Source organism: Nostoc sp. (assembly GCF_036916985.1).
Lineage (GTDB): Bacteria > Cyanobacteriota > Cyanobacteriia > Cyanobacteriales > Nostocaceae > Nostoc.
The window spans coordinates 57,672-115,342 of the sequence record NZ_JBALFD010000006.1 but is presented as its reverse complement, the minus strand read 5'-3'; the positions used below and the strand labels follow the sequence as shown (position 1 = coordinate 115,342).

Genomic DNA, 57,671 nt, shown 5'->3' with positions numbered 1-57,671 from the left:
TTGTGTGGACGGTCTAGTGCAATAGTCATAGTGTTCTACCTGATTTTTCAATTGGATTGGGTAGATAGTACTGATTAAGAAGGTTGTCTACTTTCTCCTTAACAGCATTTATTTGAAGAAGTTGGGATTTTTCTTTACATAATAATGTGGCGAGATTAGTAAAGATAAAATCTCGAAAATCAGCTTTGCTGATAATTTCCTTCTCCACAAACTTTCTATGCGTTTTCATAAAGAAATGGTATAACAAGCTGCTAATACAGATAAAATTAACGCGACTGTTCATTAACAGCCCAATCTGTTAATTTAAAGTCCGACTTGGCTAAACCCTGCGAGACTAAAAATTTCTTTGTCCCCTCTAAAAGTTTCACGCCCTCTGCTGGTAATGGTTCTTCTGATATCTGTTTGAGTGGTAACGATACTTTGATGATATCAAGGGGATATTTAGTAATTTGGGCGTGGTACTGATAATATTCTTCAGAATTAGCTTTTAAATCCTTGGCTGCTTCTGTCAGAATTCCATTAAACTTCTGGGGAAAATCAGGCTGTTTCGCCAAAAAGCTTTCGGTTGCAACAACTAATGATGTCCCTGACAAACCTTTATGATTTGCTGAAGAATCAATCACTGGAAACCCTTGTGATTTCAGAAAAGGCCCCAGATCGCTTGAAGTTGCATAAGCTGCGACATCACCACGTTCTAAAGCTGCTTTTGCCTCAGTAGTCATCAAGTGGACAACTTTTACATCTTTGGCAATTTTAGCTTCAGCTAATAGTCCCAGCAGATATCGATGCATATAAGAACCTTTTTGGGTAGCTATTTTTTGACCCTTAAGTTCAGCAAGCGATCGCGGGCCATTCTTTTTCGCCACTAACCAGGCAGTTGTATTAAACTGAGTTATCCTTAGCAGTCGAGTTTCTTGACCCCTTGCTCTCAAAACTATGGCTGGTGTATCACCTAAAGAGCCAACATCTAATTGTCCTGCGACCAGCGCCTCATTTAGATCCGGCCCGTTAGGAAATCTTGCAAAAGTAATGTTTTTAAATCCTGCTTTTTGCAACTCACGATCTAAAATCCCTTTTTTCTTTGCCCAACCAAGTGGCCCTGTAGGTTCTGAATTACCTACATAACCTATACGCAGGGTAGAAACGCTATTAGATGCAGCTACAGTAGCACTTTTGGCATTAATAGCCTCAACCGATTGAGCGGATTTAGTTTCTCCTTGGCTACATCCTGTAGTTAGTAGTAGCAGGACACAAGCCATTGAGGTTGATAATTTGGAAGTAAATTTATTTTTACTGATAGAATCTGTTCCTATTGGGAACGACAGCATGACTTTTTCTCCGCCGTATTATTTATACGCAGTGTGCAACTTTCTCTCAGACCTAACCCCCAACCCCTTCCCTACAAGGGAAGGGGAGCAGGAATCAAAGCCTCTCAGGAGTGGGGGAGAGGAATGGAAGTGGGGTTCTAAGGATAAGTTGCACATTGCGTTACTATTTCATCTGCTTCAAAATTTGGAATGTTTCATCGGCTTTTGCTGTTGAAGTACGTTTATGTCCCCAACCAACGTTTTCACGGTAACTACCCAATAGGCCAATTTCTATTAATTCTGCCTCGTTGACTGAAGTTTTCATATCGCTTTCTGGTGCAACATAAAGAGCATCAACTGGACAATACAATTCGCACATATAACATGTTTGACAGTCACTCTGTCGGGCAATGGTTGGCGGTGCATCTGGCACTCTGTCAAACACATTAGTTGGACAAATATTTACGCAGATATTACATTCTATGCACCGCGACTCGCTGACCAACTCAATCACACTGTCACCCCTATTTTAGATTTTGGATTTTGGATTTTGGATTGCGAAATATCTTCTGTATTTAGTAGCGGCTGACTCTTCACCCAGACTTGATCTAATCCGCCACTAATTAGGTAATGTTGCTGATTAGCATCTTGTTCTGGATAGTCTAGATGTCTGTGCATCCCACGAGTTTCTTTACGTTCAATAGCACTGCTGTACATCCACCGTGCTGTGGCTACCATTGCCGCAGCTTCTCGCGCCCTGGGAAGCTCTTTCTCTGATGTTACCTGGCTACTGCGGAGTTCTTGCCAAAGATGATTTAATCTACCCAAAGACTCGGTTAAGCCTTGTTCTGTACGGAAATAGTTCTTTTCGTAGGGGAATACTTCAGCTTGGACTGCCTGAATAATTTCATCAATCGCTAAGGTGCGATCGCTCCCACTATGTAATACTACTTCTCCAACTCCCAAAACTAGTCGTTGAGTTTTATGTTCTCCCAAACTGCGGGTATATTCAGCAGCCGATTTGCCTGACCAATAACCAGAAGATATTGCCCAAGCGGCATTATGACTACCACCGCCAGTAAAACCGCCACAAATTAGTTCCCGTGTTGCTGCATCTCCAGCCGCATAGAGTCCCCGTACAGAACTGGCACAACTCTCATCGACAATCCGAATTCCCCCTGTACCGCGCACAGTTCCCTCTAAACGCAGAGTCACAGGGAAACGTTGGGTAAATGGATCGATGCCTGCACGGTCAAAGGGTAAAAAGAAATTCGGCTGCGCTAAACGCATAGATGGTCGCATCGATTCTGCCGCTTTGTCTATGATGGCGTAGACTGGCTGTTGCAGTAAGGTTTCAGCAATTACTGATCTTCTATGAGAACTTGCCCCCGGAATCACAGTACCGTCTTCGTAGGTAAAAGTTGCCCAATTATAAAACAGGGTTTTGGTGACTGAAGAAAAGGCGGGGGAGATGCCGTAAGCATTAGAAAATTCCATACCCGACATCTCGGCTCCTGCTTCTGCCGCCATCAGATAACCATCCCCTGTCAGGACGTTGCATCCTAACGCTTTACTGAGAAACGCACAGCCACCTGTTGCAATGATCGTGGCTAGCGATCGCACTATCCATTTCTCACCTGTCTGACGGTTCACACCTGTTGCACCAGCAACAGCACCATCATCATCAACCAGTAGTTCTAAGGCGGGGCTGTTGTCTATAATCTTGACTCCAGCGCGTTGAATCTGCCGCCGCATCAGCCGCATATATTCTGGCCCTTGCAGCGATCGCCGATAGGGTTTGCCTTCATCGTCGGTAGGGAAGGGATAACCCCACTCTGCTAACTGATTGACGTTTACATAAGTCTGATTCAGTACCCGATCCATCCAATTGCGATCGGCTAAAAACCCACCCAACGATTCCCGACTCGCCTTCGCTGTTTCCCGTGCTTCCGGGTCAGGTGGCACATACCACACACCATTCCCCGATGCAGCAGCGCATCCAGTTGTGCCACAATATCCTTTATCTACGAGGATCACCCTAGCTCCACTTGATGCAGCACTCCATGCCGCCCAAGTCCCAGATGGGCCACCTCCAATCACAAGCACATCTGCTTCTAAGTCGAGTTCCAAATCAGTTGTTAACGTCTTTATCATTTACCATTTCCCCCCATCGATAAAGTCTTAAGCATCAAGTCTTCACCCCATCGATGCTGCAAAATAAATTAATTTAGAAATCTAGCTAGTAGCCTGAAATTATGGGCACTTAAAGACAAGTTGTCACTAGATTATCATCATAACTACTTTATCTTGATCAATAAACCGTAGTTTCTGATATAACAAAGCTTTTCACAGTTTTCGACAAAAAGCAAGTATTTCAAGAAACATCTTTAAACATAAAGTTATGTAAAATAAACTTGATTATCTCTCTCAAGAGGCTTGCTTTTTAAAGTCTTTTGTGCAAATATCCAATGTTAGTACAGAAAGTACTTAATCTCGATAGACTTATCGTTGTTTAATAAATTTTTCCAAACAAGAGCCAGGAATCCTATTCCGGCTCCCAGCATCTAGCTACCAATGTTTTTCAGAATTCGAGCTTAGTGAAAGTAGCTAAACAGCTAATAAGCTGTTTAGCGTCTAAAGTTTATAAATTCTGAAACCCTAGCTATTAGTCTGTCAATAAATAATTGATGGCTAAATCTCTTGTAGAGACGACGATTTATCGCGTCTCTCTAGTTGGTTACGCCCAACTGGGTTTTTAGTGTTCCAGCGCTAAATCTTTGCAACAAATGAATCGGTCGTAGGGACGTACATCTGTACATCCCTACTTGGAAACCGAAGAAATTCCAAGAATTATATATCTGACTTTTCACGTTATGTGGAAAAGTCCACCAAAAACCTAACCCCCTAGCCCCCAACTCGTCGCGGGAAGGGGGAAAATTCAAAGTTTCTCTCCTAAAAGGAGAGAGGTTTTCCAGATGATCTGAATTGTCAGGAATTACATATACGGATGTTCGCTCTTCCACAAGGTCTTGTAGCTACCGAAAAAGATTGAGCAGCGGAATTTAGTTGATATTGTGTGAGGAACAAACAACCCATGCCTAAAGTTTTGTGGAATTATTTGCTAGTGATTCCAGCTTTGTTTGGTGGACTCTTAGCCCTGTCTTCAGCAACAAGTGCAGCTGAAGTAGAAAAGATAGCACAGCCGACACAGCAAGTAATACCAGAGATTACCCCAACTGGCATTACTCAGAAGACTTCATCGAATGCAGAACCATTGGGTGACACAGTAAAATTGCCAGTTTTAGGTGTTCATAGCGATCGCACAGAGCAAGTTACATCTGTTTCACAACTCTCTGATGTTCAACCTACAGATTGGGCCTTTCAAGCATTGCAGTCTTTAGTTGAACGTTATGGAGTAATTGCAGGATATCCAGATGGCACATTTAAAGGTAATCGGGCGCTGACTCGTTATGAGTTTGCCGCAGGCTTGAATGCAGCCCTCGATCGCCTTAATGAACTGATTGCTACTAGCACTGGAGATTTAGTACGAAAGGAAGATTTAGCTACTCTGCAAAAACTGCAAGAACAGTTTGCCGCCGAACTTACCACATTGCGGGGACGGGTAGATGCCTTAGAAACACGTACTGCTAAGTTAGAAGCAACTCAGTTTTCTACAACTACTAAACTGCAAGGTCTTGCACAATTCTTTGTGGGTGATACCTTTGGCAACGGTGTCAATAGTAACAGGGATAACACCAACGTCTTTTTTAGCTACCGCGCTACACTTGCCCTGCAAACTAGCTTTACTGGTAAAGACCAGTTGACCACTAGTTTGACAGCAGTTAACGTTCCAGTCTTGTCAGGCGCAGTTTTCCCTGGAGGAACAACACCTCTAACAGGAACTCCACAGACTCGGTTTAATGTTGAAAGGAATACTTTTTACACAGATGGTTCTATTTATCTTGATAGACTATTCTATCGCTTCCCACTGGGAGCTAAAACCACTGTTTGGATAGGCCCAAGGGCACTAGCACCGGCGGTTTTTACCCCGACACTAAATCCCTTGATTGGTAATGCCCAAACTGGTACTCTTTCACGGTTTGCACTCTTTAACCCTGTAATTTACCGACCCGGCTTTGACGGTGCTGGTCTAGCTTTTGCCTATAAGTTTAATAATCAATTCCAACTCAACGCAGGTTATGTAGTAGATGACGGTCTAGCTAATAACCCTGGAGGCAATGCAACCAATAAAGGAGGACTCTTTGGTAACTCCTATGAGGCACTTGGTCAACTAACCTTCACACCCAGTCGCAGTCTAGATATTAGTTTCGCCTACGCCCGCAAATACTTTCCTGCCCCTGTCCCCGTTGGTACTGGCTCAACTGCCGCTTTTGGATCTGGTTATAACATCACTGGTGGTACAGGTACTAGTTTCGCTATTCTTCCTTTTGCCGCCAATCCCACTTCATCCGATAACTTCGGATTGCAGGTCAACTGGAAAGCCAGTAGTGTAGTTAATATAGGTGGTTGGTTTGGTTATACTCTTGCCCATCAAGAAGGTACTAGTAACGATGCAACCATAATTAATGGTGCGCTTACCTTGGCTTTTCCAGACCTATTTAAAAAAGCGAATCTAGGTGGGTTAGTCTTTGGTATACCCCCTAAAGTCACTAGCAATGATGTCGCAGCTCGCGTCAACAGAGATACTTCCTTCCATTTAGAAGGTTTCTATACTTATCGGGTGAATGACAACATTAGTATTACTCCAACTTTGTTCGTAATTCTCAACCCCCAAGGAGATTCTGTCAACGATCCAATTTGGGTAGGTGCTATACGTAGTACATTCAATTTCTAACTGGTAGACTTTTTCTATACCTATAAAAACCCAATTTATCAACTAAATCTACTCCAAAATTCTGAGTACTGGCTTCTGGCACTCAGACTTTTCTCTATGCAGACTCACCGAAACAGTCCTGAGTGGTGAGTAAAACCCGTAGGCAAGTGAAACCCAACATACCTTGCAATATGTTGGGTTTCTTTCCGAATGGCACTAAGTTAACACACAGCCCTTGGACTGACTGGTTCCCAGCCTGGAGGCTGGAAACCGATTTTGGGAGGCTCCGCCTCCAGTGAACTCACCAGAGGCAAAGCCTGTGGGAATAAGTTCCTAGTCTTCAGACTGGGAACGAGGTGACACAAGACTTTCGGCTTTTCTTGGTGCCATTCGATCTTGGACTTTGTTTGGTTCCTAGATCCCCGACTTCTTCAAGAAGTCGGGGATCTGAATACCACTAACCTCTCAAAACTTTTGGGATAGGCTATGAATACATTAAGCCTGGGGACTTCCGCAACTCGTTAAAACCTAAAGACTGTACGAAACCAAGCAAATAAAGTATCAGGATTGCTGCTATCAGAGTCCGGTGCAGTAATCCAGATCAAGCCAGGCGTCACCTCAATATTATCTCCTATTTTATATTGATAGAATGCCTCAACGTGTAGGGAAGTATCTTTGTCCGCTTGTCCCAAACCTGCTCCCAAATTTACACCCTTAGTGAGACTGATGATTTTCGGCTCCATACCAACTAAAACCCCTCCTAAAGCGCCTCGACTAAAAAGATCCGGGAATGCCAGTCCTACTGCCCAATCCATAGCTTCGCCATCCCCATACCCCAAATAGCGATGTGCTGCATAACTTACCCACCCATTGATTGCCAACTTGGGACTAACTTGATAGAACGCCTGTAAACCATAAAGGTTTCCTACAGTTCCCGCTCCAGGCACAGTGCTGTTTACCAGATTACTCCCAACTGCTGGGCCAAAATTTGTTCCACTAAAACCGATGGTATTTGCCGGGCTATAGGTATTAACGTAAGTTGCAGCCACCCGAAAATTCCGATTAGAAGAGTAGTATATTAACTGTGCTAAAGCTAAATACCTGCCTGTAAATAAGCCATTATTAGCTGTCGGATTGTTACCGTTTGGTGCGCTGTACGCTATTCCGAATTGAACCTGTTTGCCTAATTGCTGGAGTATGGCAATTCCAGGGCCGCTATCTCCATAGTTATAGACCAAAGACCGCCGTGAAAATCGTGAAATCCCATTAGCACCAGTCGCAGAAGACGATTCAAAATATGGGTTAATGGGGCCAGAAAGGCCGATCTCACTAGCTCCATCAGACAAGGCATAAATGTTGACTTGGGTACCTTGATAAGGTTGAAACCGATAGCGGACACCACCGAGAGTAATAGTGTTGCGTGCAAAAGTAATACTGGAGTTATCAGCAGTTCTCCCCTCATAAGTTCCTAATAATCCGGCTCTTGTTTGTCCTATTGATTCAATATTTCCGCCTCCCAGTGTTATACCTAGTGAATCTCTACCGTTAAAACTGGTGTTTAAGCGTAAAGAAGTTGAGCCTTGAAGTGTGACATTGTGAGGTGCTGGTGTCTTGGTGACGACGTTATTGCCTGCAAAAACTGAGCCAATAACAATCTGACCTCGGCCTACAAGTTTAGTTGTGGTTGTAAACTGAGTTGATTCTAACTTCGCAGTTCGCGTTTCCAAGCTATCTACGCGTCCTCGAAGTTGGGCGAGTTCTGGAGAAAATTGTTCTTGTAGTTTTTTGATTGTATCCAAATCTTCGCGTTTGACTAAATCTGTCGTTGAAGTTGCTATTAGTTCATTGAGGCGATCTAATGCTGCATTCAACCCAGCAGCAAACTCATAGCGCGTTAGGGCACGATCGCCTCTAAATGTACCATCTGTATATCCCGCAATTACACCGTAGCGCTCAACTAGGGACTGTAATGCTTGAAATGCCCAATCTGTAGGCTTAATATCTGACAGTTGCGAGACGGATGTCACTTGTCCCGCAGAATTATTTGGAGCTTTTTTGTTAGTTGGCGGTGCAGCTTGCAATAATTGCGAGACGGGTGTCACTCGATCTCGAAGATCATTTGGAGCTTTTTTGTTAGTTGTTGGTGCAATTGAAGTGTCTACTGTTTGATTGACAACTGCTTCTGGAGCTTTGTTCTTTTCTACTTCAGTAGTCGAGACATCTGATTTAGGCACTTCAGCCTGGCTTTTAGCTGGAGAAAAAACCAGGATAGCTAGAGTATCTAGCAACAAAAGCAGAAACACTATGGATCTATAATTCCAGCGAAAATTAGACATGAATCCTTAACTCCTCAACCTTAAAGATGAACAAACTAGCTCTCAATTTGACAGAAAAGCCAGGATAAATCCTCGGTCTAATGTTTGTCGCCAACCACTAGATCGTTTATTTAGCAAGGCTTTACTGGTGAGAAAAGTACAAATCTCTGATGAATGTTGAAGCCAATACCAAGCAGTTGAATGTACAGTCCAAAATTCGTATTAACTAATAACTATGACGTTTTCAACAATACTAGAAACGTCTTGGATGAAACAATCACTGACTTAGCAAAGACTTCTCTCCTTTTAAGGTAAACTCAACCACACGCTATCTAAACTGATACTTTTGAGACATCCTAGATGCCATTTTTTTGGTTATGCTGTACAAAGTTAATCAATGGCTACTGACATTGACTAAAAATTGATTTTGATTCAAGTGACTATTTGCCAATTAACACTAATTTTTAATGTAATTAGCTATCTTTTGACAGCATCAATTGTTAGTTAAATACGATACTTCTATCGATTTACCGTACTTTTGTAGAATTATCTTTGCATAGAGCTTGGTACAATGCAAGACCCAGTACTTTTCTTCGAGGCGAAAATATGTCAAAATTCTTGGCCAAGTTCACTCAAGCAACTGCGATCGCCCCAAAGTAAATAAAAAACTCCACCCCGCAAGTAGCGTGGAGTTTTAGGGCATGGGAAATTGCTGTTAGCGGTAGCGGGGCGTTTAGCCCGTGCTGAGTTAGGAGTTAGTTATCCTCCTCCTCCCCAATCCCCAATCCCCAGTCCCCAATCCCCAGTCATTCTTTCATCCAAGGCTTTTGAAACTCGTTTATCGGGACTTCTGTCAATACTTATCTAGATTTTGCATAGTAGGATCTTCTAGATTATCTAGTTTGTCAGGATTGCTTGTTGAGTTGGAAGATTTGCGATCAAAACCAGCTACTTCTGCCAAAGTATACAGGGGTCTGGCTTTAACTTCTTCGTAGATGCGCCCTATATATTCACCCAAGATGCCAACACTAACCAACTGGACAGATCCGAGAAAGAAAATTGCCATCAAGATAATCGTAAACCCAGTTAAAGGCGAATGAGGCACAAAAAGACGCCAATACAAGACTAATAGAGCCATCAAGATGGCCGCCGCCGCCGCTACTAATCCTAAGTAGGTTGATAATCGCAGTGGCACTATTGAAAAGGACACTAGACCATTAATAGCAAGGGCCAAGGATTTGCTAAAAGTATATTTAACTTCCCCAGCAAAGCGGGGATCACGCTCGAACCTAATTGCTGTTTGCTGAAAGCCAACCCAAGAACGTAGACCACGAATATAACGGGTGCGTTCTGGCATAGAATTAAGAATATTTACGATCTGCCGATCCATTAAACAAAAATCACCTGTATCAGTAGGAATCTCTACATCTGCCAACTTCTTAAGGAGGCGATAAAAGGAATAGGCAGTCAAACGCTTAAACCATCCTTCCTGAAGGCGTTGAGTGCGTTGAGCGTAGACGACCTGATAGCCCTGTCGCCATTTTTCAACCATGTCGGGGATTAGTTCTGGTGGATCTTGCAGGTCAGCATCTAGGATGATGATAACTTGACCTCGAACAAAATTAAGACCAGCTGTAACTGCGATTTGATGACCAAAGTTACGAGCAAAGCTCAAGTAGCAAATGCGCGGGTCTTTTTGATAGAGGTCTCGCAATAATTGTAGGGAGCGATCGCGGCTACCATCATTGATTAAAATTAATTCGACCAGTCCATCCATCCGATTCATGACTGCACTCAGTCTGTGGTATAGCTCAGGAATAATTTCTTCTTCGTTATAAATTGGAACAATGAATGAATACTTTGGTAGCATCTAAAAATATGGTTTAATTTTTGAACAGCCAAGCTAACAAACTACTTGCGATCGTAAGGGTTTGGTTCTCAGTATACTTAGTAAAACTCAAGTTAGATTGTTGTTATAATTTATTTATTCTTTCTTTGAGTTAATATCATCTGAAGAGTCTGATTCTTTAAGCCTTTCTACAGCTTTTTGAGGAAAAGTCCGACGATGGCGATACCAAGTAGACCCTGCTACCAACGTTCCCGTTAAGCCTAAAGCAAGTACTAGCGGCAAAAAATCGCCTGTATTAACTGCCTTCAAACCAGAACTACCTAGTAGTACAAAAGGCAAGACACTTGGTATTGTTCCTAGTGTTGTACCTAAAACATAATCTTTAAAGCTGATCGAAGTCAGTCCCGCAACAAAGTTGACCAAGCCATAGGGCATAATCGGTACTAGTCGGATGGCAAACATATAAAAAAGCCCTCCCCGACGCACCTCAGTATCCATAGCTTGCCAGCGTCCTGCTAGTAGTTTTGCAACTGTTTGGCGTCCAATAGTCCGAGTAAAAATAAAGGCGATTATTGCCGCAATCACTGCTCCAACACTAGTCCAGACGGTACCCAGCCAAGGGCCAAAAATTGCACCTCCAGTCAAATTGAGTACCGTTGAGGGCAAAACTAACATCGTTGCGACAACGTACAAAGCAATATAAATCACAGGTGCCCAAATACCAGAAGATTTTAGCAATGCTTGGATTTGGGCTGGTTCAATACCGCCAAGAAGATATACTGCTATACCAGTTGCAATTATGCAACTCAGTGTGAGTAGCAAGATACCAGCTTTCAAGTTCCACACTAGAACTCTACTCCTACTTTTTTGTAACTCAACCCACCTTTCTGAAATTTAAATCCTTGTGGAAACACTTTAGTGTAACGGGACGTTCGCGATCGCGTCTCGTAGAGAAGCCCACTTCAAGTTCCTGTCTCTACATTCTTTTTCACCAAATGTCTATTGTAATTAGATAGTTTTAACCATAAGCGATCATAACCTTTATTCAGGTACAGACAAAGAAACCATAAGGAGCAAGGCTTCTATCGATGAAACCGAATGTGAACACTTCGGTTTCACAGAAAAATGTGGGTGATAAACACAAAACTTGTATTCTTCACGACAGCCATTGTTGCAACAAAAGTGTCATGATTATCAGAACTGCCCATGAAAAAGTCAATTTTGTGGGCAGTTATTCTTTATGAATCGTTAATCTATTACTGGCGTTTTAAATAATTTCCTGTAGAATACTGACTATAAACTACGGTAATTCGGTCGAGCTACCGTAGACTTTATCCTTACCCTGCCTGACACAGATGCAAATTCTTTGGTTTATTCCTACTGGATCTCATGACGGACGCTATTTAGGCACAGATATAGGCTCTCGTGTTGCGACACCTGATTATTTACAGCAAATTGCCCAAGCTGTAGATAGTTTAGGATACACGGGCGCATTGTTACCCACAGGAAGTTCTTGTGAAGATGCTTGGATAACTGCCGCTGCTTTTATATCTGTCACCAAGCAGATGAAATTTCTGGTGGCAATTCGTCCAGGAATCACTTCCCCTGGTGCTGCGGCAAGAATGGCAGCAACATTTGACCGGATTTCTAAAGGGAGATTGTTGATTAATGTGGTGACAGGTGGAGATCCTGTACAGCTGGCCGGGGATGGACTGCATCTTAGTCATGACGATCGCTATGATTTAACCGACGAATTTCTGACAGTTTGGCGGGGTATCGTCAGCGGGGAAACAGTTGATTTTCAGGGAAAATACCTGGATATCAAAGGCGGTAAACTCTTATTCCCACCAGTGCAAAAACCCTATCCACCTTTATGGTTTGGTGGCTCATCTGCTGCTGCCAAGCGGGTTGCTGCTAAACATATAGATGTTTACCTGACTTGGGGCGAACCTCCGCAGCAAGTGGCTCAAAAGATTGCCGAAGTCCGCAAATTAGCGGCCCAACAAGGTAGAACAGTCCGTTTTGGGATTCGCCTGCATGTAATTGTGCGAGAAACCGAGTCAGCTGCTTGGGATGCGGCCAATGAGCTAATTAAGTATGTCGATGAGGATGCGATCGCTAAAGCTCAAAAAGACCTTGCTAGTTCTGATTCTGAAGGACAGCGGCGCATGAGCCAACTACATAGCGGTAGTCGAAAAACCTTAGAGATTAGCCCCAACCTATGGACAGGAATTGGATTGGTGCGGGGTGGTGCTGGTACGGCCTTAGTTGGAGATCCCGACACCATTGCCGCGAGGATGCTGGAATATCGCAATTTGGGGATAGAAACATTCGTTTTCTCTGGATATCCCCATTTAGAAGAAGCGTATCGCACCGCTGAATTATTATTTCCACGTCTACCTTTGCAGAACGAACCTGCACCTTTAACACCACCAGTTTTAAGTCCTGTTGGCGAAATCATCGCCAATGAAAAATTTGCAAAACAACTAACGAGTGCTTCATGATGTCAATTTTAGATTTTGGATTTGGAACTTTGGATTAAGTAAAAACGCCAAATTTAAAGTCTAAAATCCGAAATTTGCTGCTTCTAGATTCATCCTTGTGGACAATCTAAAATCTAAAATCCCAAATTCCATGACTATTACCCTTAAACGCACCAAAAGCAATAACAATCATAACAGTACAATATTCCTGAACGAATTGTGGGAAAATCAACAATTCCAGCAGATAGTTCCTTGGATTGTGCCTATTACCGTATTAGTTCTTTGGGAACTTGCTTCCAGAACCGGTCTACTTTCAACCAGAATTTTACCAGCGCCAAGTGGTGTCATTGCCACAGCGATTAAATTAGGCTCAACTGGAGAACTTTTCCAACATATAGGAATTAGTGCTGGACGGGCAATATCTGGTTTTATAGTTGGTGGCAGTATTGGCTTTGGTTTGGGATTACTCAATGGCTTTTCCCGCGTAGCAGAAAAGTTATTGGATAGTTCCTTGCAAATGCTCCGTACCATCCCCAATTTGGCATTAATTCCCCTAGTGATTCTCTGGTTTGGTATTGGCGATCAAGCTAGATTATTTCTAGTGTCTATGGGGGTATTTTTCCCGTTATATCTCAATACATTTCATGGCATCCGTAGTGTTGACCCTGGATTGATTGAAATGGGAAAAGTCTATGGATTAAAAACACCACAACTTCTGTGGCAAATCATTTTTCCAGGAGCATTGTCTTCAATTCTTGTTGGCGTCCGTTTTTCCTTGGGGATTATGTGGCTGACACTAATTGTGGCAGAAACGATCGCGGCAGATTCCGGACTTGGTTATATGGCAATGAATGCCCGTGAGTTTATGCAAACCGATGTTGTAGTTTTGAGTATTGTCATCTATGCACTGCTGGGTAAATTAGCAGATGCCGTTGCCAGAGGATTAGAAACAAAATTCTTGGCTTGGAACCCCAACTATCAAAAGTCATAAGTGTAATTAATTAAATTCCAATTGTTGTAAACAAGGAGGTTTTGCAAGTGAGTTCAAATGTACAGGGTACACAACTAAGCATTTTGGATTTGACGAAAGCTTTTGGCAAGAAAACTGTTTTAAACTCGTTGAATTTAGAAGTTGAAGCAGGTGAGTTTGTCGCTATTGTCGGACGAAGTGGTTGTGGTAAGAGCACCTTATTGCGTCTTGTGTCAGGATTAGATAAAGCAACTTCCGGCGGAATACTACTAGATGGAGAACCACTGCGTAGACTCAGTGGTTCTGTAAGAGTGATGTTTCAAGATCCCCGTTTGTTACCGTGGAAGCGCGTTATCCAAAACGTAGGGTTAGGCTTGCAAGGTGATTGGCGTGAAAAAGCTTTGTGGGCACTCGATAAAGTCGGACTCAAAGATCGGGCTGATGAGTGGCCTTATGTTTTGTCTGGTGGACAACGGCAACGGGTATCATTGGCAAGAGCATTAGTTAGTCAACCCCATTTGTTATTGTTAGATGAACCTTTGGGAGCATTGGATGCTCTAACTCGCTTAGAGATGCAGGGTTTGATTGAAAATTTGTGGCAAGAGCGGAGATTTACAGCCTTTTTGGTTACTCATGATGTGGAAGAGGCTGTGGCGTTGGCAGACCGAGTGATAGTGATTGATGAAGGACAGATTTCTGTAGATTTACCTGTGAGACTTTCGCGCCCACGAGATCGAAGTAGCGAAGTGTTTATCAATATCAGAGAAGCCGTTTTAGAGCGAGTTATGAACAATGAAAGTTCTCAGTCAAATAATCAATTGTTGCAGTTGAGTAGTTGAGATTTAGCTTTCATAAGTTGATTAATGTAATGCTTGAGGTAGCTGCGGTAAAATAGGCTACTTCGAGATTAAAACTTCCTCTTGAAAAGCAGCTATAGGAATCGAAAATTATTTATGAATACTTAAAATAACTCTCAACTCTCCTCTATACTGTTCTGGGTAATTTTTTCATATTCACAAACTAGACAAAGTAAAAGATAGTAGTTATTAATATATAGCTTTATTGAAAATAACATCAATATCTATTATTTATATTTAATCTAATGATAATCAGAAATTTAACAAAGTATGATGCAGAAGATTATCGACAGATCAGATTAGAAGCTTTATATAAAAATCCAGATTCATTTGGTACATCGTATCATGAAGAAACAATTAAGACGGTAGAAAAATTTCGGGATAGAATACCAGAAAATAACAATAACTTTATTTTGGGCTGCTTTGAGGATAAAACGTTAATTGGAATAGTCGCGTTTAACCAAGAATCAAGAATAAAACTCAGGCATAAAGCATATATTAGTGGTATGTATGTGAAACAAGAATATCGAGGAAAAGGCATAGGTAAATTATTGCTAAATGAATTAATTGAAAAAGCAAAAGCTATTAATGAGTTAGAAATATTATTACTTGATATTGTTAGAAATAATTTGTTAGCAAAACAACTTTATTTATCATTGGGTTTTCAAATATATGGAATAGAGGAAATGGCATATAAATCTAATCATCAATATTTTGATCTGGAGTTTATGCGTTTACAGATTAAATAAAAATAAAATATCTTAATTCTTCCTAAATATCATAATTTAGACTAAGAAAAAAAGGTATTTGTTTAATCAAACAGAGACAATTTCTAAAGATAGCTCTGTAAATAAATTAAGAGGTAATCTACAATGAAGCTGATTTTACCGCTCGATCTCGTTGCTGACATTGAGCCTCATCTACCACCTGATACAGAGGTTGTCACGGTAGATGTTGAAGGAAATTTAGATGGCGATGCAAGCGATGCTGAAGTTTATTTCAGTTGGTTTTTATCCAGAAGTCCGACGCTGCATAAAATAATAGAAGCAGCACCAGCATTACGTTGGCATCATGCACCAAATGCAGGGGTGAATCACATCCTGACACCAACTTATTTGAAGAGAGATATTATTCTCACAAATGGGGCGGGAGTGCATGGAATTCCGATCGCAGAATTTGTAATTACTTATATACTGGCTCATGCCAAACACCTGCCAGAGTTATATGCTTTACAAGCGGAACGTCACTGGAAAAGAGGCTTTGCCATCCAAGAGTTGACAGATGCGACGTTGTTAATTATTGGCGCTGGTGGTATCGGTCAAGAAATCGCCGCCCGTGCTAAACCCTTCGGCTTAAAAATTATTGGCAGTCGCCGTCATCCCCAAGAGTTACCCAATTTTGATAAAGTAGTGGGTGCTGATGAATGGCGATCGCTCCTACCAGGGGTGGATTATGTAGTTATTGCAACACCCCTAACTCCCGAAACCAAAGAATTTATTGATGAATCTGTATTGCGATCGCTACCAAATCATGCCTACCTAATTAATATTGCTCGTGGTGGCGTAGTTGATGAATCGGCATTAATCAAAGCGCTTACCGAAGGTTGGATTGCAGGTGCAGCATTAGACACAGTTAACTCAGAGCCACTACCACCAGAAAGTCCTTTGTGGTCACTTCCTAACATCTTTATCACACCCCATACTTCCGGCCATTCCCCAAAAAGTAAACAGCGTTCAATAGCACTATTTATCGATAATCTCAAGCGTTACCAAGCTGGTCAACCGTTACGAAATGTCGTAGACAAAGAAGCAGGATATTAGGGATTGGGGACTGGGGATTGAGGACTGGGGATGGTTTTATTTTCAATCTCGAAATGTAGGTTGAGTTAAGCGTTCGAGTAGCGTCCCATAGTGAAGCTAAACCCAGTAAAGCAGCGTAAACGTTGGGTTTTGTCTCTCAACCAAATCTACAATCAAGTCTAATTTGGTGTTTGAAAACACGCCCTAGAGACTGGGAATTAGGTTTCCTAATAAGAATACCCAGTCCCTAATCCCTAATCCCCAATCCCCAGTCCCCAGTCCCTAATCCCCAATCCCCAGTCCCCAGTCCCCAGTCCCTAATCCCTAATCCCCCAACCCCAATCACTTTAAAAATCCAAAATGAAATCAGGGAGTAGCAAATGGTGAAACTAATCTTACCAGATCATCTAATTGCAGATATTGAGCCACACCTACCATCTAATGTAGATGTTGTGGAAGTGGATAGTGAAGGTAATCTTGATGGTGATGCCAGTGATGCCGAAGTTTATGTCAACGGATTTTACCTAAAAACTTCTACCCTTGACAAAGTACTGACAGCAGCACCCGCGCTACGTTGGCAACAGTCACCAAGCGCTGGCGTAAATCATATCCTCACACCAACTTTTTTGCAAAAGGATATTATCCTCACTAATGGCGCAGGAGTTCACGCAATTCCAATTGCAGAATTTGTATTGGCATTCATGCTGTATCACGCCAAGAATCTGCGAAAATTGCAAACTTTGCAGGATGAACACACTTGGGTAAGAGGAGTGTTTCTCGAAGAGTTGGCAGACGCAACTTTATTAATTCTTGGCACTGGGAATATTGGTCAAGCGATCGCATCTCGTGCTAAAGCTTTTGGAGTCACAGTTTGGGGTAGTCGCCGCCATCCCGAACCCCTACCAAATTTTGACAAGGTTGTGGGTGCTGATGAGTGGCGATCGCTTCTTCCGACAGCAGACTATGTGGTTCTTGCTACACCATTAACTCCAGAAACTAAAGGTTTGATTGATGAAGCTGCATTGCGCTCTATGCGTCAGTCTGCTTACCTAATTAATATTGCTCGTGGTGAAATAGTAGATGAAGCTGCATTAATCACCGCATTACGTGAAGGATGGATTGCTGGCGCTGGATTAGACACAGTTGCAACCGAACCTCTGCCGCCAGAAAGTCCCTTATGGTCGCTACCGAACGCCTTTATCACACCCCATTGTTCAGCCTTATCGCCACGTCTAAGAGGACGCATAGCACAACTGTTTATCGACAATCTCAAACGCTACCAAACTGGTCAGCCTTTGCGGAATGTTGTAGATAAGCAAGCTGGATACTAATATAGGGATCTAGGTATCAAGGCTTGGGGATTAGGATTGGTAGAACTATTGCTCATTCCCTAGTCCCCAGTCCCCGATCACTTAACTTTCAGCACCGACTTCCCTAAAGATTGACAAATAACATCATTTTGCGGTGTATGGATACGGCTGCACAAAACGTCACGGTAGTGTCGCTCTAAAGGATTCCTCTTTAATAGACCAGGATTACCAGTTAGTTCTAAAGCAATCTCCACGGCACGAATTGAGTTAGTTGTGGTGAGATATTTAACAGCTTGTGCTTGTAATCCGATGTTCGGCTCATACTCGCCCTTATCAATATCTTCAGCCAAGCTATAAATCAATCTATTGTTAGCAAACAAGAGTGCTTCTATTTCACCTACAGCAGTTTGGAAGCGGGGCAAAGTTGCCAGTGGCTCTTTAAGATTAGAAGGCGATCGCTCCCAAAGATATTTAGCGAGCCAGTCTCGCGCACTAGTAGCCACACCGAGATATAAGGCACTCACTGTCAAACTACCCCAAGTGGAAATTAGCGGATCAAAGGATGGTGCAGCAGATATAGGACTGATACTGAGAGCATACTCTGAGGGAATTAATACATTCTCTAAAATGAGATCGTGGCTACCTGTAGCCCTCATCCCCAAGTGATCCCAGGTTTCGACAATTTGCAAACCTGGCAGATCGCGCGGAACCAGAAAACTTCCAACTTGTGGTTCATCCTCAGTTGTCCGTGCCCAAACAACAAAGTAGCTGAGGATGGGACTACCTGTGGTGTACTGCTTATGTCCTGTTAAACGCCAGCCTTCTGTTGTTGGTTCGGCAATTGTCGCAGGCAATCCGCCTCTAGCTGGCGTTCCTAACTCTGGTTCAACACGGGCAGCATTCAGCAGGGCAATACCTTCGATTGATTCACGACACAGCCGCTTATATACTTCTGGATGCCAGCGACGGCTACGGGCCGCATGGGCATGTTGAAGGTAGTGCATTGTCAGTACTAATGCGGTCGAAGCATCGCCACGCGCTATCCCTTCAATCACTCGGCAGATAGCTGGCAGCCCCAAATCCTGACCACCGAATTCACGCGGGATGGTCAGGCTAAGTAGTCCTGCTTCATGCAAAGCAGTAAAATTCTCGAAGGGAAAGGAACCATCTTTGTCATGTACCCCTGCACGGGTGGCAAAATCCTTGGCTAGAGCCTCAACTCGCTCGAAAATATTGGGGAGAGTTTCTAAGCCTTTGGCTACAAAGGTGTCTGGCACTGCTTGCTTCAACTGTGACATAAATACTCCTTTAAAACTCACTTTACTACTACTGAATCTCATCCCGCAAAAAATTGATGTTTCTGCAAACTTGTAGATGCTTCCATCGGAGTTAAGCGATCGCAACTACTTGTAGTCTAAATCCTGCTTTCTTTTGTTCATCTCGATCTCAGGTCTTTTGGCGATCGTTAACAATACTACTTAAAATCGGTCGGATTTTAGTAGATGCAAGCTTCGTAAGTATGACATAAACAGTTTCCACAGAGCAAGCCAACTAGAAGATTCTGCGATCGCTCCATATCTGAACAAATTAAAATTATTAGTAATCCGTCAAGCCAACGATGGTGCTTTTGTTTTCTTGACTTCAACACTTTCTCTCAAGGCGTCGCAGCAGGAGACAGATAGCAGTATTACTCCTACCTCTCTTGTTTAAAGCAACCTCTATGATGAATTTGGGCTGATGGGTTAGATCGCCGATCAATTTGCTAACGGTTTTGTTAAAGGTTATGTGATAATACTTATTTTCACTTGATATATATTGATATTTTTTACAGTTAATTTATAATTACTGCCTGGAAAGTAGCTAAACTTTATACTTTACAAGATAATAGACCTCTTCACTAATTGCTGAGGAAAACATCCTATCAACTTCACGATTACTTGAATCAAATGTCATTAGTTATACCATTGTAGTAGCAGTCTACATGATTGATATTAGAGAAGTAGTTTAAAAACATAGCTTGTCTAATACATGAATAAAAAATGGGCTGCTAAACGACTTACCATAAACCTTACCTCAAGCGAGGCACAGAAGCTTGAACAATACTGTTCAATAACGGGGAGACCTGCGACTGATGTAATTCGGGAGCTAATTCGCTCTCTTTCTTCTAAAGAAGAAAAAGCTTCTGAACTCTCGTAAATCACACTGTACAAAAAATCAAACCAGGGTAAGTACATCTATCTCAATTTTTGAATGAAATATAGTGCTTAACAGTTATCAGCTAATAGTGAATCCTCATAGCTAAAGTTAGGGGATTTAAATAAAAACACTCTCTTACAAAGTTCAGAGCGGAGAAAGTCTCCACTCTGACTTTTGCCTATTCGACGTACGTGCTAATCGCGGTTTTTTGGAGCCTGCCCTGGCGAATAGAATGAGACTGTTGGTCAATTCACGGTGGGTTTGACCCCTCACCCCTAAAACATTGGTTTGGCGTTGCTTTCCCGCCCTGAAATAAATTTCGGGCTAATAGCTCACTCAAGTCCGTTGAAACGGACTCAAATCAGGGAAATCAAGAGCAATAGATAATGATGGGTTAGACACCCTATTAATTCGCCAACAGTCTCATATAATTCGCGGCTATACAAACAAAACCCACCTCCGTGGGTTTCAAATTCTTTGAGTTTGCGTAGGCGGACTTCTCTGCGAGACGCTACGCGAACGTTTGTTTAGCCGTGATTTCTAATCGCCTGGTATATTTGCTTTCGTTGAGATAGTCCCTCTGGAATCTCTAGTGCCGAATTGGAATTGCAATCACAAACTCTGTTCCCTGTCCTAGTTTTGAGTAACATTCCAATTTGCCAGCATGTTTTTCGGTAATAATTTGATAACTAATAGACATTCCCATACCTGTTCCCTTACCCACAGGTTTGGTGGTAAAAAATGGATTAAAAACCTGTTTTTCAACTTTTTCTGGCATTCCTAAACCATTGTCAGCGATGGCAATTTTTACCCAATTAGAATCAATTAATGCGGTCTGAATGGTAATTGTGGGTAGAGAAATTTCATTGTCTATTCTTTCTTCTAAGGCATCAATAGCATTTGCCAAAATATTCATAAAAACCTGATTTAGTTGTCCGGCGTAGCATTCTACTAAAGGTAAGTATGTGTAGTTTTTGCTCACATGAATTTCCGGAAAATCTGGCTTTTCTTTAAGACGATGTTGCAAAATCATTAAAGTACTATCTATGCTTTCGTGAATGTCCACTGCTTTAAATTCGGCTTCATCCATGCGCGAGAAGGTACGCAACGACAGGACAATCTGACGGATGCGTTGAGTGCCGACTTTCATTGAATTTAAGATTTTGGGTAAATCTGCTTGAATGAACTCTAAGTCGATTTCCTCACATAAAGATGCTCTTAAAGTTCCCGCAGGGTAGCAACTGCCGTTCTGAAATTCAGGAACGTTACTGGATTGATATAGGTGAACTAGTCGTAATAAATCTTGGGTATGTTCTTCAAGATGGCTGAGATTACCGTGGATAAAATTGACAGGGTTGTTGATTTCATGAGCAACTCCGGCAACCAGTTGGCCTAGACTGGACATTTTTTCTGCCTGAATCATTTGTGCTTGGGTGCGTTGGAGTTCTTGAAGAGTTTGGGCTAAATCTTCTGCTTGTTGTCTAAGTTGGGCTTCGATTTGTTGGCGATCGCGGATATCACGGGTTATGGTTGAGAAGAATTCGACTTCGCCTTGTTCATTTTTATGGGCAATCAGTACTTGAGAAACTGGAAACTCTTCACCATTGCGACAGCGAAATATAGATTCTCCAGACCAAATTCCTTCTCGAACGACGGTAGGTACGATCTGATTCTGGAATTCCTCTAATATCGATAGTCCTACAACCTCGCTAATATGAAACTTGTTAGTTTCTGAGGCGGGAATATCTAAAATCTTCTGCCCTGCTTTGTTTAGGTAGCAATTATTTCCGGCTGCATCAGCCATACCCACGATGTCAGTTGTGGCTTCCAGAATCGCTAGCAGTCTTCTTTGCTCTTGTTCTGCTTGTTTACGCTCGCTAATATCTCGCACTACTGAAAGTGCATGGGGTTTGCCATTGTAGCTCAAAAGTTTGCCTGTAACTTCTATATCAAGGTAAGTACCATCTTTGCGGATGTCTACAGCCTGAGTGTGAAATTCATCTCCTTTTTTAATTGATTTGATAAATTTCCCGAATATATGAAAATAATCGGGATGGATGAAATCTGTAGGAATTAATTGCAAAAATTCTGCTTGAGAATAACCATGCATCTGATAAAAAGCCGGATTAGCAGCGACAATTTTACCAGTATCTAAATCAATAACACTGATGCCATCATTCACAGTCTCAAAAATATTGCGATAGCGAGTTTCTTGTTGAATTAGGGCTGCCTCAGCCGCTTTGCGTAAGAGAAGCTCATTGTAGACATCGCTAATATCTCTCGCTACACAAACAACAGTGTCTTCGCTCATTGGCGAAATACTCGCCTCAAACCAAACGTCGCGATCGCCAATGGGCAAACTATATTCGATTTTGACAGCTTTCTTGGTTTTTAGTGCCTGTTGAATACAGCCGATAAAAGAGTCTGCAAAAGCAGAAGGAAAAACTTCGTGGATGGTTTTGCCTAGTAGTTCCGTAGGTGGTTGGTACATTAAAGGCGCGCCGCTAGGAGCAATTTTTAGGTAGCGTCCTTCGGCATCAAGGATAATAATTACATCTTGTATGGCGTTAAACAGTGCCAGTAATTCGGCTAATTCTGCTTGGCGATCGCTTTGTAATAGTTGTTTTGATTCTTTGAGCTTTTGTTCTAGTTGAGTGATTCTTGCAATGAATTCACTGGTGGATTTTGCTAATTGCTTCTGTAATTCAGCATTTTGCTGGCGAAGAAAGAGTATTTCATGTTCTAGTTCTTCAGTATACATGACTTGTTTCTCCCGCTTACTGTCGAACTGGAATTAAGAGTGCAAATAGCGTTGGCATTTCTCTTGGTAATAGAGAGGCAATACTAAAGTCGATTAATTTCACTTGTTTGGTTTCAGGATTAATTAAAATATTCCTCGTCTTAATGTCTTTATAAATAATGCGCTGACTAGAGAGTATATCTAAGGTATGATATAGTGCGATCGCTATTTGTAAAAACTCTTGTAAAGACCCGATGCCCCGTGTTTGGTTGCGATCGAAATAATCTTTTAGAGAAATTCCACCAAAATCTTTCATCACCATCGCTACAGGTAATGAGTCAGTTTCTCGATACCCTCGATAAACTATGGTTCTCGAACCATTGAAGATTTCTTCACTGACCTGGTATCCAGGAATAGTCACACGAGTACTGAACATACTGCTAAATTCTAGTGATTTCTAAATTTATTGTTCCCAAATTAGTAACGGCAGTTCACTTGGTAAATATTACTGTGGTTTAACTTTAGATTAGTCCTTAGCACTAATGACTAATAACTAATGACTAAATCGGCGGGCGGCTCCCGGACACCCCTCATGTTGGGATGGGATTCCCGCCGATTTTTGTTGACTTTTAACTTTTGACTTCCGCCTTGCGGTACTAGGTGATTACAGTTGGCTGTTCTCGTCCTGTCAATTCGCGGATCTGGGCTATCTCCTCAACAATAGCGATTAAAGGAGCAAGTGCTTGCTGTGGATCGAGGTCATGTTTGGCGGGATCTGGCTCGTAGCTTTCCAGGTAAACTCTCAGAGTCGCACCTTGAGTACCAGTACCAGAAAGTCGCACCACAATGCGAGAGCCATCGGTAAAGCCAATGCGAACACCTTGTTTTTCGCTAATACTGCCATCAACAGGGTCGGTATAACTAAAGTCATCACTGTATTCAACTTGATAGTTACCGAACTGCTTGCCTTTAAGGTTTGGTAGTAAGGAACGCAGTCTTTCGATTAAGGTGTTAGCTGGTGCTGTCTCTATCTCTTCATAGTCATGGCGGGAGTAATAATTACGTCCATAAGTCTGCCAGTGTTCCCGTACAATCTGCTCAACAGATTGCTGCCGAACTGCGAGGATATTCAGCCAAAAGAGAACAGCCCATAGCCCATCTTTTTCGCGGATATGGTTAGAGCCGGTACCAAAGCTTTCTTCACCGCAGAGAGTAGCTTTACGTGCATCTAAAAGATTGCCGAAAAACTTCCAGCCAGTGGGAGTTTCATAAGATTCAATACCAATTTGAGCCGCAACTCGATCTACTGCTTGACTAGTAGGCATCGATCGTGCTACCCCGGCTAAACCCGAACTATAACCAGGAACTAGCTTGGCATTTGCGGCTAACACTGCCAGGCTATCGCTAGGTGTGACAAAGAACTTACGCCCTAAGATCATATTGCGATCGCCATCTCCATCAAAAGCTGCTCCAAAGTCGGGCGCATTCTCGCCGTATAAAATATCTACCAAATCATGGGCATAAACCAGATTTGGGTCAGGGTGTCCGCCGCCAAAGTCTTCTAGAGGTGTACCATTTTGCACAGTTCCCACCGGTGCGCCCAAACGTTCCTCGAAAATGGCATGGGCATAGGGGCCAGCCACCGCATGTAAGGCATCGATGCTAATCCGAAAATTTCCCCTTGTTAACAGTTGGTGAATGCGATCGAAATCAAATAGCGACTCCATTAATTCTTGATAATCATGTACGGAGTCAATCACCTCAATTACCGTCTCTCCCAAATGTGACTCACCCAAGGTTTCTAAATCTACATCTGGCGCTTCTAGAATTTGGTAGCTATCAATTACTTTAGTGCGATCGTAGATCGCCTCTGTCACCTTTTCCGGTGCTGGCCCACCGTTGCTAATGTTATATTTCACACCAAAGTCACCATTTGGCCCGCCCGGATTATGACTAGCAGACAAGATGATACCGCCAATAGCTTGGTACTTGCGAATAATAGCGGAAGTTGCAGGAGTAGACAAAATCCCCTTTTGACCAACTTTAATCCGCCCAATGCCATTGGCCGCCGCTATTTTCAAAATGATTTGAATGGCTGGGCGATTGTAATAACGCCCATCACCACCCACAACTAAGGTTTGTCCCCGCAAATCCCCGACAGAATCGAAGATGGATTGGATAAAATTTTCCAGGTAGTGGGGCTGCTGAAAAGCCTTAACTGCTTTCCGTAGCCCAGAAGTACCAGGCTTTTGATCGCTTAAGGGTGTAGTAGAGACTTTACGGATGTTCATAGATAATCTTTAACAAGGCATTTTTCTCTTACAGCTTTGCATAAGTTTGTTACAAAAAAAATTGCCGCGCATTAAAGCTTTAGACATCGACCGAATTTCAAAATAGAGAGGCAAGAGGCAGGGGGTAGGAGGAATACTGCCCGATCTGGTTCGCGCAACATCTCTCTCTGATGGGAGAAGAGAAGGCTTTACATCTTCTCAAGTACCTGAGCATCATTCACCGTGAATGCTTTACTTTCTTTGGCAAGATTATCAACCAGGACAGTGCCACCTTCATAAAAATCAATGCTGAGATGATAATCTTCTGTATTACTGTATCGTCCTGACTAATGAACCACCAATAGCATACACAGCATTAAAACAAATATTTTGAACAGAATGAGAATGCGATGCCTTCTCTAACGTGAGTTTGACAGACCTCTCCCTGCCTTGAACTAAAGTTCAAGTCTGTCCCTCTCCGACTCGGAGAGGGACAGGTTTTGCGTAGTAAAACCAGGGAGAGGTCTTTTGGGTGGACATGATATGACGACCAGTCGAACTCACGTTCTCTAAGAGACGCTTTGCGAACGGCGGCAAGCTACGCCATTAGTTACGGTAATGAGTTGTATGGTGATGATGGCATTGGTCACTCCCCATTCTCAAACCACCAAGGATCATTAGTAGCGTTAGTTTTGATCAAAATAGCTTTTTTTCGCATAAACCGTTTCAGCGCCGCCGCACCCATGCGTGAACCTCCCATACCGGAGAATTTGAAGGCGTTTTTCTCTCCCTCGTGCATCATGGCGGTGAGTCCAGCATCGTTGATACTAATCGCACCTGCATCTATCTGTTGGGCAATTTCTAAGGCTTCTGTTTCCAAAGCAAATACAGCAGCACTTAATCCATAAATTGAGTCATTGGCTAAAGATACTGCTTCCTCTACTGTGGAAAAAGGCATCACTGGCATAATGGGGCCAAAAGTCTCTTCGGTCATCACTTTCATGGAATGATTAACCTGGGTAAGCACTGTGGGACGACACCACCAACCGCCACCTAAATCTTCAATTACACCGCCGCTGTGAATGACTGCTCCCTTTTCTACTGCATCTAGGAGATGATCGCTAATAATAGCTGCTTGTTTTTCGGCGATGATCGGGCCAATTTCTCCACTTTCGACTGTGGGATAGGCTAGTTGCAGGCGATGGGCTTTGGTTACTAGTTGATGGTAAAACTTTTCAAATATGGAATCTGCAACGTAAATTCGCTCAATTGAGAGGCATGACTGTCCGGCGTTGACGACGGAACCCCACAAGATGGCTGAGGTTGCTAATTCTAAATTGGCTGATTCTAAAACGATCGCAGGATCTTTTCCTCCTAATTCCAAAAAGGCTGGAATAAACTGTTTTGCAGCTGCCTGTGCAACTTTTCTCCCTGTCGCCACACTGCCTGTAAAACATACCAAATCTACATTTTCAATCAAAGTAGATCCGGTTGCACCTGCTCCTTCAACAAAAGTTAAAACGTCGTGCAGTTTGGGAACGTTGTTGAGTGCTGTCATTAGTGGTGCTACAAAGCGGGGAGTAATTTCACTAGGTTTGACAATGACAGCACAACCTGCCAACAATGCCGGAATGGTATCAATGGTAGATAGTAACAGCGGAAAGTTCCACGGGCTAATTACCCCAACTAGGGGATAAGGAATGGATGTTTGTTGCAAGGCAATAAACGGAATGGCGGTATTTTTGGCAGATTCTTGCAGCAATTCCGGTGCTAACCGACACCAGCGATCGATGCTAGAGAGGAAAGAATCTATTTCTAATACCGAGGTTGATAATCTTCCGGTATCATTTACCAAAGCTTCTGTGAGGCGATCGCGTCCAGATAATATCGCCTGTTTCCACTGCTGTAAAGCTTCAATTCTTCCCTCTAAACCCAACTGCTGCCAGCGAACTTGTGCCCGACGCGTGCGCTTACATTGTTGTACCACCAGCCTTGGAGGCGGCGGGATGATTACGTAGTCAAATTTGCCAGTTCGGGGATTGCGGACTTCTATTGGTTTTGTCATGAGTAGGCAGGAGGCAGGAGACAGGGGGCAGGGGGTAGGAGTTGAGAATTATTCAATTTTGGATTTTAGATTTTAGATTTTTTCTTCAATCCAAAATTCAAAATCCAAAATTCTTCTGCCCCATTCCCAAATTCAAATTATCCCCAGGTTGCTTAAGCGTTCAATGGTGGCTTGCTGTGTTTGCAGGAAGTGTTTGCGGTCTACTTCTGTTTCCAGCATAGTATTAGCGGGGTAAAAGTGTGATTGACGGTAACTTTCGGCGTATAGTTCAAAGCGTTGGCGGGAAAGTAAATTATTTAACCCTGGTCGGCGGCGATCGCGGCGCAATGCTGCTAAATCAATCTCTGCAAATGCCGCCATGCTCTCGCCTGCACCTGTCTCTGCTAAAACGATTCCGCGATGGTCAATGATTTTAGAGCCACCATCAGCCGAAGCAATGGGGATGGCAATATTAGCGATGCCTGCGGTATTAGCTGAAACTACATAAGCTAGATTTTCGACGGCACGAGTGATTTTTGCTGCGTCTTTAGGGGTGAGGTTTTTGTTATATACTTCCGAGGTAGAATGGACAAAAATCTCTGCTCCTCGCATTGCCAGACACCGCGCCACTTCTGGATACAAAATTTCTTCTGATGCTAAAGCTGCCAAATTACCGATCGCCGTTTTGGCAACGGGGAAAACTCCCTCTAAGCCATAGCAATCGAGATATTTATCCCAAACATCATGAGGTGTGGGAGCAAATAAGGAATTTAGCCGCCGATAGCGCAAGACGATTGAGCCAGAAGGGTCAAGAATAAAGCAGGTTTGAAAGTACAATCCAGGAAAGTTGGGGTCAACTTCGTAGGCGTTACCAGCTAAAAAGATTTTATGCTTTTGGGCAATTTTACCAAGGGCTTCATACTCAGCACCAGCCATTTCTATACAGGCTTTTTCTGCCCACCCTGCGAGAGTATCTCCCATCGGGAAACCCGTGAGGAAATATTCTGGCAGTACAATTAAACGACAATCAAAGCCAATGAAAGCGATACTAGCAGCAATTTGTTGAGCTAGACGGTTGATGGAGTTTTGTATGAGCGATCGCGCTTCGTGGCGATCGCTGGTTTGGTTGACTGCATGACAGGTAACTTGCAGTGCTAAAGCACGGAATGATTCTAAATTTGTCATGGGGCATTGGGCATTGGGTATGGGGCATGGGACAATGACTAATGACTAATTCGATCGCCACCCCAGAGCGATCGCACTAGTTTATCTGTCAATTCCGAGCCAAATATCTGCGCGGCAAATTTATTACCTGGATCGCGTTCCGCACTGATTCGGCGGAGTGCTAAATCACGAGCGGCTAGAGCCTCCCCTGCATCTTCTGGCACTGCTTCAGCTGCATCTACCCAAGTAAGCCAGCGATCGAGTGTTTCGTGTGCAAGTGTGCGAGTTAGTTCGAGGGTTTCAAATGTTGGTGCGCCTGTGTAGCACAAGCTAACAGGTGATTGAAATAGACGAATATAGGTACTTTTGCTGGTAAATACCTTGAGGCGTGAATCTTCCTGTAACTTTAAGAATGTTGGATTAACTGGCTCATAATAGCGATCGAGATATGCCAAATCGGTTAAAAGCTCAGTTCGGGCAATGTAATCTATATAAAATAAAATATTTCCATTTGGAAGTGTGCCAAACTCAAAGGCTAAATGAGGAACCTGAATATGCGACTTTAACCAAGTGGTGAGACGCATAGTGCTAAAGTTGGATTTTTCAGGGTTTCCTAGCCACGAATGCACTAGCCAGTCAATTTCTTCCCCGGAAAAAGCAGTCAGTGAACCCTTCGCATTACCATCAAGACTACTGTATTGCTGTAAATTTTCTACAGAAGGGTCTGGATGTAACTGAAAACGAGCCTCTAGTTTTTGACGGAGTTCTTTTGTAATCTCCCACAACTGCTCAAATACAGCTTTATTGTCTAGATCAGTTGGTTGCTGAGTCATAGTTTGAGTTTGTTAGTCTACCAAGGCTTATATTACATTGCAGACTGCGATCGCTCTCAAAATACCAACTCCAACTATTACATTTTGTGGTAACACCTTTGACATAATTTTGCAATAGCTTTGTCAATCTGATGTGCAATAGTTAGCTGATCAAACTGTTTAACGGAACTAGGCGGGTAACTCCCGCTTTTTTTAATGGGAATTACTAATAGAAAATCCTCGACGCGTAGGTTTAAGACTAGCTAACTCTACCTGAAAACTCACCTTGTCACTCATTTCGCCACTTCTCGCCTCTAAAGTCCATTTTCCAGGACGCAAATACCAAAATAAAGAATTAGCTGAGTTGGTATCTAACTTTTCACCATTCAGCCACCACTCCACGGGTGCAGATTTATTTCCCACTAATTTAAATTCAAGTTTCTGCTTCGCTTCTTCACCTGGATACACTAAGAATAAATCGCCCTGATGTGGAGATAAAATTCTCAAGTTATTAGCAGTAAAATTTGATTGTTGTTGTTTCGCCAACCATTCATCATACTCCGGCGGCAAATTGAACTGATTTTCACGTTTGTAATTATTTTTATCTTCTGGATAGAAATATTCCTGTACTACTGAGGTACAATCTGGTGTTGGTCGTAACCCCGAAACTGCACAAATAGGTAATTGCACCAAACCTTCTGGAGGCGGAAAACCTGCTGGTTCTTGATGTTCGTGCAGATGTAACATGATTCGATTCCACAAGGGTGCTGCGCCTGTCACACCTGAAACTTGACGCATCGGTTCACCATTGAAATTACCTACCCAGGTAGCGACGGTGTAATCTGTAGTGAAGCCAACCGTCCAAGTATCACGAAAATTGGAAGAAGTGCCAGTTTTAACAGCCGAAGGAAAGGGTAAATTTAACACCGAGTTTACACCAAAAGCCGTTGCACGAGCATGGTTGTCACTGAGTATGTTAGTAATTAATTGCCAAATTCCGTAATTAGAGAGTGTATAACTTGTAGAGACGCGATTCATCGCGTCTGTAGGGATTGGGGAATTAGAAAATGTGCTTACTAAAGGAATCGCATCTCCAAATCGTGCTATACTCAGGTAGGCACGGGCCAATTCCCAGAGACTCACTTCACCACTACCAAGAGTCAAACCCAAACCATAATATTCTGGAGTTTGATTGAGGTGTTCAAATCCCAGTTGATGCAGTCGTTCTAAGAAAGTTTCTACACCTACTTTTTCTAACACCCTCACTGCGGGGACATTTAGGGAATTTGCTAAAGCTACCCGTACCCGCACAGGGCCAAGAAACTTTTCGGTGTAATCAGTTGGGCTATAAAGTTTCGCACCGGGAATAGCGTAATGGGCGGGTACATCTGCCAAAATGGTATTGGGACGAATTAAACCTTTTTCTAAAGCTAATTCATAGACAAAAGGCTTGAGGGTAGAGCCTGGTTGACGTAACGCTTGTACTCCGTCATTGCGTCCCAATTTGGCTTCATTAAAGTAATCAGGTGAACCGACATAAGCCAAAACTTCCCCAGTATGGTTATCAATCACCAACGCCGCTGCATCATGGACATTGTTAGCGGCGAGAGAAGAAATTACCTGCTGTAACTGTGCTTCGACAAACTGCTGCAAAGGGCGATTTATGGTGGTGCGGATAGGGGAATTTTGTTCTGTTTGCGTCTTATCAAACTGATTGGCTAACCAAAATAAAAAGTGTGGTGCGGCGATAATTCCCCGTTGGCGAGATTGAAACACAACTTTTTCGGCGGATGTTCGGGTTGCGTTCGCCTCACTAATATACTTTTCCTGTACCATCCGATTAAGGACGTATTTTTGTCGCTGTTTCAGCCGTTCCCAATGTTCATAAGGGTTAAAGTATGTGGGATTATTGGGAATAGCAGCCAACAAACTAGCTTGAGCAAGATTCAATTCACTCGCTGGGATAGAAAAATAAATCCGTGCGGCTGCTTCCACACCATATATATTCCCTCCCATTGGCAGCCGATTGATATATGCAGCCAGAATTTCATCCTTATTCATCCCTGCTGCTAACCGCCAAGATAGCCAAATCTCTTGCATTTTACCAGAGAAACTACGCGGCACTGGATCTAACATCCGCGCCAACTGCATAGTAATAGTGGAAGCGCCGGAAACAATTCGTTTGGCGTGGATGGCTTCTTTAGCAGCGCGGATAATTGCTTTCATATCCAACGCGCCATGATGGTAAAAGCTGCCATCTTCGGCGGCTAAAATGGCATGGATAAACTGGGGCGAAACCTGATTTAGTGGTACTACTGATGTATGCTCTTGGTCACGAGTGAGTAGTGTTCCTAATGGTAAACCATTGCGATCGCTAAATTGCATTGCCAACTGATTTTGGGCAATATCTGCGGCCCGAACGGGCGCAAAATAGGGTAGTAAACATATAATCAAGCAGATTAGCAGCACAGCCAGGATAACTTTGCTACTGTGCTTAAGTTTGAGTAGCGATCGTGAAACTAGTTTCATCAGGGAATACCCTGTCTAAGAAAACTTACCTTTACTTTCCCGCAGACTTAGTTATATCTACATCAGTAAATATATCAAATACTTAATAATTTATTATTACTAACTTAGCAGATATAAATTAATGTTTGCGAAATTTAAAGACTTCTTTATAGTTAAGAATTGTAGTTATTTTTTGGAACAATCACACTGAGTTAGTTATCAATATAAATAAACATATAGGACTCATATTTGATTTCTGAAATATACGTAGGGTGCGTTACGCCAAAGGCTAACGCACCAGTTAACGATTTAGGTGCGTTAGGCTACGCCATAACACACCCTACAGATACTTAGATTTTTTCAGAAATCAAATCACACTCCTATAGTTAAATCAAAATTTGGGTACAACTAACTAGTCATACTGCTATTAGCATTGACATTGCCCAATACATAAGGTAATACAAATTTTTATTCGTTATAGTTTGTGAATTTTTAATTACTAAAAATATGATTATTAGAGTTTTACTCCGCTTTCACTATAAAATTCTCCATCTCTTCTTTAGCATCCTTGGCGGTAGCCTGCGGCAAGCCGTTCGCGTAGCGTCTCGTAGAGAAGCGTCTACGTTAAAAAAAATTGTACATTCCTCCAATCACAAGAGAACAATACAGTTTCTTCTACTCTTTACATTTACATTGGCAATGACAGGGTGTAACTTCTTTGGTATCAACTCAACCAAAGAACAACTCCCAGTAGTCTCTCCACTCACACCACCAAAATTACCAGACTGGATTGAACAAATTAGTCCCATTGGAGATGCCAAACCTCTTAACCAAATCCGCATCCGTTTTAAAGAGGCTTTAATCCCAGTTGAAAGCCTTGATAGCCCAGAACAGCAACAATTATTACAAAAATTTGCCCTTTGGCCGCCTTTACCCGGTCAATTTCGCTTTTTAACACCGCGTATGGTGGGTTTTCAAGCTGATAAAGCCTTGCCAATAGCGACAAGATTTCAAGTCACCATCAAAGCGGGTTTAGCAGACTTAAAAAATCATCGCCTAGACAAAGATTTACCTTGGACTTTCAATACCGAATCTATCAACCTGACTAATTTACCCGGTGTCAATCCCATTGAAAAAGCTGATATTGAGCCAATTGATTTACAACAGAAGTTACAGTTTACTTCCAATGTCGAATTAGATTTAAATTCTGTACAAGAACATTTACAGTTAACCCCTGAAGGAAAAAACAAGGGTGTAGGTTTCAAAGTCGAATTAAACAAAGAAGAAAAACCATTAAAAAATGAAGAAGAACCTTTAGAAAAATTTGACCCTTCAGCACGCAATTGGATTTATAACCTCATCCCCCAAGAAAATCTCGAAAAAGCAACCCGTTATCGTCTGGTATTTTCTCCTGGAATACGTCCGGCTTATGGCAATCTACCTACAGAAAAAGAATTTGCTACTAAGTTAGCAACTTATTCGCCTTTGGCATTTCAGAAAATTAACTTTTATGGACAGCCAGATTCAGGGGGAACTTTTGGAAGATTTGTTAAAGGTAGTCCGCAGCTAGAATTTAATAATGTTTTATTGCCAGATTCAGCTAAAGAAAATATTACAATTAATCCCGCACCAAAAGAGATTGCGAGAATTATCCAAATCAATGATGAAGATAAAATTGTCGGCATCAATCCTTATGCGCTAGAACCTGCCAAGACTTATACAATTACTATCGGCGGGAATCTCAAAGATAAATTTGGGCAGACTTTGGGTAAACCTCTAACACTTAAATATGATACTGGAGATTTAGCTGGGGATATCTGGGTGCCATCAGATTTGAATATTTTCCCTACCGGTAAAGATTTACAGCTAAATATTAGTACGGGAAATCTGCCAGAATCTAAATATAAAGCCGCTTATCGAGTAGTTAAGCCGACAGATTTAGTTTATTTTAATAATGGTAGTGATTTATTACCACAACCTTCTGAATGGCAAAGCTTTCAGGTATCAGGTAAAAAAAATCAATCAGTTGATATTGCTGTTCCTCTGCGGGAAAAAATTAATGCAGCTACGGGAATGTTAGCTTATGGAGTCCAAGCCCGCACGAATAAATATCAGGATAATGGTAAAGAACTGTGGCGTGAACCTACGACTTATGGCTTAGTTGAATTGACAAATTTGGGCGTATTTACTCAGTGGTTTCCTGAGTTAGGGTTAATTCGCGTCAATCATCTTACAGATGGTTCGCCAGTTAAAAATGGGGCTATAGAAATTTATCAATCCAAATTACAAGCAAAATCTCGCCCTGAAGCAGTACCTTGTGCAACAGGTAAAACTGATGAAAATGGAATTTTCAGAATTGTTCGTGAAGGATTACAGCAATGTTATTCTGGGAATGAAAGCTCTAGTAAATCACCACAATTATTAGTAATTGCCCGTGAAAATCAAGATTGGGCATTCGCTAGAACTGAAGAATACAGCGGCGTTTATGGCTATGGTATTGATGCAGGTTGGCAAGATGCTAAACCTGAATCACGTGGGGTAATTTTTTCGGATAGACAATTGTATCAACCAGGTGAAAAAGCTTGGTTGACTGGTTTCGCTGACTTTTTACAAAATGGCGCGATTCAACAAGATAAAAATGCTGCCTACCACTTAACTTTGGTAAATCCTGATGGACAAAAAACCAGCTTAGGTACACAAACCACAAATGAATTTGGCACATTTTCTCTGGAATTGCCAATCAAAACTACTCAGCGCTTAGGCTACTATACAATCCAGGCGAAGGGGAAGAATGGACAAGAAATTTCTGGAGAATTTCGGGTAGCTGAATTTAAGCCACCGAATTTTAAAGTCGAACTTAACTTAGATAAAGAATTTGCTCTCATTGACGAGAAAGTTAATATTAATGCTACAAGCAATTATTTATTTGGCGCACCTGTAGAAGGTGGAGAAGCAAAATATTTTATCACTCGCCAGCAAGCAAATTTTGTTCCTAAAGGTTGGGAAGAATTTACTTTTGGTAGGCAATGGTTATGGCCAGAGGAAACTCCTAGTATATCTAGTGATGTCTTGCAAACTAATGCCCAGTTAGATGCTAATGGTAAAAGTAGTCAGACGGTGAATGTGGCTAATGATTTACCATATCCGATGACTTATCAGGTAGATGTACAAGTTGCAGATGTTTCTAATTTGTCTGTAGCCAATTCCAAAACTTTTACAGCCTTACCAAGTAATCGCCTCATCGGCTTAAAAAGTAATTTCATCACCGATGCTGGCAAGGCTTTTCCCATTGAAGTGATTGTTACTGACCCTACAGGAAAACCGATCACAGGTCAACGAGTCCGGGTAGAATTACAGCAGATAAAATATAGCAGCGTCACGCAGTTAGTTGAAGGTAGCCGAACACCAAAAAATCAAGTCGAATATAAAACAGTAGGACAAGTAGAAATTACATCTGCTAGTAACCCGCAATCAGTAAGTTTAACAGCACCGGAATCTGCTTCATATCGGATTAGAGTTAATTTTAGCGATGCCAAAAGCGAATTAAGTGCGACAGATTTACAAATTTGGGCAACTGGAGGAAATTCTGTATTTTGGGGTTCTAGAGAAAAAGATGTCTTAGAAGTTAAATTAGATAAAAAAGAGTTTAAACCTGGTGAAACTGCTACTGCACTAATTCAATCTCCCTATCCAGAAGCAGAATTGTATTTTGCTGTAATTAAAGATAAACCCCTTTATCAGCAAATTATCAAAGTTCACGGAGGCGCACCACAAATTCAGTTTCAAGTCACGCCAGAAATGCTACCTAATGCAGCCATTGAAGCTGTCTTAGTGAGACAAGGTAAACCCATAAACCAAGTGGAACCGGGAAGTTTAGATAACTTGGTGAAGATTGGTTTTACACCTTTTAAAGTTAAGTTAGAGGATAAGTATTTAAAACTGCAAGTTAAGCCAGTGCAAGCATCACTAGAACCTGGTGCAGAAGAAACAGTACAACTAGAACTGAAGGACAATCAAGGAAACCCCACCAAAGGACAGTTTACAGTCATGGTGGTAAATGAAGCGGTGTTACAACTTTCTGGTTATCGTCCGCCAGATTTGGTAGATACAGTTTATGCAGAACAGACAATTTCTACCCGCTTTAACGATAATCGCGCAGATGTCATATTACAAGCACAAGATGTTGCTAAACCCAAAGGTTGGGGTTATGGTGGTGGTTTCTCAACTGGTGCAGCAAATACTCGCACCCGCACCGATTTTCAAGCCTTAGCTTACTACAACGGTTCTGTTCTCACCGATGCAAATGGGAATGCACAGATAACCTTCAAATTACCGGATGACTTAACTACATGGCGAGTGATGGCTGTGGCCACCGATGGAAATCTACGTTTCGGGAATGGGGACGCGACGTTTATCAGCACCAAGCCACTGCTAACTAATGCTATCTTGCCACAATTTGCCCGTCCAGGCGATCGCATCCTCGCTGGGTTATCTGTAACTAATAACACCGGGAATCCAGGAAATCTCTCAATTAATGGCGAACTTAGCGGTAATGTGAAGTTTGCTGACAAAAACCCCACAACAACTTCTTTACAAACCAAAGCCGAATCCGCAACTCACGCTTATCGCTTTCCAATGGTGGCGGATAGTGTGGGAGTTGGGAAAGTTCGGTTTACCACTCAGCTAAATGGTACAGCCGCAGATGCTTTTGAAGTACCTTTGGAAATTAAGCCAATTGAAATTACAGAACAAGTCGTGGAAACTGGTGTTACTGAAAAACAGGTGAAGATTCCCCTGAATGTTGATAAAAATACCTTCCCTGATGCGGGAGGTTTAGATATTCAGTTGGCGAGTACTTTGATAACGGAGATTCAAGCACCAGCCAAGCAGGTTTTAGAAGATGATGATTTGCCGTTTACTGAACCGGCGGCGAGTCAGTTAATAATTGCTGCCAACCTGCAAACTATTTCCCAAAAATATGGTCAGACTTTTGCAGAATTTAATCCTAGCCAACAGGCAAGTCAAGCAATTGAAAAGTTACAAAAACTCCAAATAGCCGATGGTGGTTTTGCAGCTTTCCCCGGACAAGAAAAATCTGACCCTTGGGTTTCTTCCTATGCAGGTGAATCTTTAGCTAAAGCCAGTCAGGTATTCCCGAATTTAGTCGATTCGGCAATGGTATCTCGCTTGAAAGCTTATCTACAAAAAGTTCTAGCAAACCCCGGAGAATACGACTTTTGTAAACAAATACTCTGTAAAAGACAACTGCAATTTAATGCTTTAATCTCTCTAGCAGAATTGGGAGACAAACGCAATACTTTCCTCGCAGATATTTATGAACAGCGCAACAACTTTGATGTAGTAACTCAAATTAAACTAGCGCGATACTTATCTCAATTCCCCGAATGGCAAGATGAATCTCAACAATTAGTCAACAAGCTGCAACAGAATATTTATGAAACTGGTCGCACAGCAGTTGTAAGTTTACCAGGTAATTGGGGATGGATGAGTTCATCTACCACGACGCAAGCGCAAGCTTTACGATTATTTATTGCCAAACAAAGTAAACCCGAAGTTATAGATAAGTTATTCCAAAGTCTTCTGGCATTGCGACGGGATGGTACATGGCAAACTAACTATAATAATGCTCAAGCATTAACAGCTTTGGTAGAATATAGCCAACTACAACCCACACCACCGAATTTTGTTGCCACAGTGGAATTAGCTGGTAATAAGTTAGGAGAAAATCGCTTTAATGGCTATCAAAATCCCAGTTTACAGCTAAATGTGCCGATGAATAAATTACCTCGTGGGCGTAATGATTTAACGCTGCAAAAATCAGGTAATGGCACTTTGCACTATTTGGTTGCTTATAATTATCGCTTGCAAGGCAATCAACCAGGCAGATTTAATGGTCTACGCATAACACGAGAAATTAGTCAAGTAAATCAAGAGAAAGTTTTGCAAAAAACAGGTCTTTATGCTTTCGATAAACCCTTGACTTTAGCCTCTGGACAAGTGTTTGATATTGGTTTAGAAATTATTGCCGATCATCCTGTGGATCATTTGGTGATCAAAGATCCGCTACCATCAGGTTTTGAGGCGGTGGATGCAAGTTTTCAGACTGCTACTGCTGCATTACAAGCAAAAGCCGATAGCTGGGAACTTGGCTTTAAGAATGTGTACCGCGATCGCATTATCGCCTACACCGACCACCTGGAACCAGGAGTTTATAGCTTGCACTACCTAGTCCGTTCTGTGACTCCTGGGACATTTTCTTGGCCTGGTGCAGAAGTTCGCTTGCAATATGCACCAGAAGAATTTGGGCGAACTGCTGAGTCTACATTGGTGGTTGAGGATAAGTCGTAACAACTATCGTCGGATTGTTCCAAGATTGTGCCCCCAGAAAATCTCTTGTTGCTCTACCATGTTTTACAACAAGTTTTTCTTTGAGGCTGAGGTAAATAATTATAGCGGTTCCCATTCAGTAGCGATCGCACCACACCATCTTCACCTTAGGGGTCAATTCTTTATCCCCCAAAAATTCATCTCACTCTCCTAAGAGTGAGGTATGGGATGAATTTTTATTTTAACAAGAATGCCCCTAAAGGAGATGATGCAACAGTATCCCCTTGAGGAGCAAAACTTGTCAATTCAATTGTTCCTATACTTTCGATTTCCCAGAGCAAGAATTATCTAGGATAAATGTGGCGTCTAGTCCCCCATCCTGGATTGACAATGGCGGCTAAATCTTCTTCAGATAATTTGCTAATTTCACTATCCAGTTCTCTGGTGTTGAAATCATAGCCACGCTCTTGAGCAATTTTGATGAAGGCTTCTGGATCATCTGTTGCTTTGAGTCTTTGCTGTAATGCTTGATCTTGTTTTACAGCTTGAAAAAGTCGAGCAGCATTTTGCTGTGTCATGACAATCAATCTCCTGTTTGAAATATCAGGTTTGAATGTGGTAATTTAACTTTTGGGTATTCACTAACTTCTGCAAAGAATTTCTAAATTATGCAATCTCACATTTGATCTTAAAACAAAGAAGAACAATGTGTTGATTTTGATAAAAAAATATAAATTTTATGCTAATCTTAATATTATTTTTTTTAAATTCAGCCCTAAGATAGTAGCAATTTTTATCTAAAAAGTATTACTTCTGATTTTTTGTAAATGCAATTTACATTTGTGCGAGTGGGCAATATCTAAGACGGACTACACCTACATCAATAACGACTGTTGGCTAATTCCTCCCCACTCTTGGAAAATGAGTTTTCATTTTCAGGCAGAGGAGACAGCAATGCCAAACCCAAAAATCCTGTTAAAGCTTGACTTGATGACTGTTAATAAAATAGTATGTTAGATTGTCTGTCTAATTCCTGCTCGGATCAGGTAGACATATTACAAAGGCTGGCAAAAGCGTCTCTATAAGAGATAAAACCAGCTACCTGTACGGCAACCTCAAGGACAATTCCATGACCTACGCAATTATTGAAACTGGCGGCAAACAAATACGAGTAGAGCCAGGTCGGTTTTACGACATTGAACTGCTTGCGATCGAACCAGATGAAAAAGTTACAATAGATTCCGTATTGCTCGTGCAGCACGATGGTGAAGTCACCATTGGACAGCCACTAGTGACGGGGGCGACTGTAGAAGGGACTGTATTGCGACATTACAGAGGTCGTAAAGTCCTGGTATACAAAATGAAGCCGAAAAAGAAAACCCGCAAAAAACGGGGGCATCGTCAGGAAATTACCAGACTTTTGATAGACTCCATCACCCTTAACGGTGCAGTATTTGCTGCCCAAGGAGAACCGGAAAAGGAAACCCCCGTTATCGATGAAACTCCTGCCGAAGAACTAGAAATCGCTGCTGAATAATAAAAGAAGTAGATACACAAGAGGAAATTATGGCTCATAAGAAAGGAACAGGTAGTACACGTAACGGTCGTGATTCTAATGCTCAACGTCTAGGTGTTAAGCGTTATGGCGGTCAAGTTGTACGTGCAGGAAACATTCTCGTGCGTCAGCGTGGCACCAAATTCCACCCTGGTAACAATGTCGGTATTGGTAGCGATGACACTCTGTTTGCCTTAATAGACGGTGTTGTAACCTTTGAGAGAAAGGGCAAAACCCGTAAAAAAGTTAGTGTTTATTTACCTGTAGCTGCTGCTGTTGAGGCGGCTCCTGCTGAAGCAGTAGCAAGTTAGAGTATTAGGGTGGGAATTATGCCCACCCTAATTGCTAGTTATAGCGTTTCCCATTCAAATGGGGTAAAACTTTATATTGAAAGGTGTAGGGAATATGCCGTGCCCCTACGGATCTACCCCACGTAAACGAGAACCCCTATAGCACTGATATGATAATCAGATTTGCATAAATATTAATTAATATTCATCTCAGTTGCTTAACTTTTACCCCTTACTTACTCTAAAAAATAAGTTCCTAACTCTTTTATTCTCTCTATCCAACCTTTTACCTCATCAGCCAGTTTATACTTCCATTGAAGTTGAAGTACTTCTCTAGTATGAGAATCATCAAATATAACTTTGTCTTTGTTTTCAAAGACTGGCGCGAGAAATTCTACTTGAGCAGCCTGGGCAAATAAAGTTGACACTTGGCTAATACTCAAATTTTCAGGCGCAGCAAGGTAATGTCCTCCTTTAGAGCCAAATCGCGCTACGCCAATATAGCAGTCTGCTAAATCTTCAACATGAATCCACGCGGTCATAAAATCTGGTGGAAATGGCTGAGAGCCTTGGTGTGGTTTCCCTGTAATGAACTGCTGAATTGCAAAATCCCAGAAACCGCCACGAGTTGGGGCTGAACCATACACTGATGAAGGATAGACAATCGAGGCGTTACCGCCATTGCTGATATATTCTTCTACTAGCCCATCTTTCAACACATTTACACCTGCTAGTAAGTCAAGACATACTAAATATTCGGGCAGTGTATAACCTTTTGGTGGAGGTGTTTCTGTTATTCGTCCTCCATTGGTGGTAATCAAAGAGAAATTCCCACTGGTTGTAATTACATGAATATCTGGTGAAACTGCACTAGCACCGTGTAAGGCGGCTTCTAATGGTATACGGTCGAAAGCGAATTGAGCTTCTTTGGTTGATTCTAGAGGCATGTGCCACGCTACATTAATTACTGTTGTAATATCATGTTTGCGAATTGCTTGTGCAACATCATTGCTGGAAATATCTGCCTCTTGAGAGCGGATTATTTCTTTGCAGAAAGGCTTTATACCCTCAATATCACTACTCGGTCGCACAAGTGCCAATGCGGCAAAATCTTCTGTCTGAGAAAACTTACGGCACAGCGCTCCGCCAATATAGCCGCCTGCTCCTATAATCAGGACATTTTTAACGGAAGAGCTTTTTTCGGATGAAAATTCTTTGTTGTTTGACATATTTGAAATTTGTAGCTAATCAGCTTTTTAATATTTCTAAAATAGCGCTTAAGACAAATGAAATATAGGCTGTGGTCTTGATTAACATAGATACCTGAGAAAATGCTGAGAATTAACTAAATTTTCTCAAGGGATAAATTTATGAAAATCATGGCTTTGTTTCAGATAGGCTTCAGTCCTAACAGAGATACTTTGGATGTTCAGGATAACTCAAACATCAGTAGTGTTATAACCGAAGACGTTATTTGATTGCAATGTAGATGCGATTGCAGTAACAAGAATCTGATGGAGTCCTTTACAAGAAGACATCTTCTTTACTCCAATAGCCTTTATAAATCTGCTTTTAGCTTAGTTTCCTCCGATCAATCAATACAAAAGAACTATCCAAAGGACGAAAGAAGACTATGAACTGGAAAATACTTTCTTTAATTGCTGGTTTGATTTTAACTACCAGTCTCACTGCTTGTTCTAGCAGTCCTGCAAGCAACAATCAAATTTCTCCTAACGCCTCTCCTGCTATGAGCAAAGACAAAGCCGGCGATGCAATGGGCAAAGATGCAATGGGTAAAGATAAAGCGGGTGATGCGATGGGTAAAGATGCAATGGGTAAAGACAAAGCGGGTGATGCGATGAAGCAATCGCCTGCTGCCACCAAACCTTAGCCACAACTAGCTTTGCATCTCACTTTTCTTGTACTGGGTACTAGTGATCTGTCCCATTAAATATAATGGGTGAACTCATTCTTAACTTTTCTTCTTTTGCGCTCTTTGCGTCCTTCTCTAACGAGACGCTGCGCGAATGCGGTTCGTTCTCTTAACCCTCAAAATTAATGGGACATACCACTAGCTCCATTCTTTCCCACTCAATCCCTGTGAAACCTGCCAATTTTAGATTTTGGGTTAGAAGACTCAATCCAAAAGTCTAACTGGGAACAATCTAAAAATCCAAAATCCAAAATCCAAAATTGGTATGATTTCATCTAAACGCAAAGTCCGCTCAACACCAAGTCAGACTTTATTATCAAAAACCTTTCACTGGATTAATATCATCAGTCTCATCTTGATGATCGCTAGTGGACTGCAAATCTATAATGCTAATCCGGTATTTGGAGGGCGTGCAGGTTGGAATTTTCCTGACTTTTTGTTGCTGGGAGGTTGGTTAGGAGGTGGGAGACACTGGCATTTTGCTGCTATGTGGCTGTTTTCAATGAATTTACTTTGGTATGGACTTTATATCTTTGCAACTCGTCGTTGGCAGCGTCGCTTTGCCGATGGCGGTGATTTAAAAGCATTGCAAGTTAGCCAGAACCCAAAGCGCAAGAATTACGCATGGCATCGTCTAGTTTATACTGCTATCATTCCAGTGCTGCTGCTGGCCATCTTGAGTGGTTTGGCAATGTACAAACCTGCTCAACTGCATTGGCTTTCTGGGCTGTTTGGTAGTTGGCAGACTTTACGGACTGTTCACTTTATCACTGTTCCCACTGTCATACTGTTTACAATTGCTCATTCCTTACTTGCCTTGAAGGTAGGAAGCATCCGTCTAGTTAAATCTATGTTCCTGTAGAGGTTCTATGAGTCTGATTCTTCCCAAACGCACATTATCCCGTCGTCGGTTACTGCAACTATCTGGATTTTCAGGGGTAAGTTTTCTTTTAGGTGGCTGTGGGACAGATTTGTTCTCAGATAATCTGCGGCAAATATCTGAGCCACTAAACCAAAGTTTTGAAGCACTCCTGCTAAGTCAAAAACTAGTACCTGAATTTTCTGTCAATGCCATAGAAGCAGACAAATTGCTGGTTAATTCCTTTAACTTCACCCCGCAAATTGATCCGGCGCGGTTTCGCCTAACGATTGATGGTGAGGTTAATAACGCGATGCAATTGAGTATGGCAGATATTCAAAAACTTCCCTTGACTTCAATGGTAATTCGCCATGTCTGTGTTGAAGGCTGGGCTGCGATCGTTCAATGGGGAGGTGTGCGATTGCGAGATTTAGTAGCGCTGGTACAGCCTAAGTCAAACGTCCGCTATGTCTACTTTAAATCTGCTGATGGCTATTATGAAAGCTGGGATATTGCCTCTGCTGTACATCCCCAAACTCTCATGGCTTATGAAAAGAATGGACAACCATTATCAGCTGATAATGGTGCGCCTATGCGCCTAGCATCTCCGATAAAACTGGGCTACAAGCAAAGCAAGTGGGTAACTCAAATTACATTTGTCAGCAACTTGTTACCTACTAAAAAAGGCTATTGGGAGGATAAGGGCTATGAGTGGTTTGCAGGGTTATAAGGTAGGCAAAAAGCTAATCTAGATCGGGTTCAACGCCTAGCGATCGCAATTGTGCAATCAACCGTTCAGTCCGTTGTCTTTCTTGTTCAGCTCGTTGACTTTCTCGTTCAGCCCGTTGGCTTTCTTGTTCTGTAGAAGTCAATACCCAATTGAGAGTCCCATCATACCACCGTAACCAGGGCTGTTCTACATCTTGATAGCGTCCCTGCCAGATACCCAAACCTAATTCTAGTTCTGGTATCCAAAGACGTGACTCTGACAATGCTATCTCAGCATAACGACCGCCATCTAATTTAAACACCCTTAATTCATATTTGTATCGATCAAATACTGCATAATAAGGCACACGTAGAATCTGCTCATATACTTCCCATTTTCCTGGTGGTTGCTTAATATCCCGCAATGTCTGCCCCAAATCTTCCTTTTCAGCGCCAGGAGACAGCAACTCAATCACAATAAAAGGGTGAACTCCCTCTTGCCAAACGACATAACTTAAGCGTAAATCACGTTGTTCGTAGAGACGGGAAACACCTAAAACGGCAAACCAATCTGGTCGCTTATGCCACAGTGGATAGCGCGGGTCATAATAAAGATTCAGATCGCTAGCAACAAATATTTCGTCGCTAGGATAATTTGGTGGACGAAAGGTTTCGTCTAACAGACGAGGTTGCAATAAATGAAACTGATCGGGCAAACCAGGCTCCTGTGGATCTTCACTGGGAAGATCATACATGGTCGGCAATACATCTTTTGGCGATCGCGGCGGGTCAGTTTGATACATCATAAAGCAGTCCTGATGATGAAACTCTCAGTTCTATTATGATTGAACGGACTTTGAATAATTAAATCCAAAATCCAAAATCTAAAAAATCTAAAATTTCGATGTTTCTTTAAATAACACTAAGCCATATTTCTCGCCAGTCGGCAAAAAGCCAATTCCTCGATAAACTGCTTGGGCTGCTTGGTTATTATCACCTGTAAATAGGATGGCACGTTTGACTAAGAGCGATCGCGCATTTAACAACGAACCTGCTACCACACTTTTAGCGTAGCCTTTACCCCGCAATTCTGGCGGTGTCCAAACTCCACCAATTTGCACAATATCAGGCAAGCTGGCATTAAAGGCAGAGTAAGCAACTAGAGTATCTCCTGCTACCAAAACCCAATGCGTAGCCGTAGCTTGACGGGCTTCAATTACGAGACGGCAAGCTGGATGCGAACTGGTGGTTTCTATTTGCCCTAAAGCTTCCACGTTATAAGCAACGCACCATTCAGTGAGTAATTCTAACTCATCTGGATGTGGTAAGCGACACTGCACTTTTGCCGATGCTAAGGCTTGGGGTATTTGTAAATCTGGCAGTGCTAGAGAAAACAAAATCTCAGATTCATCAAGTTGAGTTGTTCGGTTACTAAGTCCCAAAATGCTTTTTGTTGCTTCGACTTGTGCTGCTGGCCCGCTAATTCCAGAGATGGCACGTCCAGATTGTGCCACAACTGCTTGCACCACCTCTGATAAATAGACATCTCCAGAAATTAAATATGCGTTATCCAAAACCCTTGTAGAGACGTAGCACTGCTACGTCTCTACATTCATTTTCGGAGATGTCTAATATACAGGGGCTTGGAGTATTACCATCCCATTCCAAAAGTGGGCTGCAACTGCAACTATAGTTTCATCTATATAGGCTGCTATGTAAGTTCCTTGAAATCTGGCACCTTGGTCAAGCAGTCCCGCAGCTCGCCAATTAGAGCGCAAAAACATAGAAGTATCAGTGTGTTGCAAGAGAAATGCTTCCAACAATACTTCATCTCCAGGTTGCAGGGTTCTGAAAGTAGGCACAAAAAACTCCTGAGAAAATATACCAGGCGATTAGAAATCGCGGCTACACAAACTTTCGTCCGCCTACGCGGACTCAAAGAATTTTAAACCCACGGAGGTGGGTTTTGTCTGTATAGCCGCGAATTCCATTCGCCAGGGTAGTGGTCTGTCCCATAAAATTTGAGCGTTAAGAGAACGAACCGCATTCGCGCAGCGTCTCGTTAGAGAAGGACGCAAAGGACGCAGAGTAAGAAGGAAAGAAGAGAAATTGAATTTGATTCACCTATCAGAATTAATGGGACAGACCACTAGGTGTGTTTTTACCATACTCAGCACTCTTCATCCTGTTTCAACAGGCGTTGAACCCTCATAAATTGGCAAAGGTATTGGTAGCGGTAGATTATCTTTATCATAGAGGACTTTTAGATGTCTGCTAAACTGTTCCTCAACAAAATAGCTGCTAGAAAATTCACTTGCAAAAGAAACTTGATGAAAGTGATAATCTAAATTCAACAAATTGTAGACAAGTCTTAAAAAATAATCATCTATCCAAAAATCTACATCAAATAGTGAAATCCCATATTTTCCTTCTAACCGACGATTTAAAGTTTTCAGTAACCAAGACCATTGAGGTTTGAGGGTCGGATCGATACGATTACCAAATACAGGATTAAAAAACTGATTTACTTGAGTTGTCCTAACATCACTCACTTTAGTTAATAAATCTGCCGCATTAATGGGAGATGAATTAAACCAATAGTTAGCAACTACTAAATCATGTAAATAAGCAACTACAATTTTTGGATTTTCTTTAATAAACTGTGAACGACAAACAATTCCTCTGATTGATGGAATTCTTAAACTAATGGTTTGAGATAAAGGCAGCTTTCTAACAAAAGCATAAACTTCTAAAATTGAGGCAAAGGTGTGACAACATACGTAAGCATCTATAGTTTTATTTGCCAAGCTCTTACTGGCTTTCCGAGGATCTTCATTCACTAATCTGCAATCTTTACTGACATCTAGATCATAGAGATCAAAAAGAGTGATGATGAACCTATGAGCATTTGAACCAAATAAAGTGGAAATTCGTTTACCTTTTAAATCCTGGACAGTGTTTATCGAAGAATCTTTATGCAGAACAATATTTATATCTTGACCCAAAATATTATAAGAAGCAATCCCAATTAATTTAGAACCAAAACTTAAATCATCAAAAAATTGGCTACCATTATTTAAAAGAGCAATATCGTCTAAAATACAAATATCTAGTTCTCCCCGTTTCATCTGACGGTTCATTTCTTCCCCAGAAGCAAACGGCAGAATTTGTAACTCAAAATCTCGATTAATTTCAACATTTTTGAAAATAGCCTGTTCCAGTGATGATGCTCTCTGTAAATCAGAAATATACTTAGTTCCATACCCAGCAATAAACTGTCCTATAGAATCCCTCTGAATACCTATCCTGAGAACATTTTCCTCTTTGGGAGAACCGCTACCTAAAAATAGATTTACATTGGGTAAACTTTCTAAGTTATCTTGATCGAGTCTAAAACTTCTCACCAAACTCTCTGCGGATATTAACAATTCACTAAAGCGAGGAACATGAAGATAAATTCCATATTCATTAACATCTTGAATCGGAAAAATTAAGACTTCGTATTCAGATATTATATCAGCTTGACAAAAGTCAGGTAAAATCGTTAGCTTTTGATTTTTTGAAGCATAGTTGAGTACATCTTGATAACTTTGTAGCACTTGTACGCCACTTAATTTATTTATCAAAAATCCATTTTTAGATAGCTCCTGATGAACCTCGTCTAAAAGTACAACATCAGCCAGATCGATATCATTTATTTTAACTAAGCTACGCTCATTGAGATATTTACTTGCTCCAAAGGATACCAACAGCATTTTATGAGTTGTTAATCTAGTGCAGTGGTGTTCTTCTTTATATCCAGCGCAACTGTTGAGCAAGAGATCCATTTCTATGAGTTGAGAATTTGAAAAAAAGCTGCTATCTTTAACTGCAATCTCTTTAATATTTCTACCCGGAAAACAAAGCTGAAATCGCTGCAAATATTGTTGGAACCAGACTTCTAAAATTAAATTAGTAGCTCCCAATGTCAAATCTTCGCCCTCGGCGCTAAATGTTGCCTGAAATTCTTCTTGCAGATTTTCTACAGTTTCTACTACATTAAGTGTCTGGGAAATCAATTTCTTGCCTTTATTAGTCAAGCATATAGAGCCAGGAGAGCGATTTAGGAGAATTACTCCGAAATAATCCTCTATTTGTTTGACTTTTTTACTAATTAATGCTTGACTATATCCTAGCTTTTGGGCGGCTTTTGAGAAGCTACCACAGTCATCTACTGCTTTTAAGATTTTCAGGTGATTTAGGGTAATGTCTTCGAGTTTAATTTTATTCATGCTAGGTAAGGCAAGATTTTTAACTACAATGTAATTAAGCTACTCTGTTGTGCATATTCGGAAATAACTAGTTTGTGAAAGCGAATAGTGTCTTCCAACATAGATTCAAATTTGAGTACTATTAAGTCAACGCCAACGGCTTCGTATTCTTTCAGACGGTTGATAACAGTATAGCGATCGCCAACCAGTTGAGCAGATAAACCAAGATTGGCTTCAATGGTTTGACTGATATCTAGTTTGTTGTGGGCAACTACGTTAGGATCGATTTGCTCTTGAAAGTACTTAATCTGCTCTTGATCGGCAGAACGATAAATCGCTTCTAATCTGGCTTCGGCTTCGGCAGTATGTTCACGAACGATCGGAAAGGCACTCATTGCTACTTTAATCTGACGACCGTAGCGATCGCTAGCCAATGTTTTCACTTTCTGCACCAATGCTGCCGTTTTTTCAGGATCATCAGCATTGATAAATAAATAATCTCCCAGACGAGCCGCTAAGTTAATCGCCCTGTCTGATTCCCCAGCAATGAAAATAGGTGGTGTTGGTGTCGGCTGATCTGGGAGAATACCACCCTTAATAGTGTAGTATTTGCCCACATAATTAAAGCCTTCGACTGTCCACAGCCCCTTGATTACCTCAATATACTCTTCTAATCGCGCGTAGCGATCGCTGTGAGGTAGCCAGATATCTCCATAGCTTTCTACTTCTAATTTCCACCAACCTGCAATCCCACTGAGAGCAAATCTGCCGTTACTAAGTTGATTTTGAATGTTTGCACTCAAATTGGCCACCACCGCAGGTAGTTTAAAACCAGGTTGTATAGCCGCAACAATCTTGATCTTCTTGGTGTTCAAACTTGCTAAAGCTGCTGTAATCCAAGCGTCAGCGACATTATAGCTAGGCCCATGAACTGCATTTAAGTAATGTTCAGGAATGTAATAGAAGTCATAACCTAACTCGTCTGCCTGAACTGCAAGTTTTACTAAATCTTGGGTAGATAAATTAGCCTCATGGTTGACAACCCGCAACCATCCACCACAAACCGGCGACCAAATTCCAAACTGAAGCGGCATAAATATTTTTCCTGTGCTTTTTTTTACGAGGCATCAACTAAACTACGGTATCTATATCTTTTTACCGTGATTTAGTAGTTCACACTACCACATTTATTTCTGCTGTGTACAGTTGCAGATGATACATGAAAAGCAGTTTCTTATCACGATATGGAATAGTATAGACATTTTGTCGAGTCCTGATTCCTAATTGTCCTGACTGAATCAGGATAACAGCCCGCAAAATAAAAAATAATTAAATACTCGGCAAAATTAGGCTGTATTCCAAAATGGAATATAGAAATGGAGTTTAAGTATATCGAGTCACTACATTAGAAAAATTGTTGTGATACAGTCTGATTCATTCCGAACTACGGTAGCGCGATCGGGTTATGGTATATTATTGCCATCAAAGATTTGTCTACTTGTAAACTCAGAGTAGTTTCCAACCGCTTTCAAGCTTTCGATTTTGACTAAGATTTTGCCTTATCAAGTTTTAGCTGATTTGTTAATGATGACAAATCTGGCTTTGTTGCATCATAAGCAAACTTAGATAAATAGCCAAGCAGTTTCAATTACAAACGCACAATTATGGTAGATATTAAATTCGCATACTGGATTCCCAACGTTAGCGGTGGGTTAGTTGTTAGTAAAATTCCCCAACGCACAGATTGGACTTACGAATATAATGCTCAACTGGCTCAGACGGCTGAAGAAGTTGGATTTGAATATGCTCTAGCACAAGCCAGATTTATCGCCAGCTACGGTGCTGAGTACCAGCTAGAGGCATTTACAACTGTGTCAGCCTTGGCTCCAGTCACCAAAAAATTGAAGCTAATTGCAGCAGTTCACCCTGGATTGTGGCATCCCGGAGTAGTTGCCAAAGTCGGTGCTAGCATTGATTTTCTCTCTAACGGTCGGTTTGCTCTGAATGTAGTTAGCGGCTGGTTCAAAGATGAATTCACTATATATGGTGAACATTGGTTAGACCATGACGAACGTTATCGTCGTTCAGAAGAATTTATCCGCGTTCTCAAAGGTTTGTGGACTGAGGATGAATTTCACTTTAAAGGCGACTTTTACCGCATTAACGGCGGTTGGGTGAAGCCTAGACCAATTAATCAGAATCCCCACCCGGAGATATTCCAAGGTGGTAACTCCAAAGCCGCACGCCGGATGGCTGGCCGTGTCTCCGATTGGTATTTCATGAATGGCAACACCATAGAAGGGGTGAAAGAGCAGATTGCAGAAGTATCTGAATTAGCGAGTCTTGAAGGACGCACAATTAAGTTTGGTCTGAATTCCTTTATCATCGTGCGAGATACGGAAGCAGAAGCCCATGAAGTATTGCGCGATATTATTGCCCAAGCTGATGTAGAAGCCGTGAAAGGATTTGGCGAAGCCGTGAAACAGGCGGGATCTTCGACTCGCGAACGTCAGGGAATGTGGGCGAATTCCAATTTTGAAGACTTGGTGCAGTATAACGACGGCTTCAAGTCAGGCTTGATTGGTACAGCTGAACAAGTCGCTGACAAGATTCGCCAGTTCCATGAAGCGGGAGTCGATCTAATTCTCGGTGGCTTCTTACACTACTCAGATGATTTGCCAGCATTTGGTAGGACAGTAATACCAATTGTGCGCGAACTTAAATCTAATCGTCGGACTGCTGATGAGTTAGTTGTAGTGTAGATTAACAGGCACATATTTTGTAGGAGTGGGTTTTGTGGAGCTAAACCCACTTCTACAGCAACTAGCGAAACGCTACGCAGACATCAACGCCTAATTGCATAAACTTCCTAAATTTACGTGAATTCGATTGCTCATATAATATCTACCCAATTTGCTCAATCAAAAAACCTCTAAGAAGGTTTACTACGCAAAACCGTCCCTCTCCGAGTCGGAGAGGGACAGACTTGAACTTCAGTACAAGGCAGGGAGAGGTTCGTCGAACTCACGTTAAATTTGGGATAACTCTGCGTACCTCCGCGTTTTCCTTAGCGTTCCTCTGCGTTTAAAGATGATCAATTACAATCAAGGAGTTTTATCATGACATCAGTAATTAATACCGAACAAAAAGCCCATATTATTCGGGATGACAAAGAAGCGATCGCGATCGCTCACGAATTAGCAGCTGAGTTTGCCAAGGGAGACTCAGAACGCGATCAAACTCGGCGTTTACCTGCTGAGGAAGTGGAAAAGTTCTCCCAAAGCGGATTGTGGGGAATTACAGTCCCGAAAGAGTATGGCGGTGCTTTTGTCTCCAGTGCCACCTTGGCAGAAGTAGTTAAAATCATCTCCGAAGCCGACTCTAGCCTCGGTCAAATTCCTCAAAACCACCTCTACATGGTCGAAGCAGTCCGCTTGGATGGCACCGATGAGCAGAAGAAGTTCTTCTTTGATTTGGTTCTACAAGGCAAGCGCTTTGGTAATGCCTTCTCGGAAATTGGTACAAAGTCTGTCACCGATGTGCAGACAAAGTTAACACCAGATGGTTCTGACTTTGTACTCAACGGACGCAAATACTACTCTGCTGGGGCATTACTGGCACATTGGGTTCCTGTGATTGCCAGTAATCCAGATGGTAAGACAGTGGTGGCATTTGTCGAAAGAGATGCCGAAGGACTAACTTTACTTGATGATTGGACGAGCTTCGGACAGCGTACCACTGCTAGCGGCACTACCATTATTGAAAATGTGAAAGTTAAAGCAGAACACGTGATTCCGCACTACTTAGCCTTTGAAAGGGCGACTCCAATGGGTGCGATCGCGCAAATCATCCAAGCCGCCGTAGACGTAGGGATTGCTAAAGCCGCAGTTCGTGACACCATCCATTTTGTCCGCAACTATACCCGCCCTTGGGTTGACAGCAATTTAGAAAAAGGCTACGAAGATCCGCTGACACTATATAACTTAGGCAACGTCCAAATTCAGGTTCACGCTGCTGAAGCATTGCTGCGTCGTGCAGGCGAATTTATTGACGTTGCCAATGAGTCAGGTTTGGAAGAACCCAAGGTAGTTGAAGCATCGATCGCAGTTGCCGAAGCCAAAGCCTTAGGCACCGAAGCATCACTACTAGCTACTAACAAGTTGTTTGAACTAGCAGGTACTAAGTCCACATTGGAGGAATTCAACTACAATCGCCACTGGCGAAATGCCCGCGCTCACACACTCCACGATCCCGTGCGTTGGAAGTACTACGCTGTTGGTAACTATTTCCTCAATGGTGTCTATCCCCCACGCCATCCTTGGTTGTAATTGACACATTCTCTATTGGGTGACTCAATTTTGGATTTTAGATTTTGGATTAGGAAATTTTTCAATCTGAAAGACGCTCATAGATCGGGTTTAAGGGACTTCCAAATAAAAAATATCCAATTAACTCTTGTGGACGGACAGGATGCCCACCCCACAATACTGGATAATTTATTTCTTGGAGTTCCCTTAACTAAGCGATCGCCAATCTAAAATTGAAAATTTTTTTTAAAGTTTTGGGTTTTGAATTATTCAATTCCATTATCCAAAATTTAAAATCTAAAATTACCAGAATGCTTTGCCCCTGATAAATCCAACATTATTTAACTTGATACTATGAGCGTTGCAAACCCAACCCAGAGGCGGAGCATTTGGAAAAGCCAGCCATTTAAGGGACTGCTTTTCATTGCTGTAATTGCTGTCATTAGCTATATTTTTGAACTCATTTTTGGTCAAATTATTCAGCTGAATGTGGGCACAAAGTTGACTTACATTACTATATGCTTCGTTTGGTGGTGGCATCTAGGTTTTTCCCTCAACGGCTATCCAGGTTCACGCTTTTCTTCTACCCGATTTGGACGAGGAACAGTGAATTTAGTAGTGCTGTTAGCGCTAGTTTACATAACTGGAGAAGTTTGGAAGTTTATCTCTGCAAAACCAGCTATCACTGATACACCTGTTGGCTTATGGGGACAGACAGCAATTATTGCTGCTGCCGCCAGTTTGTTTTTCTTTGACAACACGATTGTCACCACTGACGAAGTACGCAACTGGCATCCAGTAAGCGGCTTTATTAATATCTTTTTTGCCGTCTTCTTTATTGCCCCTGCCCTCACCTTCTTACCACAAATGTGGGGACTTCAACCGTTTTACATTCCTTGGTATTGGTATCCTTGTTCGACAGTATTCGGTAGTTTCTTTGAACGTTGGCCTTTAAACAAATTGGATCTAGGAATGCCACGTTTGGGGTTACTGCATACAGGTATTATTTTGCTACTCACTCTGATTACAGAATTGTTCCTCAAACAGCTAGGACTGGATTTGTTTACCACAACGACAGGGCCAACCTTTGCAGCGATTTGGACAACTGTTGGTTTAGGATTTGTTTGGCAATTCAATATGTGGCCTTTCACGGAGTTGTCACAACCCACAAAAGGTATAGTTGCATCTGTTGCTAGTTTAATAATTTCGGTCTTATTCTACCTGGTGACAGTATCCCTGATAGGTCAGGAAAATATTATCCAAGGGCTTTACTGGTGGTTTAATATCCTTTGGGTTCAAGTATTCTTAATGGCTCCAGGCTTATACGATGGAATTAGTCTTTGGCAGGATGCGCCACCACTAGTTGAAGAACAGCAACCCCTGAGCTTGAATCGTGAAGGGCGTTAGAATAGTTCGTAATTCGTAATACTCGCCATTCGCGTAGCGTCTCATAGAGAAGGCGAGAAGCAAGCTACGTAATTCGTAATTTAATTATTAGCTACGAATTAGTAATGAGACTGTTGGTCAATTCTCGATGGGTTTGACCCACTCAGTGCTGAGTGCTGAGTGCTGAGTAAATTTAAGAAGTACTCAGTACTTCTGCACTACGGTAAAAGCCCCGCCCCTTGTGGGCGGTCTTTCAACTCAGCACTCAGTACTTGGAACTCAGCACTCTTCACCCCTTACCCCTAAAACCTTGGTTTGGCGTTCCTTTCCCGCCCTGAAATAAATTTCGGGCTAATAGTTCAAGTGCGTTGAGACGGACTCCAATCAGAGAAATCAAGAGCAATAAATAATGATGGGTTAGACCGCCTATTAATTCACCAACAATCTCATTAGTAATTAGTTAATAGTTGTGATGTTGTTATCTCTGCTCCCTCTGTCCTTTTAGCAGTCAGTGGGAGAGTTTTTTAGCTCTCATCTCTGCATTGCTGATTATGAGGATGAATTTTGTTTTGCGCATAGACAGATAGCGCCCCTCTCCTAGCAGGCTACGGTGTACACACAAGTCTTGAAATTACACCTCACACTTGGTTTCGTCGTCTATCCCTAAGCTGTTGGATCGCTCCGAAAGCTTGTCATTGCGAACGCGAGTGCGTCTCGTAGAGAGGAGGAACGACGAACGCAAGAGCGTGTCGCAGACAAGCAATCGCAAAAACTACGGGATTATGCGATTACTTCGCTCCGCTCGTAATGACAATTTATTGGGTCTAGAAAGCTTGAAACCCTTGTAGATACCACTTGTGTGTACACCATAGCTCCTAGCAGGGGAGGGGCGGGGTGAGGTTATTTTGTTATCGGTAATTCAGCGGACATAATATAAATTGCTCTTTGCACCTTTGCTAATTATCTAAAAAGTGAAGGTTGTCCTGACAGTACCAATTACCGCATCCTGATTGTCATTGTTTTGAGCAGGAGCCGTGATCCAAATTACGCCAGGGGTGATGGCAATGTTATCTGTAAGCTGATACTTGTAAAAACCTTCAATGTGTAACGATAAATCGTTTGCAGGTGCAGGATTACCACCCCGATAAGGTTCTGCACCCACAAGAACACCACCAAGATTGCCTTGTTTACCTAAGTCTGGAAATGCCAATCCCAGAGCATAGTACCAAATATCTGCGCTACCACTACCTGCCAGATTCTTGGTGTTAGTGTAGCCAAAGAAGCCATTAACTGCAAATCGAGGACTAAATTTATAGAAGGCTTCGACCCCGTAGGAGTTGGTAATCGTCCGCTCAAATGGAGTATTGGCTTGTTGTGTTCCGACCAGTGTAAAACCACTACCAAGGTCAAATATTCCTCCCCGATTTTGGTAGGCATTTACATAAGTCAAACCAATGCCAGAGTTCTTGTTGGGGTTCCATGCTATTTGTCCAAAGGCACTGTATTGACCATTAAAAAAACCGCTATCTGGCTGAGGATTGGCATGATCTCCTGCTAAGTAAGCCAAGCTTAATACCAATTGGTCACTTAATCGATAATTGAATCCCCCACCAGCACCACCACCAATACGGTAGATAGGACTAGAGGAAGCAAATTCTGTCAAAGCACGACCGCCGCCTGTGGCACTGTCCAAATAAGGACTCAGAGTCGGAACAAAGTCAAAAAATACTCCGTTTACGGCTCCTATATAAGCATCGATTTTGCTGCCAACTTGGAAGTAGTAAGAGAGCCAATCTACAGATAATTGGTTGTTACTAGGAGCAAGATTGAAGGTTTGCAAACCTTCGGCTGAACCACCAGGAAGCTGCAAAATAGTAGTGTTTCCGGTACTTAGACGAGTATTGAGAGTGTCTTTACCTGTAAAACTAGTTTTGAAAACGAGGCGAACTCTATCTTGAAAAACGGTGTTATTCCCATTAACTGTGCCTTGGAAGGCATTGGTAATCGCAAAAATTACTTCCGCAGAAAGCTTTGTAGTTGTAGAAAACTGATTGGCTTCTAGCTCCGCAGTCCTAGCTTCTAAGCGATCAACACGACCTCGTAGAGTTGCTAGTTCAGCAGTGAATCCTTCTTGCAGTCTTTGGACGGTAGTTAAGTCTTCTTTGGTAACTAAGCTAAACCACATCTAGTTTGCATATCCAAAATTTATATCACTCTTGTGGGGTGGGCATCTTGCCCGCCCTAATTATGCAAGTTGAATGTGAAACAGCTTAAGTCAGATGTAGCTGTTGCAATTAGCTCGTTGATTCGAGATAAACAAGCATTTAAACCTGCTGCAAATTCATAGCGAGTGATGGCATGGTTTCCTCGATAAGTGCTATTTGGATAACCTGCAATACATCCATAACGCTCAACTAAAGATTGGAGTGCTTGAAAAGCCCAATCAGTTGGTTGCACATCTGAAAACTGAGATACAGATGTTACCTGAGACATCCTGTTTGTCTGTTGGACATTTGCATCACTATTGATTGCAGGAATTTTAGGCGTTTGGGCAATGGTTGTTACCGAGGAATTGTCTCTAAAATTGGCGGTTTCAGCTACTAATTTACTGTCTTCGGCATGGGCTGATGTACTGACTAGCAAAGTAGCCCCCAAAATCACCGATTCCATAAATAAATTATGAAATGAACGATTGAACATTTCTATCACTCCTCACATTGTTGATTTGAAAAATTTAGTGAAAGCCATCAGACTTCTCGGTGACTTGTCTAGCTAAAAACTTATGACTAGCCCTGAGAAATGTTGAATTGCTCTTACCCTTAAAAGGGTTCACTAATATTGGTACACTTACAGATATAATCAGATACATCAGTGAATTACTGAAGTTTTGTCTGCATATTTTAGTGTCAAAAAATACTTGTTTTTACAACAATAGAATTCCTCTAAAAGCTGGTCTATTTGCCAAGGAAATATCTATCTGTAAAAGTATTTAAACTTTTAGACAAAAAATCTAATTTTTGCCCATTCTTTGCTAACTACTACTTGTCGATCAAGCTAGAGTAGATTAGTCTATTCAAGTTACTAATATTGCATATATTTTCTTAAAAAACAAGTGCATTAAAATATTTTTTATAATTTACTTTTTTTTCTGTTTGACTCTCAAGTAAATATTTTTTAATCCGGCACTAATAAGCTATAAATTTAGCAAAAATAATTTAATTTTAGCTTGCTTTATTAGTTAAGCTATGCAATGATGTAGTGATGGTACGGTAGTTTTATCGAAACACTGTAAATTGAAAGTTTTTCCAACCAAATTTATAGTTACTCTTCAGGAAAAGTTAGCAGGAGAAGTTGCAAGATATGCAATTAATCGAAACTAAAGAGTCTCAAAATTATCTTGATATAGCTAAGTCTTTAGCAAAGGAATTTGCCCAAACTGCTGTAGAGCGGGATGCCAAAGGTGGAACACCAAAATATGAACGCGATCGCTTGCGTCAAAGCAGCTTACTGAAACTGATTATACCCACAGAGTACGGTGGTTTCGGACAAAACTGGATTACCGTTTTGCAAATTACCCGCGAGTTTGCCAAGGTTGATAGTTCCATTGCTCACGTCTTTTCTTACCACCATCTAGGTGTAGTTATTCCTCATATCTTTGGTTCGGCAGAGCAAAAACAGCGATATTACTCAGAAACTATTCACAATAATTGGTTTTGGTGCAATGCTCTTAACCCCCTAGATAAAAGAACGACTCTGACACCAGAAAATAATTATTTCCGTCTGAACGGGATTAAAAGCTTTTGCTCTGGCTCTCAAGACTCAGATATATTGCCGATCACAGCGATTCATCAAGAAACTGGTGAATTGAGTATTTTGGTAATTCCTACCCAACGGCAAGGCGTTACTGTTCATCATGATTGGGATAATATCGGGCAACGGCAAACAGACAGTGGTAGTGTGACTTTTGAGAATGTGTTGGTATACCCTGACGAAATTCTTAGTAGTAGAGACAAACAAGGTCAACCATTCACTACTATTCGTGCCTGCTTAACTCAATTGAATCTTGCTAATATCTACCTGGGAATTGCTCAGGGAGCCTTTGAAGCTGCTAAAACGTATACTTCCACGAATACAAAACCTTGGCTGACATCAGGTGTAGAGAGTGCAACCCAAGATCCTCACATCCTTCAGCACTATGGCAAAATATGGGTTGAATTCCAAGCAGCTAAGAGCTTGACTGAGCAAGCAGGAGAATTACTACAAGCGGCTTGGGAAGAAGAATGGTCACTCACCGCCGAACAACGTGGGGAATGTGCGCTTTACGTCGCTACTGCCAAAGTTGCAGCGACTAAAGTTGGTTTAGACATTACCAACCGCATCTTTGAAGTTATGGGCGCACGCGCTACTACGGCAAAGTATGGCTTTGACCGCTATTGGCGTAATCTCCGCACGTTCACTCTCCACGATCCAGTAGATTACAAAATTCAAGAGATCGGAAATTGGGCGTTAAATGATGAACTGCCAAAACCTAACTTTTATTCATAGTAGTGTGTCAAATTCATTAGACATCTGGTGAA

40 protein-coding genes and 2 pseudogenes (2 of these 42 cut by a window edge) are annotated in these 57,671 nt (G+C 41.9%); 18 read left to right on the top strand and 24 right to left on the bottom strand.

The genetic code is table 11. The features are described from left to right. The 4 genes from V7L07_RS01345 to V7L07_RS01330 all read right to left on the bottom strand — a co-directional run. A protein-coding gene (locus V7L07_RS01345) for an amidohydrolase family protein (RefSeq protein WP_335054344.1) crosses the window boundary here: on the bottom strand, nucleotides 1-29 show its start. It extends 1,456 nt beyond the left edge of the window; 29 of the gene's 1,485 nt are visible here — the first part of the coding sequence; its start codon is at nucleotides 27-29; its stop codon lies beyond the left edge, outside the window. Nucleotides 30-266: 237 nt separating this feature from the next. Beyond that, nucleotides 267-1,328: an ABC transporter substrate-binding protein gene (locus V7L07_RS01340; protein ID WP_335054342.1), complete on the bottom strand. Its 1,062-nt coding sequence runs from the start codon at nucleotides 1,326-1,328 to the stop codon at nucleotides 267-269. Between the two features lie 163 nt (nucleotides 1,329-1,491). Next, nucleotides 1,492-1,821 carry a 4Fe-4S binding protein gene (locus V7L07_RS01335; RefSeq protein WP_334698234.1) on the bottom strand — a complete coding sequence of 110 codons (330 nt, stop codon included), beginning with the start codon at nucleotides 1,819-1,821 and terminating at the stop codon, nucleotides 1,492-1,494. Further along, nucleotides 1,818-3,461, bottom strand: coding sequence for an FAD-binding protein (locus V7L07_RS01330; protein ID WP_335054340.1), 1,644 nt, complete (start codon nucleotides 3,459-3,461; stop codon nucleotides 1,818-1,820). Before V7L07_RS01330 ends, V7L07_RS01335 begins: the two co-directional genes overlap by 4 nt. A gap of 940 nt (nucleotides 3,462-4,401) precedes the next feature. Here V7L07_RS01330 and V7L07_RS01325 point away from each other — a divergent pair. After that, nucleotides 4,402-6,162: an iron uptake porin gene (locus V7L07_RS01325; RefSeq protein ID WP_335054338.1), complete on the top strand. Its 1,761-nt coding sequence runs from the start codon at nucleotides 4,402-4,404 to the stop codon at nucleotides 6,160-6,162. A 500-nt stretch (nucleotides 6,163-6,662) separates the two neighbouring features. Here V7L07_RS01325 and V7L07_RS01320 read toward each other — a convergent pair whose 3' ends face one another. The 3 genes from V7L07_RS01320 to V7L07_RS01310 form a co-directional block, all read right to left on the bottom strand. Beyond that, complete coding sequence (locus tag V7L07_RS01320; protein ID WP_335054336.1) at nucleotides 6,663-8,477, bottom strand: iron uptake porin; 1,815 nt, start codon at nucleotides 8,475-8,477, stop codon at nucleotides 6,663-6,665. A gap of 832 nt (nucleotides 8,478-9,309) precedes the next feature. Next, nucleotides 9,310-10,326 carry a glycosyltransferase family 2 protein gene (locus V7L07_RS01315; RefSeq protein ID WP_335054334.1) on the bottom strand — a complete coding sequence of 339 codons (1,017 nt, stop codon included), beginning with the start codon at nucleotides 10,324-10,326 and terminating at the stop codon, nucleotides 9,310-9,312. Between the two features lie 114 nt (nucleotides 10,327-10,440). Continuing rightward, nucleotides 10,441-11,151 carry a TVP38/TMEM64 family protein gene (locus V7L07_RS01310; RefSeq protein WP_335054332.1) on the bottom strand — a complete coding sequence of 237 codons (711 nt, stop codon included), beginning with the start codon at nucleotides 11,149-11,151 and terminating at the stop codon, nucleotides 10,441-10,443. A gap of 509 nt (nucleotides 11,152-11,660) precedes the next feature. Here V7L07_RS01310 and ssuD point away from each other — a divergent pair. From ssuD to V7L07_RS01280, 6 genes are all read left to right on the top strand, one after another. Then, complete coding sequence (ssuD, locus tag V7L07_RS01305; RefSeq protein ID WP_335054330.1) at nucleotides 11,661-12,809, top strand: FMNH2-dependent alkanesulfonate monooxygenase; 1,149 nt, start codon at nucleotides 11,661-11,663, stop codon at nucleotides 12,807-12,809. Nucleotides 12,810-12,939: 130 nt separating this feature from the next. Further along, the gene (gene ssuC, locus V7L07_RS01300) at nucleotides 12,940-13,779 is read left to right on the top strand and encodes an aliphatic sulfonate ABC transporter permease SsuC (RefSeq protein WP_335054329.1); all 840 of its coding nucleotides are present in this window, start codon (nucleotides 12,940-12,942) and stop codon (nucleotides 13,777-13,779) included. Between the two features lie 47 nt (nucleotides 13,780-13,826). After that, a complete protein-coding gene (locus V7L07_RS01295; protein ID WP_335054327.1) occupies nucleotides 13,827-14,597 on the top strand; it encodes an ATP-binding cassette domain-containing protein in 771 nt (256 codons plus the stop codon). Between the two features lie 263 nt (nucleotides 14,598-14,860). Beyond that, nucleotides 14,861-15,364, top strand: a complete 504-nt coding sequence (locus tag V7L07_RS01290; protein WP_335054325.1) for a GNAT family N-acetyltransferase — start codon at nucleotides 14,861-14,863, stop codon at nucleotides 15,362-15,364. A gap of 123 nt (nucleotides 15,365-15,487) precedes the next feature. Continuing rightward, nucleotides 15,488-16,435, top strand: a complete 948-nt coding sequence (locus V7L07_RS01285) for a D-2-hydroxyacid dehydrogenase (protein WP_335054323.1) — start codon at nucleotides 15,488-15,490, stop codon at nucleotides 16,433-16,435. 359 nt (nucleotides 16,436-16,794) lie between these two features. Beyond that, the gene (locus tag V7L07_RS01280) at nucleotides 16,795-17,745 is read left to right on the top strand and encodes a D-2-hydroxyacid dehydrogenase (RefSeq protein ID WP_335054321.1); all 951 of its coding nucleotides are present in this window, start codon (nucleotides 16,795-16,797) and stop codon (nucleotides 17,743-17,745) included. A gap of 77 nt (nucleotides 17,746-17,822) precedes the next feature. Here V7L07_RS01280 and V7L07_RS01275 read toward each other — a convergent pair whose 3' ends face one another. Next, nucleotides 17,823-19,022: an acyl-CoA dehydrogenase family protein gene (locus tag V7L07_RS01275; protein ID WP_335054318.1), complete on the bottom strand. Its 1,200-nt coding sequence runs from the start codon at nucleotides 19,020-19,022 to the stop codon at nucleotides 17,823-17,825. 730 nt (nucleotides 19,023-19,752) lie between these two features. On the opposite strand from V7L07_RS01275, the gene V7L07_RS01270 reads away from it, so the two are divergent. Beyond that, nucleotides 19,753-19,920 (top strand): CopG family transcriptional regulator, encoded by a 168-nt coding sequence (locus V7L07_RS01270; protein WP_179065628.1) that lies wholly within the window; start codon nucleotides 19,753-19,755, stop codon nucleotides 19,918-19,920. Nucleotides 19,921-20,509: 589 nt separating this feature from the next. Here the strand turns inward: V7L07_RS01270 and V7L07_RS01265 are convergent. From V7L07_RS01265 to pbpC, 7 genes and pseudogenes are all read right to left on the bottom strand, one after another. Next, nucleotides 20,510-22,681, bottom strand: coding sequence for a PAS domain-containing sensor histidine kinase (locus V7L07_RS01265; RefSeq protein WP_335054316.1), 2,172 nt, complete (start codon nucleotides 22,679-22,681; stop codon nucleotides 20,510-20,512). 46 nt (nucleotides 22,682-22,727) lie between these two features. Then, nucleotides 22,728-23,096, bottom strand: a pseudogene (locus V7L07_RS01260) (protein kinase domain-containing protein); the annotation flags it as partial. 220 nt (nucleotides 23,097-23,316) lie between these two features. After that, the gene (locus V7L07_RS01255; protein WP_335054314.1) at nucleotides 23,317-24,951 is read right to left on the bottom strand and encodes an alpha-D-glucose phosphate-specific phosphoglucomutase; all 1,635 of its coding nucleotides are present in this window, start codon (nucleotides 24,949-24,951) and stop codon (nucleotides 23,317-23,319) included. 625 nt (nucleotides 24,952-25,576) lie between these two features. Further along, the gene (locus V7L07_RS01250; RefSeq protein WP_335054312.1) at nucleotides 25,577-26,995 is read right to left on the bottom strand and encodes an aldehyde dehydrogenase family protein; all 1,419 of its coding nucleotides are present in this window, start codon (nucleotides 26,993-26,995) and stop codon (nucleotides 25,577-25,579) included. A 132-nt stretch (nucleotides 26,996-27,127) separates the two neighbouring features. Next, entirely contained in the window at nucleotides 27,128-28,159 is a 1,032-nt protein-coding gene (locus V7L07_RS01245; RefSeq protein WP_335054310.1) for a nitrilase-related carbon-nitrogen hydrolase, read from the bottom strand. A 38-nt stretch (nucleotides 28,160-28,197) separates the two neighbouring features. Further along, a complete protein-coding gene (locus tag V7L07_RS01240; RefSeq protein WP_335054308.1) occupies nucleotides 28,198-28,971 on the bottom strand; it encodes a red chlorophyll catabolite reductase in 774 nt (257 codons plus the stop codon). 192 nt (nucleotides 28,972-29,163) lie between these two features. Next, nucleotides 29,164-31,479 (bottom strand): penicillin-binding protein 1C, encoded by a 2,316-nt coding sequence (gene pbpC / locus V7L07_RS01235; RefSeq protein ID WP_335054306.1) that lies wholly within the window; start codon nucleotides 31,477-31,479, stop codon nucleotides 29,164-29,166. 678 nt (nucleotides 31,480-32,157) lie between these two features. Here pbpC and V7L07_RS01230 point away from each other — a divergent pair. Beyond that, the gene (locus V7L07_RS01230; protein WP_335054304.1) at nucleotides 32,158-37,827 is read left to right on the top strand and encodes an alpha-2-macroglobulin family protein; all 5,670 of its coding nucleotides are present in this window, start codon (nucleotides 32,158-32,160) and stop codon (nucleotides 37,825-37,827) included. A 323-nt stretch (nucleotides 37,828-38,150) separates the two neighbouring features. On the opposite strand, the gene V7L07_RS01225 is transcribed toward V7L07_RS01230, so the two are convergent. Beyond that, complete coding sequence (locus V7L07_RS01225; protein ID WP_334780106.1) at nucleotides 38,151-38,384, bottom strand: Nif11-like leader peptide family natural product precursor; 234 nt, start codon at nucleotides 38,382-38,384, stop codon at nucleotides 38,151-38,153. A gap of 551 nt (nucleotides 38,385-38,935) precedes the next feature. Here V7L07_RS01225 and rplU point away from each other — a divergent pair. Both rplU and rpmA read left to right on the top strand, forming a co-directional pair. Beyond that, the gene (gene rplU, locus V7L07_RS01220; protein ID WP_335054302.1) at nucleotides 38,936-39,343 is read left to right on the top strand and encodes a 50S ribosomal protein L21; all 408 of its coding nucleotides are present in this window, start codon (nucleotides 38,936-38,938) and stop codon (nucleotides 39,341-39,343) included. A gap of 29 nt (nucleotides 39,344-39,372) precedes the next feature. Beyond that, nucleotides 39,373-39,672, top strand: a complete 300-nt coding sequence (gene rpmA / locus V7L07_RS01215) for a 50S ribosomal protein L27 (RefSeq protein ID WP_334780104.1) — start codon at nucleotides 39,373-39,375, stop codon at nucleotides 39,670-39,672. A 215-nt stretch (nucleotides 39,673-39,887) separates the two neighbouring features. Here the strand turns inward: rpmA and V7L07_RS01210 are convergent, their stop codons facing one another. After that, on the bottom strand, nucleotides 39,888-40,880 hold the full coding sequence (locus tag V7L07_RS01210) for a hypothetical protein (RefSeq protein ID WP_335054300.1): 993 nt from the start codon (nucleotides 40,878-40,880) through the stop codon (nucleotides 39,888-39,890). Nucleotides 40,881-41,284: 404 nt separating this feature from the next. Here V7L07_RS01210 and V7L07_RS01205 point away from each other — a divergent pair, with 404 nt between their 5' ends. From V7L07_RS01205 to V7L07_RS01195, 3 genes are all read left to right on the top strand, one after another. Next, nucleotides 41,285-41,542, top strand: coding sequence for a hypothetical protein (locus V7L07_RS01205; protein ID WP_335054298.1), 258 nt, complete (start codon nucleotides 41,285-41,287; stop codon nucleotides 41,540-41,542). 307 nt (nucleotides 41,543-41,849) lie between these two features. Then, nucleotides 41,850-42,446, top strand: coding sequence for a cytochrome b/b6 domain-containing protein (locus V7L07_RS01200; RefSeq protein ID WP_335054296.1), 597 nt, complete (start codon nucleotides 41,850-41,852; stop codon nucleotides 42,444-42,446). Nucleotides 42,447-42,453: 7 nt separating this feature from the next. Further along, nucleotides 42,454-43,173, top strand: coding sequence for a molybdopterin-dependent oxidoreductase (locus V7L07_RS01195; RefSeq protein WP_335054294.1), 720 nt, complete (start codon nucleotides 42,454-42,456; stop codon nucleotides 43,171-43,173). 13 nt (nucleotides 43,174-43,186) lie between these two features. On the opposite strand, the gene V7L07_RS01190 is transcribed toward V7L07_RS01195, so the two are convergent. The 5 genes from V7L07_RS01190 to V7L07_RS01170 form a co-directional block, all read right to left on the bottom strand. Then, nucleotides 43,187-43,954, bottom strand: coding sequence for a Uma2 family endonuclease (locus V7L07_RS01190; protein ID WP_335054425.1), 768 nt, complete (start codon nucleotides 43,952-43,954; stop codon nucleotides 43,187-43,189). Nucleotides 43,955-44,044: 90 nt separating this feature from the next. After that, nucleotides 44,045-44,725, bottom strand: coding sequence for a GNAT family N-acetyltransferase (locus V7L07_RS01185; RefSeq protein ID WP_335054292.1), 681 nt, complete (start codon nucleotides 44,723-44,725; stop codon nucleotides 44,045-44,047). 54 nt (nucleotides 44,726-44,779) lie between these two features. Beyond that, the gene (locus V7L07_RS01180; protein WP_335054290.1) at nucleotides 44,780-45,013 is read right to left on the bottom strand and encodes a hypothetical protein; all 234 of its coding nucleotides are present in this window, start codon (nucleotides 45,011-45,013) and stop codon (nucleotides 44,780-44,782) included. A 318-nt stretch (nucleotides 45,014-45,331) separates the two neighbouring features. Continuing rightward, on the bottom strand, nucleotides 45,332-47,422 hold the full coding sequence (locus V7L07_RS01175; protein WP_335054288.1) for a LysR family transcriptional regulator: 2,091 nt from the start codon (nucleotides 47,420-47,422) through the stop codon (nucleotides 45,332-45,334). Nucleotides 47,423-47,445: 23 nt separating this feature from the next. Beyond that, complete coding sequence (locus tag V7L07_RS01170; RefSeq protein ID WP_335054286.1) at nucleotides 47,446-48,495, bottom strand: LLM class flavin-dependent oxidoreductase; 1,050 nt, start codon at nucleotides 48,493-48,495, stop codon at nucleotides 47,446-47,448. 570 nt (nucleotides 48,496-49,065) lie between these two features. Here V7L07_RS01170 and sfnG point away from each other — a divergent pair. The 3 genes from sfnG to V7L07_RS01155 all read left to right on the top strand — a co-directional run bounded on the left by sfnG (nucleotide 49,066) and on the right by V7L07_RS01155 (nucleotide 53,115). Next, the gene (gene sfnG, locus V7L07_RS01165; protein WP_335054283.1) at nucleotides 49,066-50,163 is read left to right on the top strand and encodes a dimethylsulfone monooxygenase SfnG; all 1,098 of its coding nucleotides are present in this window, start codon (nucleotides 49,066-49,068) and stop codon (nucleotides 50,161-50,163) included. Nucleotides 50,164-50,520: 357 nt separating this feature from the next. Continuing rightward, nucleotides 50,521-51,729, top strand: coding sequence for an SfnB family sulfur acquisition oxidoreductase (locus V7L07_RS01160; RefSeq protein ID WP_335054281.1), 1,209 nt, complete (start codon nucleotides 50,521-50,523; stop codon nucleotides 51,727-51,729). Nucleotides 51,730-52,062: 333 nt separating this feature from the next. After that, on the top strand, nucleotides 52,063-53,115 hold the full coding sequence (locus V7L07_RS01155; RefSeq protein ID WP_335054279.1) for a hypothetical protein: 1,053 nt from the start codon (nucleotides 52,063-52,065) through the stop codon (nucleotides 53,113-53,115). 943 nt (nucleotides 53,116-54,058) lie between these two features. On the opposite strand, the pseudogene V7L07_RS01150 reads toward V7L07_RS01155, so the two are convergent. Then, nucleotides 54,059-55,794: pseudogene (locus V7L07_RS01150) on the bottom strand (iron uptake porin). Nucleotides 55,795-56,454: 660 nt separating this feature from the next. On the opposite strand from V7L07_RS01150, the gene V7L07_RS01145 reads away from it, so the two are divergent. Next, nucleotides 56,455-57,639 (top strand): acyl-CoA dehydrogenase family protein, encoded by a 1,185-nt coding sequence (locus V7L07_RS01145; RefSeq protein ID WP_335054277.1) that lies wholly within the window; start codon nucleotides 56,455-56,457, stop codon nucleotides 57,637-57,639. A gap of 16 nt (nucleotides 57,640-57,655) precedes the next feature. On the opposite strand, the gene V7L07_RS01140 is transcribed toward V7L07_RS01145, so the two are convergent. Then, nucleotides 57,656-57,671: the 3' portion of a hypothetical protein gene (locus V7L07_RS01140; RefSeq protein ID WP_335054275.1), read on the bottom strand. The gene runs 140 nt beyond the window's last position; 16 of the gene's 156 nt are visible here — the last part of the coding sequence; the start codon falls outside the window, past its right edge — the gene reads right to left on this strand; it ends in the stop codon at nucleotides 57,656-57,658.

Coding starts and splice junctions, on each gene's coding strand:
- V7L07_RS01340 (WP_335054342.1), bottom strand. CDS start 1,328: ATGCTGTCGTTCCCAATAGGAACAGATTCTATCAGTAAAAATAAATTT.
- V7L07_RS01330 (WP_335054340.1), bottom strand. CDS start 3,461: ATGATAAAGACGTTAACAACTGATTTGGAACTCGACTTAGAAGCAGAT.
- V7L07_RS01325 (WP_335054338.1), top strand. CDS start 4,402: ATGCCTAAAGTTTTGTGGAATTATTTGCTAGTGATTCCAGCTTTGTTT.
- V7L07_RS01320 (WP_335054336.1), bottom strand. CDS start 8,477: ATGTCTAATTTTCGCTGGAATTATAGATCCATAGTGTTTCTGCTTTTG.
- V7L07_RS01315 (WP_335054334.1), bottom strand. CDS start 10,326: ATGCTACCAAAGTATTCATTCATTGTTCCAATTTATAACGAAGAAGAA.
- ssuD (WP_335054330.1), top strand. CDS start 11,661: ATGCAAATTCTTTGGTTTATTCCTACTGGATCTCATGACGGACGCTAT.
- ssuC (WP_335054329.1), top strand. CDS start 12,940: ATGACTATTACCCTTAAACGCACCAAAAGCAATAACAATCATAACAGT.
- V7L07_RS01290 (WP_335054325.1), top strand. CDS start 14,861: ATGATAATCAGAAATTTAACAAAGTATGATGCAGAAGATTATCGACAG.
- V7L07_RS01285 (WP_335054323.1), top strand. CDS start 15,488: ATGAAGCTGATTTTACCGCTCGATCTCGTTGCTGACATTGAGCCTCAT.
- V7L07_RS01280 (WP_335054321.1), top strand. CDS start 16,795: ATGGTGAAACTAATCTTACCAGATCATCTAATTGCAGATATTGAGCCA.
- V7L07_RS01275 (WP_335054318.1), bottom strand. CDS start 19,022: ATGTCACAGTTGAAGCAAGCAGTGCCAGACACCTTTGTAGCCAAAGGC.
- V7L07_RS01270 (WP_179065628.1), top strand. CDS start 19,753: ATGAATAAAAAATGGGCTGCTAAACGACTTACCATAAACCTTACCTCA.
- V7L07_RS01265 (WP_335054316.1), bottom strand. CDS start 22,681: ATGTATACTGAAGAACTAGAACATGAAATACTCTTTCTTCGCCAGCAA.
- V7L07_RS01255 (WP_335054314.1), bottom strand. CDS start 24,951: ATGAACATCCGTAAAGTCTCTACTACACCCTTAAGCGATCAAAAGCCT.
- V7L07_RS01250 (WP_335054312.1), bottom strand. CDS start 26,995: ATGACAAAACCAATAGAAGTCCGCAATCCCCGAACTGGCAAATTTGAC.
- V7L07_RS01245 (WP_335054310.1), bottom strand. CDS start 28,159: ATGACAAATTTAGAATCATTCCGTGCTTTAGCACTGCAAGTTACCTGT.
- V7L07_RS01240 (WP_335054308.1), bottom strand. CDS start 28,971: ATGACTCAGCAACCAACTGATCTAGACAATAAAGCTGTATTTGAGCAG.
- pbpC (WP_335054306.1), bottom strand. CDS start 31,479: ATGAAACTAGTTTCACGATCGCTACTCAAACTTAAGCACAGTAGCAAA.
- V7L07_RS01230 (WP_335054304.1), top strand. CDS start 32,158: ATGACAGGGTGTAACTTCTTTGGTATCAACTCAACCAAAGAACAACTC.
- V7L07_RS01225 (WP_334780106.1), bottom strand. CDS start 38,384: ATGACACAGCAAAATGCTGCTCGACTTTTTCAAGCTGTAAAACAAGAT.
- rplU (WP_335054302.1), top strand. CDS start 38,936: ATGACCTACGCAATTATTGAAACTGGCGGCAAACAAATACGAGTAGAG.
- rpmA (WP_334780104.1), top strand. CDS start 39,373: ATGGCTCATAAGAAAGGAACAGGTAGTACACGTAACGGTCGTGATTCT.
- V7L07_RS01210 (WP_335054300.1), bottom strand. CDS start 40,880: ATGTCAAACAACAAAGAATTTTCATCCGAAAAAAGCTCTTCCGTTAAA.
- V7L07_RS01205 (WP_335054298.1), top strand. CDS start 41,285: ATGAACTGGAAAATACTTTCTTTAATTGCTGGTTTGATTTTAACTACC.
- V7L07_RS01200 (WP_335054296.1), top strand. CDS start 41,850: ATGATTTCATCTAAACGCAAAGTCCGCTCAACACCAAGTCAGACTTTA.
- V7L07_RS01195 (WP_335054294.1), top strand. CDS start 42,454: ATGAGTCTGATTCTTCCCAAACGCACATTATCCCGTCGTCGGTTACTG.
- V7L07_RS01190 (WP_335054425.1), bottom strand. CDS start 43,954: ATGTATCAAACTGACCCGCCGCGATCGCCAAAAGATGTATTGCCGACC.
- V7L07_RS01175 (WP_335054288.1), bottom strand. CDS start 47,422: ATGAATAAAATTAAACTCGAAGACATTACCCTAAATCACCTGAAAATC.
- V7L07_RS01170 (WP_335054286.1), bottom strand. CDS start 48,495: ATGCCGCTTCAGTTTGGAATTTGGTCGCCGGTTTGTGGTGGATGGTTG.
- sfnG (WP_335054283.1), top strand. CDS start 49,066: ATGGTAGATATTAAATTCGCATACTGGATTCCCAACGTTAGCGGTGGG.
- V7L07_RS01160 (WP_335054281.1), top strand. CDS start 50,521: ATGACATCAGTAATTAATACCGAACAAAAAGCCCATATTATTCGGGAT.
- V7L07_RS01155 (WP_335054279.1), top strand. CDS start 52,063: ATGAGCGTTGCAAACCCAACCCAGAGGCGGAGCATTTGGAAAAGCCAG.
- V7L07_RS01145 (WP_335054277.1), top strand. CDS start 56,455: ATGCAATTAATCGAAACTAAAGAGTCTCAAAATTATCTTGATATAGCT.